45 protein-coding genes and 2 pseudogenes (2 of these 47 cut by a window edge) are annotated in these 57,671 nt (G+C 70.1%); 22 read left to right on the top strand and 25 right to left on the bottom strand.

Going from position 1 to position 57,671, the window contains the following annotated elements; genetic code table 11:
* The 3 genes from AB5J55_RS32270 to argG all read right to left on the bottom strand — a co-directional run.
* Positions 1-621: the 5' end (the start) of a helix-turn-helix domain-containing protein gene (locus AB5J55_RS32270; RefSeq protein ID WP_369273978.1), read on the bottom strand. 909 nt of this gene lie to the left of the window's left edge; 621 of the gene's 1,530 nt are visible here — the first part of the coding sequence; it begins with the start codon at positions 619-621; its stop codon lies off the left edge, out of view.
* 65 nt (positions 622-686) lie between these two features.
* Positions 687-884, bottom strand: coding sequence for a DUF4236 domain-containing protein (locus tag AB5J55_RS32275; RefSeq protein ID WP_369273979.1), 198 nt, complete (start codon positions 882-884; stop codon positions 687-689).
* Between the two features lie 175 nt (positions 885-1,059).
* On the bottom strand, positions 1,060-2,505 hold the full coding sequence (gene argG / locus AB5J55_RS32280; RefSeq protein WP_369273980.1) for an argininosuccinate synthase: 1,446 nt from the start codon (positions 2,503-2,505) through the stop codon (positions 1,060-1,062).
* A gap of 282 nt (positions 2,506-2,787) precedes the next feature.
* Between argG and acnA the strand changes: the two genes are divergently transcribed.
* From acnA to AB5J55_RS32295, 3 genes are all read left to right on the top strand, one after another.
* The gene (acnA, locus tag AB5J55_RS32285) at positions 2,788-5,505 is read left to right on the top strand and encodes an aconitate hydratase AcnA (RefSeq protein WP_369273981.1); all 2,718 of its coding nucleotides are present in this window, start codon (positions 2,788-2,790) and stop codon (positions 5,503-5,505) included.
* A 168-nt stretch (positions 5,506-5,673) separates the two neighbouring features.
* Entirely contained in the window at positions 5,674-5,853 is a 180-nt protein-coding gene (locus AB5J55_RS32290) for a hypothetical protein (RefSeq protein WP_369273982.1), read from the top strand.
* Positions 5,850-7,655: an ATP-binding protein gene (locus tag AB5J55_RS32295; RefSeq protein ID WP_369273983.1), complete on the top strand. Its 1,806-nt coding sequence runs from the start codon at positions 5,850-5,852 to the stop codon at positions 7,653-7,655. The genes AB5J55_RS32290 and AB5J55_RS32295 overlap by 4 nt, the downstream gene beginning before the upstream one ends.
* Here AB5J55_RS32295 and AB5J55_RS32300 read toward each other — a convergent pair.
* Both AB5J55_RS32300 and AB5J55_RS32305 read right to left on the bottom strand, forming a co-directional pair.
* Entirely contained in the window at positions 7,652-10,351 is a 2,700-nt protein-coding gene (locus AB5J55_RS32300) for a SpoIIE family protein phosphatase (protein WP_369273984.1), read from the bottom strand. The two genes, AB5J55_RS32295 and AB5J55_RS32300, sit on opposite strands and share 4 nt — an antisense overlap.
* 83 nt (positions 10,352-10,434) lie before the next feature.
* Entirely contained in the window at positions 10,435-10,599 is a 165-nt protein-coding gene (locus tag AB5J55_RS32305) for a hypothetical protein (protein ID WP_369273985.1), read from the bottom strand.
* A gap of 744 nt (positions 10,600-11,343) precedes the next feature.
* Between AB5J55_RS32305 and AB5J55_RS32310 the strand changes: the two genes are divergently transcribed.
* Both AB5J55_RS32310 and AB5J55_RS32315 read left to right on the top strand, forming a co-directional pair.
* Positions 11,344-12,444, top strand: coding sequence for a lytic polysaccharide monooxygenase (locus tag AB5J55_RS32310; protein ID WP_369273986.1), 1,101 nt, complete (start codon positions 11,344-11,346; stop codon positions 12,442-12,444).
* Between the two features lie 373 nt (positions 12,445-12,817).
* Positions 12,818-14,250, top strand: a pseudogene (locus tag AB5J55_RS32315) (glycoside hydrolase domain-containing protein); the annotation flags it as partial.
* 16 nt (positions 14,251-14,266) lie between these two features.
* On the opposite strand, the pseudogene AB5J55_RS32320 reads toward AB5J55_RS32315, so the two are convergent.
* A pseudogene (locus tag AB5J55_RS32320) lies at positions 14,267-14,925 on the bottom strand (alpha-glucuronidase); the annotation flags it as partial.
* Between the two features lie 20 nt (positions 14,926-14,945).
* Positions 14,946-18,746: a GH92 family glycosyl hydrolase gene (locus AB5J55_RS32325; protein ID WP_369273987.1), complete on the bottom strand. Its 3,801-nt coding sequence runs from the start codon at positions 18,744-18,746 to the stop codon at positions 14,946-14,948.
* Between the two features lie 354 nt (positions 18,747-19,100).
* Between AB5J55_RS32325 and ngcE the strand changes: the two genes are divergently transcribed.
* The 9 genes from ngcE to AB5J55_RS32370 all read left to right on the top strand — a co-directional run bounded on the left by ngcE (position 19,101) and on the right by AB5J55_RS32370 (position 31,198).
* Complete coding sequence (gene ngcE, locus AB5J55_RS32330) at positions 19,101-20,564, top strand: N-acetylglucosamine/diacetylchitobiose ABC transporter substrate-binding protein (protein ID WP_369273988.1); 1,464 nt, start codon at positions 19,101-19,103, stop codon at positions 20,562-20,564.
* Between the two features lie 51 nt (positions 20,565-20,615).
* The gene (locus AB5J55_RS32335; protein WP_369273989.1) at positions 20,616-21,539 is read left to right on the top strand and encodes a carbohydrate ABC transporter permease; all 924 of its coding nucleotides are present in this window, start codon (positions 20,616-20,618) and stop codon (positions 21,537-21,539) included.
* 14 nt (positions 21,540-21,553) lie between these two features.
* The gene (locus AB5J55_RS32340; RefSeq protein ID WP_369273990.1) at positions 21,554-22,486 is read left to right on the top strand and encodes a carbohydrate ABC transporter permease; all 933 of its coding nucleotides are present in this window, start codon (positions 21,554-21,556) and stop codon (positions 22,484-22,486) included.
* 209 nt (positions 22,487-22,695) lie between these two features.
* A complete protein-coding gene (locus AB5J55_RS32345) occupies positions 22,696-23,895 on the top strand; it encodes an ROK family transcriptional regulator (protein WP_328878579.1) in 1,200 nt (399 codons plus the stop codon).
* A gap of 133 nt (positions 23,896-24,028) precedes the next feature.
* Positions 24,029-25,132 carry a substrate-binding domain-containing protein gene (locus tag AB5J55_RS32350; protein WP_369276352.1) on the top strand — a complete coding sequence of 368 codons (1,104 nt, stop codon included), beginning with the start codon at positions 24,029-24,031 and terminating at the stop codon, positions 25,130-25,132.
* A gap of 202 nt (positions 25,133-25,334) precedes the next feature.
* Complete coding sequence (locus AB5J55_RS32355; RefSeq protein WP_362386766.1) at positions 25,335-26,126, top strand: ATP-binding cassette domain-containing protein; 792 nt, start codon at positions 25,335-25,337, stop codon at positions 26,124-26,126.
* Positions 26,123-27,415: a sugar ABC transporter permease gene (locus tag AB5J55_RS32360; RefSeq protein WP_369273991.1), complete on the top strand. Its 1,293-nt coding sequence runs from the start codon at positions 26,123-26,125 to the stop codon at positions 27,413-27,415. The genes AB5J55_RS32355 and AB5J55_RS32360 overlap by 4 nt, the downstream gene beginning before the upstream one ends.
* Before the next feature lie 186 nt (positions 27,416-27,601).
* Positions 27,602-29,530, top strand: a complete 1,929-nt coding sequence (gene dxs, locus AB5J55_RS32365) for a 1-deoxy-D-xylulose-5-phosphate synthase (protein ID WP_369273992.1) — start codon at positions 27,602-27,604, stop codon at positions 29,528-29,530.
* A gap of 144 nt (positions 29,531-29,674) precedes the next feature.
* Complete coding sequence (locus AB5J55_RS32370) at positions 29,675-31,198, top strand: amino acid permease (protein ID WP_369273993.1); 1,524 nt, start codon at positions 29,675-29,677, stop codon at positions 31,196-31,198.
* Positions 31,199-31,237: 39 nt separating this feature from the next.
* Here AB5J55_RS32370 and AB5J55_RS32375 read toward each other — a convergent pair whose 3' ends face one another.
* Positions 31,238-31,645: an NTP pyrophosphohydrolase gene (locus AB5J55_RS32375; protein ID WP_369273994.1), complete on the bottom strand. Its 408-nt coding sequence runs from the start codon at positions 31,643-31,645 to the stop codon at positions 31,238-31,240.
* Between the two features lie 19 nt (positions 31,646-31,664).
* Entirely contained in the window at positions 31,665-32,558 is an 894-nt protein-coding gene (locus AB5J55_RS32380) for an NAD(P)-dependent oxidoreductase (RefSeq protein WP_369273995.1), read from the bottom strand.
* Positions 32,559-32,653: 95 nt separating this feature from the next.
* Here AB5J55_RS32380 and AB5J55_RS32385 point away from each other — a divergent pair, with 95 nt between their 5' ends.
* Positions 32,654-33,670 carry a hypothetical protein gene (locus AB5J55_RS32385; RefSeq protein WP_369273996.1) on the top strand — a complete coding sequence of 339 codons (1,017 nt, stop codon included), beginning with the start codon at positions 32,654-32,656 and terminating at the stop codon, positions 33,668-33,670.
* 96 nt (positions 33,671-33,766) lie between these two features.
* On the opposite strand, the gene AB5J55_RS32390 is transcribed toward AB5J55_RS32385, so the two are convergent.
* From AB5J55_RS32390 to AB5J55_RS32410, 5 genes are all read right to left on the bottom strand, one after another.
* Positions 33,767-35,893 (bottom strand): 3-hydroxyacyl-CoA dehydrogenase NAD-binding domain-containing protein, encoded by a 2,127-nt coding sequence (locus AB5J55_RS32390; RefSeq protein ID WP_369273997.1) that lies wholly within the window; start codon positions 35,891-35,893, stop codon positions 33,767-33,769.
* Entirely contained in the window at positions 35,890-37,110 is a 1,221-nt protein-coding gene (locus AB5J55_RS32395) for an acetyl-CoA C-acyltransferase (protein ID WP_369273998.1), read from the bottom strand. The genes AB5J55_RS32390 and AB5J55_RS32395 overlap by 4 nt, the downstream gene beginning before the upstream one ends.
* Positions 37,111-37,396: 286 nt before the next feature.
* Entirely contained in the window at positions 37,397-38,677 is a 1,281-nt protein-coding gene (locus AB5J55_RS32400) for an HRDC domain-containing protein (RefSeq protein ID WP_369273999.1), read from the bottom strand.
* 178 nt (positions 38,678-38,855) lie between these two features.
* Positions 38,856-39,518 (bottom strand): response regulator transcription factor, encoded by a 663-nt coding sequence (locus AB5J55_RS32405; protein ID WP_003997051.1) that lies wholly within the window; start codon positions 39,516-39,518, stop codon positions 38,856-38,858.
* A 306-nt stretch (positions 39,519-39,824) separates the two neighbouring features.
* A complete protein-coding gene (locus AB5J55_RS32410; protein WP_369274000.1) occupies positions 39,825-40,502 on the bottom strand; it encodes a DUF3000 domain-containing protein in 678 nt (225 codons plus the stop codon).
* 104 nt (positions 40,503-40,606) lie between these two features.
* Between AB5J55_RS32410 and hemE the strand changes: the two genes are divergently transcribed.
* Positions 40,607-41,662: a uroporphyrinogen decarboxylase gene (hemE, locus tag AB5J55_RS32415; protein WP_369274001.1), complete on the top strand. Its 1,056-nt coding sequence runs from the start codon at positions 40,607-40,609 to the stop codon at positions 41,660-41,662.
* Between the two features lie 7 nt (positions 41,663-41,669).
* Here the strand turns inward: hemE and AB5J55_RS32420 are convergent, their stop codons facing one another.
* Complete coding sequence (locus tag AB5J55_RS32420) at positions 41,670-42,491, bottom strand: rhomboid family intramembrane serine protease (RefSeq protein ID WP_369274002.1); 822 nt, start codon at positions 42,489-42,491, stop codon at positions 41,670-41,672.
* 125 nt (positions 42,492-42,616) lie between these two features.
* On the opposite strand from AB5J55_RS32420, the gene AB5J55_RS32425 reads away from it, so the two are divergent.
* Entirely contained in the window at positions 42,617-42,955 is a 339-nt protein-coding gene (locus tag AB5J55_RS32425; RefSeq protein WP_369274003.1) for a hypothetical protein, read from the top strand.
* Positions 42,956-43,064: 109 nt separating this feature from the next.
* Here the strand turns inward: AB5J55_RS32425 and AB5J55_RS32430 are convergent, their stop codons facing one another.
* Both AB5J55_RS32430 and AB5J55_RS32435 read right to left on the bottom strand, forming a co-directional pair.
* On the bottom strand, positions 43,065-44,474 hold the full coding sequence (locus AB5J55_RS32430) for an FAD-dependent oxidoreductase (protein ID WP_369274004.1): 1,410 nt from the start codon (positions 44,472-44,474) through the stop codon (positions 43,065-43,067).
* Between the two features lie 27 nt (positions 44,475-44,501).
* Positions 44,502-45,524, bottom strand: a complete 1,023-nt coding sequence (locus AB5J55_RS32435) for a DUF4349 domain-containing protein (RefSeq protein WP_369274005.1) — start codon at positions 45,522-45,524, stop codon at positions 44,502-44,504.
* A 161-nt stretch (positions 45,525-45,685) separates the two neighbouring features.
* Between AB5J55_RS32435 and hemG the strand changes: the two genes are divergently transcribed.
* On the top strand, positions 45,686-47,146 hold the full coding sequence (hemG, locus tag AB5J55_RS32440; protein ID WP_369274006.1) for a protoporphyrinogen oxidase: 1,461 nt from the start codon (positions 45,686-45,688) through the stop codon (positions 47,144-47,146).
* A 5-nt stretch (positions 47,147-47,151) separates the two neighbouring features.
* Entirely contained in the window at positions 47,152-47,883 is a 732-nt protein-coding gene (gene hemQ, locus AB5J55_RS32445; protein WP_328878560.1) for a hydrogen peroxide-dependent heme synthase, read from the top strand.
* Here hemQ and AB5J55_RS32450 read toward each other — a convergent pair whose 3' ends face one another.
* The 4 genes from AB5J55_RS32450 to AB5J55_RS32465 all read right to left on the bottom strand — a co-directional run bounded on the left by AB5J55_RS32450 (position 47,884) and on the right by AB5J55_RS32465 (position 52,915).
* Positions 47,884-49,551 carry an alpha/beta hydrolase gene (locus AB5J55_RS32450; RefSeq protein WP_369274007.1) on the bottom strand — a complete coding sequence of 556 codons (1,668 nt, stop codon included), beginning with the start codon at positions 49,549-49,551 and terminating at the stop codon, positions 47,884-47,886.
* Between the two features lie 137 nt (positions 49,552-49,688).
* Positions 49,689-50,486 (bottom strand): TIGR04222 domain-containing membrane protein, encoded by a 798-nt coding sequence (locus AB5J55_RS32455; protein WP_369274008.1) that lies wholly within the window; start codon positions 50,484-50,486, stop codon positions 49,689-49,691.
* A 102-nt stretch (positions 50,487-50,588) separates the two neighbouring features.
* Complete coding sequence (locus tag AB5J55_RS32460) at positions 50,589-51,374, bottom strand: DUF4142 domain-containing protein (protein WP_369274009.1); 786 nt, start codon at positions 51,372-51,374, stop codon at positions 50,589-50,591.
* A 206-nt stretch (positions 51,375-51,580) separates the two neighbouring features.
* Complete coding sequence (locus tag AB5J55_RS32465) at positions 51,581-52,915, bottom strand: DUF692 domain-containing protein (protein ID WP_369274010.1); 1,335 nt, start codon at positions 52,913-52,915, stop codon at positions 51,581-51,583.
* A gap of 271 nt (positions 52,916-53,186) precedes the next feature.
* Between AB5J55_RS32465 and AB5J55_RS32470 the strand changes: the two genes are divergently transcribed.
* Positions 53,187-53,684: a pyridoxamine 5'-phosphate oxidase family protein gene (locus tag AB5J55_RS32470; RefSeq protein ID WP_369276353.1), complete on the top strand. Its 498-nt coding sequence runs from the start codon at positions 53,187-53,189 to the stop codon at positions 53,682-53,684.
* 130 nt (positions 53,685-53,814) lie between these two features.
* On the opposite strand, the gene AB5J55_RS32475 is transcribed toward AB5J55_RS32470, so the two are convergent.
* A complete protein-coding gene (locus tag AB5J55_RS32475; protein WP_369274011.1) occupies positions 53,815-54,060 on the bottom strand; it encodes a hypothetical protein in 246 nt (81 codons plus the stop codon).
* A gap of 269 nt (positions 54,061-54,329) precedes the next feature.
* Positions 54,330-55,046, bottom strand: a complete 717-nt coding sequence (locus tag AB5J55_RS32480; protein ID WP_369274012.1) for an aminoacyl-tRNA hydrolase — start codon at positions 55,044-55,046, stop codon at positions 54,330-54,332.
* 105 nt (positions 55,047-55,151) lie between these two features.
* Between AB5J55_RS32480 and AB5J55_RS32485 the strand changes: the two genes are divergently transcribed.
* Together AB5J55_RS32485 and AB5J55_RS32490 are read left to right on the top strand one after the other, a co-directional pair.
* Complete coding sequence (locus AB5J55_RS32485; RefSeq protein WP_369274013.1) at positions 55,152-56,024, top strand: ATP-binding cassette domain-containing protein; 873 nt, start codon at positions 55,152-55,154, stop codon at positions 56,022-56,024.
* On the top strand, positions 56,021-56,692 hold the full coding sequence (locus tag AB5J55_RS32490; protein WP_369274014.1) for an ABC transporter: 672 nt from the start codon (positions 56,021-56,023) through the stop codon (positions 56,690-56,692). The genes AB5J55_RS32485 and AB5J55_RS32490 overlap by 4 nt, the downstream gene beginning before the upstream one ends.
* Positions 56,693-56,718: 26 nt before the next feature.
* Here AB5J55_RS32490 and AB5J55_RS32495 read toward each other — a convergent pair whose 3' ends face one another.
* Complete coding sequence (locus AB5J55_RS32495) at positions 56,719-56,910, bottom strand: hypothetical protein (protein ID WP_328422081.1); 192 nt, start codon at positions 56,908-56,910, stop codon at positions 56,719-56,721.
* Between the two features lie 18 nt (positions 56,911-56,928).
* On the bottom strand, positions 56,929-57,671 hold the 3' portion of the coding sequence (locus AB5J55_RS32500; RefSeq protein ID WP_369274015.1) for a polysaccharide deacetylase family protein. The gene runs 115 nt beyond the window's last position; 743 of the gene's 858 nt are visible here — the last part of the coding sequence; its start codon lies beyond the right edge, outside the window; its stop codon occupies positions 56,929-56,931.

Here is a 57,671-nt window from a genome sequence, read left to right on the forward strand (position 1 = left end):
GAACCGGCGCAGGGCGATCATGTGCGGCTCGATGGTCCGCGTGCCGAGGTCGCAGCCGCCGGCGTACGGCAGCTTGAAGTGGTTCATGCGGTGCAGCAGCGGGCCGAGGAACATGATGATGGAGCGGGTGCGCACGGCCGCCTCGGCGTCGATGGCGCCCATGTCCAGCTCGGCCGGCGGCACGATCTCCAGGTCGACGCCGCCGTTGATCCAACGGGTGCGCACACCGATGGAGTTGAGCACCTCCAGGAGGCGGTACACCTCCTCGATGCGGGCGACCCGGCGCAGCACTGTGCGCCCCTTGTTGAGCAGCGAGGCGCACAGCAGGGCCACGCAGGCGTTCTTGCTGGTCTTGACATCGATGGAACCGGACAGCCGACGTCCGCCGACGACCCTCAGATGCATCGGACCGGCGTAGCCCAGCGACACGATCTCGCTGTCGAGGGCCTCGCCGATTCGGGCGATCATCTCAAGGCTGATGTTCTGGTTGCCGCGCTCGATGCGATTGACGGCGCTCTGGGAGGTGCCGAGCGCCTCGGCCAGCTGCGTCTGTGTCCAGCCCCGATGTTGCCGGGCGTCACGGATGAGCCTGCCGATGCGTACGAGGTAGTCGTCTGCCATGAGGTTGAGGCTATCTCAGATATGAGATGGCACATCACAGGGGGGTCCATTCGGGTGACATGCCGTCAACGCCGCCTGGTGTTACGGGTGCGACGCCACCCGAAAGGTCCGGGCAAATCCATCGATGTCGTACGACGTCCGGTGCTGCTGTGTGTGCGGCGCGGTCCGTGCTTGCCGCCGGTGGTGATGGACCAGGAGCGCCGGTTGATGTTCAGCCGTACGCCGGGCAGGATCCGAAAACTCTTGCGGAAAGTGAGGGGCATGGAGGCCTCCCGTCGGGGTTGCGATGCGTACCTCTCGGTTACCCCGACTTGGCGAACTGATGGCATGTCGGGACCAGCGGAAAGGCCGGCTCGGCGCACACAGCGCCCAGCCGGCCTTCCCGGTGGTCCGTTCCCTCGTGCCGGAGCAGTCCGTGCCCGATCAGTCCGTGCTCGATCAGTCCGTGCCCGACTCCATCGCCGCGCGGTCCAGCAGCGCGTCCTCCTCGGAGACCTCGCCGCGCGAGGCGATGGCCTCGGCGCCGCCCTCCGGCATGCTGCCGATCAGACCGGTCGCGGCCGCCTGGGCGGCGCCGACGGCGGGGCTGCCGGTGCCGATCAGGCCGATCCCGGCGTACTGCTCCAGCTTGGCGCGCGAGTCGGCGATGTCGAGGTTGCGCATGGTGAGCTGGCCGATCCGGTCCACCGGGCCGAACGCGGAGTCCTCGGTGCGCTCCATGGACAGCTTGTCCGGGTGGTAGCTGAACGCCGGGCCGGTGGTGTCGAGGAGCGAGTAGTCCTCGCCGCGCCGCAGGCGGAGGGCGACCTCGCCGGTGACGGCCGCGCCGACCCACCGCTGCAGCGACTCGCGGATCATCAGCGCCTGCGGGTCCAGCCAGCGGCCCTCGTACATGAGGCGGCCGAGACGCCGGCCCTCGTTGTGGTACTGGGCGAGGGTGTCCTCGTTGTGGATCGCGTTGACCAGGCGCTCGTACGCGGCGTGCAGCAGGGCCATGCCGGGCGCCTCGTAGATGCCGCGGCTCTTGGCCTCGATGATCCGGTTCTCGATCTGGTCCGACATGCCGAGGCCGTGGCGGCCGCCGATGGCATTGGCCTCCATCACCAGGTCGACGGGGGAGGCGAACTCCTTGCCGTTGATGGTGACCGGGCGGCCCTGCTCGAAGCCGATCGTCACGTCCTCTGCGGCGATCTCGACAGACGGGTCCCAGAACCGCACACCCATGATGGGCTGGACGGTCTCGATGCCGGTGTCCAGGTGCTCCAGCGTCTTGGCCTCGTGGGTGGCGCCCCAGATGTTGGCGTCGGTGGAGTAGGCCTTCTCCGTGCTGTCGCGGTAGGGCAGCTGGTGCGCGACCAGCCACTCCGACATCTCCTTGCGGCCGCCGAGCTCGGTCACGAAGTCCGCGTCCAGCCAGGGCTTGTAGATCCGCAGGTTCGGGTTGGCGAGCAGGCCGTAGCGGTAGAACCGCTCGATGTCGTTGCCCTTGAAGGTCGAGCCGTCGCCCCAGATCTGGACGTCGTCCTCGAGCATCGCGCGTACGAGCAGGGTGCCGGTGACCGCGCGGCCGAGCGGCGTGGTGTTGAAGTAGGCACGCCCGCCCGAGCGGATGTGGAACGCGCCGCAGGTCAGCGCCGCCAGCCCCTCCTCGACCAGCGCCGCGCGGCAGTCGACCAGGCGCGCGACCTCGGCGCCGTAGGTCTTCGCGCGGCCGGGCACCGAGGCGATGTCGGGCTCGTCGTACTGGCCGATGTCGGCGGTGTAGGTGCACGGAACGGCGCCCTTGTCGCGCATCCAGGCAACCGCGACCGAAGTGTCGAGGCCGCCGGAGAAGGCGATGCCGACGCGCTCGCCGGTGGGGAGGGAGGTGAGGACCTTGCTCATAGGAAGAGTATGCATCATCTCGCATGGTCATGCAATGGGGACCTGCGGGACCCAGGGAAGCCAAGGAAAAGGAGGCATGCCGAAGCCCCGGGCATGACCATCCCGGCCCCATGTACTAGAGTTATCTCGACATCGAGATATCTGCCGAGGTGCACCGCAGCCGCGCGGCGCCACCGGTCTCGCGGTAAGGGTTACCTAACTTAGCCTTACCTTAGCGGATCGGCCAAGTAGCCGTGGCGGCAGGATCGTGGTGGTACGCGCACATCAATGAAGGAGACTGTCGTGTCGGCGAACAGCTTCGACGCCCGCAGCACGCTGCAGGTGGGCGACGAGTCGTACGAGATCTTCCGGCTGGACAAGGTCGAGGGCTCCGCGCGCCTCCCCTACAGCCTGAAGGTGCTGCTGGAGAACCTCCTCCGCACCGAGGACGGCGCGAACATCACCGCCGACCACATCCGCGCCCTCGGCAGCTGGGACTCCCAGGCCCAGCCGTCGCAGGAGATCCAGTTCACGCCGGCCCGCGTGATCATGCAGGACTTCACCGGCGTGCCCTGTGTCGTGGACCTCGCGACCATGCGTGAGGCCGTGAAGGAGCTCGGCGGCGACCCCGCGAAGGTCAACCCGCTCTCCCCGGCCGAGCTGGTCATCGACCACTCCGTCATCGCCGACAAGTTCGGCACCAACGAGGCCTTCGCGCAGAACGTCGAGCTGGAGTACGGCCGCAACCGCGAGCGCTACCAGTTCCTGCGCTGGGGCCAGACCGCCTTCGACGACTTCAAGGTGGTCCCGCCCGGCACCGGCATCGTCCACCAGGTGAACATCGAGCACCTGGCGCGCACGGTCATGGTCCGTAACGGCCAGGCCTACCCCGACACCCTCGTCGGCACCGACTCGCACACCACCATGGTCAACGGCCTCGGCGTCCTCGGCTGGGGCGTCGGCGGCATCGAGGCCGAGGCCGCGATGCTCGGCCAGCCGGTCTCCATGCTCATCCCGCGCGTCGTCGGGTTCAAGCTGACCGGTGAGCTCAAGCCCGGCACCACCGCCACCGACCTCGTGCTGACCATCACCGAGATGCTCCGCAAGCACGGTGTGGTCGGCAAGTTCGTCGAGTTCTACGGCGAGGGCGTCGCCGCCACCTCGCTGGCCAACCGCGCCACCATCGGCAACATGTCGCCGGAGTTCGGCTCCACCGCCGCGATCTTCCCGATCGACGGCGAGACCATCAAGTACCTGAAGCTGACCGGCCGTGACGCCCAGCAGCTCGCGTTGGTCGAGGCGTACGCCAAGGAGCAGGGCCTCTGGCTGGACCCGGCCGCCGAGCCGGACTTCTCCGAGAAGCTGGAGCTGGACCTGTCGACGGTCGTCCCGTCGATCGCCGGCCCGAAGCGCCCGCAGGACCGTATCGTCCTGGCCAACGCCGCCCAGCAGTTCTCCCAGGACGTCCTCAACTACGTCGACTCCGTGGACGAGTCCGGCAAGGAGTCCTTCCCGGCCTCCGACTCGCCGGCCGTCGCCCCGAACGGCGCCCCGTCCAACCCGGTCACCGTCACCGCCCCCGACGGCTCGACGTACGAGATCGACCACGGTGCGGTCACGGTCGCGGCCATCACCTCCTGCACCAACACCTCGAACCCGTACGTCATGGTCGCCGCCGCCCTGGTGGCCAAGAAGGCGGTCGAGAAGGGCCTGACCCGCAAGCCGTGGGTCAAGACCACCCTCGCCCCGGGTTCGAAGGTCGTCACCGACTACTTCGACAAGGCGGGCCTGACCCCGTACCTCGACAAGGTCGGCTTCAACCTCGTCGGCTACGGCTGCACCACCTGCATCGGCAACTCCGGCCCGCTGCCGGAGGAGGTCTCCAAGGCCGTCAACGACCACGACCTCGCGGTCACCTCGGTCCTCTCCGGCAACCGGAACTTCGAGGGCCGTATCAACCCCGACGTCAAGATGAACTACCTGGCCTCCCCGCCGCTGGTCGTCGCGTACGCCATCGCGGGCTCCATGAAGGTGGACATCACCAAGGACGCGCTCGGTGTCGACCAGGACGGCAAGCCGGTCCACCTGACCGACATCTGGCCCACCGAGGCCGAGGTCAACGACGTCGTGGCCAACGCCATCGGCGAGGACATGTTCAACAAGTCCTACCAGGACGTCTTCGCGGGCGACGCCCAGTGGCAGGCCCTGCCGATCCCGACCGGCAACACCTTCGAGTGGGACGCGGAGTCGACGTACGTCCGCAAGCCCCCGTACTTCGAGGGCATGACGATGGAGACCACCCCGGTCTCCGACATCACGGGCGCCCGCGTCCTGGCCAAGCTGGGCGACTCGGTCACCACCGACCACATCTCCCCGGCCGGTGCCATCAAGGCCGACACCCCGGCCGGCAAGTACCTCACCGAGCACGGTGTGGAGCGTCGTGACTTCAACTCCTACGGCTCGCGCCGAGGCAACCACGAGGTCATGATCCGCGGCACGTTCGCCAACATCCGCCTGCGCAACCAGATCGCGCCGGGCACCGAGGGCGGCTACACCCGCGACTTCACCCAGGACGGCGGTCCGGTGTCGTTCATCTACGACGCCTCCCGCAACTACATCGAGCAGGGCATCCCGCTCGTCGTCCTCGCGGGCAAGGAGTACGGCTCCGGCTCGTCCCGCGACTGGGCCGCCAAGGGCACCGCGCTCCTCGGCGTCAAGGCCGTCATCGCCGAGTCGTACGAGCGCATCCACCGCTCGAACCTCATCGGCATGGGCGTGCTCCCGCTCCAGTTCCCGGAGGGTGCCAACGCCGAGTCCCTCGGTCTGACCGGCGAGGAGACCTTCTCCTTCACCGGCGTCGAGGAGCTCAACAACGGCACCACGCCGCGCACGGTCAAGGTCACCACCGACACGGGCGTCGAGTTCGACGCGGTCGTCCGCATCGACACCCCCGGTGAGGCCGACTACTACCGCAACGGCGGCATCATGCAGTACGTGCTGCGCTCCCTGATCCGCAAGTAAGCGGTCAAGCAAGCGGTACGGCAGGGCAGTCGAGAGCCCTGCGGAGGGCCGCATCCCCGGCGACGGGGGTGCGGCCCTCCGCCATGTCCGCGCCGGGAAACCGCAGGTCATCACCCACCCTCAGGTGGAACACAGGGTTCCCTCAGCGGACCGGGACACGATCCGGACATGACTGGCACCGCAGGGTTCCGAAACGGCCGCGTCCGCGGGCTCATCGTCGACGACGAGCCCGCGCTCACCGACGTGCTCTCCTGCCGCCGCCGCAAGTTCGACAGGGGCCGGGCGGCACTGATCCACACCGTGCGCGGGCCCGGCCACGCCATCCGGCCGGTGGAGGACGGGAGATGAGCCTGCGCCCGCGTCGCATCCGACCGCAGGAGCGGACCTCCGTGCACCGCCCACGGCTGCGTACCCGCTCGCTGCGCACCCGCCTGCTCGTCCTCGTCAGCGCCACCCTCGTTCCCGTCTGCGCCACGATGGGGCTGACCACCGCCTTCGTCCAACGCGCCTACCTCATGGGCGACCTGGACGGCCGGGTCGCGGCGGCCGCCTCGCGCAGCCTGGGCGGGGCCTCGCTGCACCCGGGGATCGAGGACGACCTGGGCTTCCTCAACGAGAACGGCCACTCCACCGGCATGCTCGCCGCCCGCCTCGCGGAGGACGGCAGGATCGTGGTCGCCGAGGTCGTCAGCCAGGGCGCCGCTCCGAAGAGCCTCACGGCCGCACAGACCGCCGCTCTGGCGAACATCGCGACGGACGGCTCCAAGCACACGCGGACCGTGCCGGGGCTCGGCACCTACCGGCTCACCGCCGTCGAAAGCGGCGACGTCCGGGTACTCGCCGGGCTGCCCATGGAAGACGTCCAGCGCATGATCGGCGGACTGGTCGTCGCCGAGGCCGCCGTCGCGGTGGCCGGGCTCCTCGTGGCGGGCTGCGTCTGCACGGTGGTCATACGACGCCAGCTGCGCCCCCTGGGCCGGGTCGCCGCCACCGCCGCCGAGGTCTCCCGCGCCCTGCTCGACCGCGGCGAGGTCACCGGCCTCACCCGCGTCCCGGCCCGGGACACCGACCCCGACAGCGAGGCGGGCCAGGTCGGCGCCGCCCTCAACCGCATGATCGACCACGTCGAGTCCTCCCTCACCGCACGCCGGCGCACCGAGGAACGCATGCGCCGCTTCCTCGCCGACGCCAGCCACGAACTGCGTACCCCGCTCGCCTCGATCGCCGGGTACGCCGAACTCATGAACCGCGGCACCGGCCGGATCGAGCCGATGCTCGCCTGGCGCCGCGTCTCGGCCGAGTCGGCCCGGATGACGGGCCTGGTGGAGGACCTGTTGCTGCTGGCCCGGCTGGACGAGGGCCGTCCCCTGCAGTCCGCCGAGGTGGATGTGGCGGCGCTGGTCGCCGAGGCCGTGTGGGAGGCGCGGATCGCCGGGGGAGACCATGACTGGCAGCTCGAACTCCGCCTCGACGAGGCCCCGTTGATCCTGGGCGACGAGGCCCGGCTGCATCAGGTGGTGGCGGGCCTCCTAGCCAACGCAAGGATCCACACCCCGCCGGGCACGACGGTGGTCGCCTCCGTGGAGACCGGCGCCGGCCGCTGCGCGATCCGGGTCCGCGACGACGGCCCGGGCATCCCGCCCGACCTCCTCCCACAGGTCTTCGACCGGTTCACCCGCGCCGACACCTCCCGGGCCCGCGGTGGCCCGCGCAACGGCGGCTCCGGTCTCGGCCTCGCCATCGCGGCGGCGATCGCGTCCGCGCACGGCGGCCGTATCGACGTCGAGAGCGAGCCGGGCCGTACGCAGTTCACGATCGAACTGCCGCCCGCGGGCGCCGAGCCACCGCCGCCGGACACGGTGTCGGGGCCGTCCGTCCCGACAGCGCTTCCCGCCCTCTGCGCCGCCCGCCCGCCGGCGCGGAGCGAGGCTCTGCCGTTTGGATCAGCTCGGCGTCGCGGGCCCCGGCACGCACATCTGCCGCGTTGTCGTCGGTCGCCGACTCCCCCACTCCCGACATCGCTCGAGCGGGGGTACCCCCATCGCGTCGACTCCCTCCTCCGCCTTGCACCTGCACGCACCAGACCCCGCTCGGGTCCGCCAAGAGGAACCGATCCGCACAGCCGAGCTGATCCGCACGACGGGGCCTAGGCGTCGCCGTCCGGGTCGATCTCCGGCAGTGCCTGTTCGGCCCAGATCACCTTGCCCTGCGGGGTGTACCGGGTGCCCCAGCGTTCGGTCATCTGCGAGACCAGGAACAGGCCCCGGCCTCCCTCATCGGTCGTCGCGGCGTACCGCAGATGCGGGGAGGTGCTGCTGCCGTCGGCGACCTCGCAGATCAGCGTGCGGTCGCGGATCAGTCGCACATGGATCGGCCCGCAGCCGTAACGGATGGCGTTGGTCACGAGCTCGCTCAGCACGAGTTCCGTCGCGAAGTCCAGCTCGGACAGGCCCCACTCCGCGAGCTTCCCGGAGACGGCTTCACGCATCCCCGACACGGCGGCCGGATCGCGAGGCACGTCCCAGTCGGCGACCCGGTCCGGCGGCAGCGCCCGAGTGCGCGCGATGAGGAGAGCGACGTCGTCCTTGGGCCGGCCGGGCAGCAGTTCGTCCAGCACGGCCTGGCAGCTCTCCTCCGGCGGCCGGTCGGGGTGGCCCGTCAGCGTCTTACGGAGCAGCTCCATGCCCACGTCCAGGTCGCGCGCGCGGTCCTCCACGAGGCCGTCGGTGTACAGGACGAGCTGGGAGCCCTCGTCGAGGTCCAGCTCGGCCGTCTGGAACGGCATCCCGCCGAGGCCGAGGGGCGGCCCGGCCGGCAGTTCGGGGAAGGTCACGCTGCCGTCGCGGTGGACCAGCGCCGGTGCCAGATGCCCCGCTCGCGCCATGACGCAGCGGCGCCTCGTGGGGTCGTAGATCGCGTACAGGCAGGTGGCGCCCACGATCTCCGCGGCTGTGTCCGCGCTCGAGGACTCGTCCTGGTCGATACGGCCCACCAGGTCGTCCAGATGACTCAGCAGCTCGTCGGGTGGCAGGTCGAGCGTGGAGAAGTTGTGCACCGCGGTACGCAGCCGTCCCATCGTGGCGGCGGCGTGCAGGCCGTGGCCGACCACGTCGCCGACGACCAGCGCCACCCGGCTCCCCGGCAGCGGAATCACGTCGAACCAGTCACCGCTCACGCCCGACTGCGCCGGGATGTAGCGGTAGCCGACGTCGAGGGCGCTCTGCTCGGGCAGGGCCCGCGGCAGCAGGCTGCGCTGGAGGGTGACCGCCAAGGCGTGCTCGCGGGTGTACCGGCGGGCGTTGTCGATGCTGACGGCGGCCCGGGCCACCAGCTCCTCCGCCAGCGACAGGTCCTCCTCGTCGAAGGGGTCGTGCCCCTTGGCGCGCCAGAAGTTGGCCATGCCCAGGACGACGCCGCGAGCCCGGATCGGGGCGGTGATCAGCGAGTGGATTCCGTACTCGAGGATGTCCCGGGTGGTTTCCCGGTCCTGTTCGTGCCAGTCCGTCGCCGTCGACAGGTCGGTCACCAGCTCGGAGCGGCCGGTGCCGTAGCCGCGTCCCTGGGGTGTCGAAGGCAGGAAGTCGATCAGCCGGCCTCTTTCGTACAGCGGATGGTCGTCGCGGATGCCGCGCACGGTGACGCGTCGTATGTCCGTCGCCGTGGGGGTCGGCTCGTCACCGTGCACGACGCCGTCGGCCAGGTCCACGGTGACGAACTCGGCGAAGCGGGGGACGGCGACCTGCGCGAGTTCGTCGGCCGTGCGGATCACGTCGAGGGTGGTGCCGATGCCCAGTCCCGCGTCGTACAGCAGATCCAGCCGCTCACGGGCGAGCTGTGCCCTGCCGGACACCGCCTGGAGCTCGGTGGTGTCGCGGAGCGTCACCACTGTTCCCCTGGGGCCTCCGTCGCGGTCCGTGGTCCGTTGGTTGACCGCCAGCAGGCGTCCCCCGGCGACGTGCACCTCGTCGGTGGCCTCGCGCCCGGAGACGAGCAGTGCCACGGTTTCGGTGTCGAGGCCGGAGAGCTCCCGGACGTGCCGCCCCTCGGCGTCCGCGGACAGTTCCAGCAGCCGTCTTGCCTCGTCGTTGGCGAGGAGCAGCAGCCCGTCGTCACCGACGATGAGCACCCCTTCCCGCACGGAGTGCAGCACCGCGTCGTGGTGCTCGTACATGCGGCTCATCTCGTCCGGGGCCAGGCTGTGGGTCTGCCGTCGCAGTCGCCTGCCCACCAGCGCCATCCCGCCGGTCGACAGCACGAGCGCGCCGGCCCCGGCGCCCAGGATGATCGGCAGCTGCCGGTGCACCTGGCTGGTCACGTTCTCGACCTTCATGCCGGAGGAGACGAGGGCGGTCACCCTGCCATCGGCGTCGTGGATGGGAACCGTCGCCTGTACCTCGTGGCCCAGCGGGCCCTGGACGCTCTCGGTGTAGACCTCTCCGGCCAGCGACGGCTCGATCCGGCCCACGAACCGCTCGCCGATCCGGTCCGGGATGGGGTGGGTGTAGCGGATTCCGTTGGTGTCCATGACCACGATGAAGTCGACGCCCGCGGCCCGGCGCCCCGCCTCGGTGAGCGGCTGAAGGGCGCTCGACGGGTCTGCGGCCTGCAGCGACGCCTCGACGCCCGGAGCGTGCGCGAAGGTCTGCGCGACGGCGACGGAGCGGCGCTTGGCCTCGGCTTTGGTGTCCCGGTCCGACTGCAGGACCAGCGCCAAGACGGCGCCGGCCACGAGCAGCACCACGAGCGCCACCTGCAGCACGAAGACCTGTCCGGCGACGCTCCGGGGGCTCTTGCCGATCAGTGACCGTAGGGAGGGGCGCCCAAAACGGGCGAAACGCTCCACCATGCGGGCATTTGTAGCACTGCTCATGCCTGGTGGCTATGGCCGTCCAGTCGGTGGACGGCGTCGCGGGAGGGCATACGCCGAGGTCAGAACCCTGCGAGCGCGTCGAGGTCGATCTCGATCGGGAAGGGCGGCTCGGTGACCAGCTTGTCGTAGTGCACCGGGTGCGACGGCGCGGGGAAGTAGGAAAGCGTGTCCGCGTTGAGCCAGTACTCGTGCCCCGCGAGCTTCTGGTCCCGGTCCAGTTCCACGCGCCAGTACTACGGGGCCCTTGTGTGCCCCGAAGAGTGCGGGCTTGCGTACGCGGTCGTCCTGGCGGGAGCCGGGGGAGACGACTTCCACTGCCAGGGCGGCCTTCGCCACCGGGATGCACTCGGCCTCGAAGAAGTTCAGCTTCCGAGGGTCGTGGACGATCGCGTCGGGTTTGGGTGTGTTCCGGTCGTCCACCATCACGCATTGCTCGGCCGGGACCCGATACGGCGACACCCGTGCGGCCTTGAGTGCGTCGGCGATGCCGTCCCGCACCTCGTTGTGCCAGTCATTGGTCTGCCCGCGAGCCACGACCACTGCGTCCGCGAGTTCCCAGTCGAAGGGCAGCTCCAAGTCCTTGACCTGGTCGAAGGTCCAGCCGTCGGCCGGCGGGAACATCCAGGTGTCCTCGGTCGCCGGTCCCCGCTGGGGCGTGGTCATCACGGCTCCCATGGACGCCGGTGTGGGCGCCGATACGCGGCGTGATCGTACGTAGGAAGGTATCGCCACCCGAACCGGCGATGCCACGCACGCCATTGACAGTTGCGAAAGGCGTTTACAGCCACGCCTCACGGCGCTACCTTCCGCAAGACGGGGTGGGAGCGCTCCCATAGAGTGGCGGACCGGAACCCGCCGCCCGGAACGCTCCCACCCCGCGCGACCGCGTGCAGCAGCCGCACACCCGCCACTGCACACCCATACGCGCGTCCACGCAGCCCGTATCTGAAGAAACGGATGTGAATGTCATGATCCTGACAAGCGGCGACTCGGGGGCGCCCACCCCGCCGCCCCGCCGATTAACACTCCCCACCCGCGCCAGAGCCCTCTTCCTCGTCCTGGTCTCCCTGCTCGCGACCATCCCGGCCGTGGCCCTGGTCATGAGCGCCGGCGGCGAGGCCGAGGCTCACGGCACGCCCATGAAGCCGGGCAGCCGGACCTTCCTGTGCCGGCAGGACGGCCTGACCGACACCGGTGAGATCAAGCCCGTGAACCCGGCCTGCCGGGCGGCTCAGCAGGTCGGCGGGACCACGCCGTTCTACAACTGGTTCTCGGTGCTGCGCTCCGACGGCGCCGGCCGCACCCGTGGCTTCGTGCCCGACGGCGAGCTGTGCAGCGGCGGCAACACCAACTTCAGCGGCTTCAACACACCGAGCAAGGACTGGCCGCTCACCCACCTCACCTCGGGTGCGACGGTCGACTTCTCCTACAACGCCTGGGCGGCGCACCCGGGTTGGTTCCACGTCTACATCACCAAGGACGGCTTCGACCCGACCCAGCCCCTCACCTGGGACGACATGGAGGAGCGGCCCTTCCTGAGCGTCGACCACCCGCCGCTCAACGGCTCCCCGGGCACGGTCGAGGCCAACTACTCCTGGAGCGGGCAGCTTCCGGCGAACAAGTCCGGCCGTCACCTCGTCTACATGGTCTGGCAGCGCTCGGACAGCGCGGAGACCTTCTACTCCTGCTCCGACATCGTCTTCGACGGCGGAAACGGCGAGGTGACCGGCATCAAGGAGCCCGGCAACCCGGCCGATCCGGTGCCCGGCGAGTGCTCCGCCACCCGTCGCACGTCCGGCAGTTGGTCCGGCGGCTACCAGTCCGAGGTGACGGTCACCAACAGCGGCGACGTGCCGATGCTCGGCTGGATGGTCGACTGGACGCTTGCGACGGGCCAGAAGGTCGAGAGCCTCTGGAGCGGCAACGCGACCTACGCCGGCCAGGACGTGATGGTCCACAACGCCGACTGGAACGGCTCCCTCGATCCGGGGGAGAGCACGACGTTCGGCTACGTCGTCTCCGGCTCCGGCGGCGACAGTACGACGACCCTGCCCTGCCGGGTGGGCTGATCCCCAGGGCCCGATCTCCCGGAGGCCGTAGCTCTGGGCGGACCCGGTGGGCGCTGAGCCGCCATCCACCGGGTCCGCGAGCCGGACGGGCCCGAGGGGGGAAGTAGGACCGTCCGGATGGTGCGTGGCTTGTGCGATGCCGCGATGCCGCGATGCCGCGATGCGACAACGTTGTCGGTTGGTCTGCACATGACTCTACCGCCTCAACGGACAACGATGTCAACTCAGTTGGGCTGCTCAGCCGTTCGGGTGCCCAGCCTGCGTGCCCTCGCGCCCACAGGCACTCTTCCGTGGCACGCGTGGCGCACGCTGCTGTCCCCGCGGCTGTGCGACCTGTGGTGCGCGACCCGTCCGAAGGAGGAGGGGCCGCGTCATGCGCTTCCGTCCCACGTCCCTGCTGCTGGCCGCGCTTCTCGCGGTCACCGGCGCCCCCCGCCCTCGCGGCGACCACCGCACCCCGGCCCTGGTCCAGGACCCCACCCCGTACGTCGATCCACTCATCGGCACCAGGAACGGCGGCGATGTGTTCCCGGGCGCCGTCACGCCGTTCGGCATGTTCTCGTTCAGCCCGGAGAACACCCGAGGCGACGCCACCCGCACTGCCGCGCCCGGCGGCTACCACTACGACGCCACCCGCATCCGGGGCTTCAGCCTCACCCACATGTCCGGCACCGGCTGCGCGGGCGGCGGCGGTGACATTCCATTCCTCCCGTACGCCGGTGAGGTCACCTCGTTCCGCGAGCGACACCAAGGACGCCGTCTACGCCTCCGACTTCAGTCACGCCGACGAGATCGCCTGGCCCGGCCGCTACAAGGTCCGCCTCGCGTCCGGCGTCACGGCCGACCCCACCGCCATCGCCCGCACCGGCTCGGCGCGCTTCACCTTCCCCCGACAAGGCCTCCTCACTGCTCGTCAGAAGCGCCAACTCCGAGGTCGGGTCGACCGATTCGACGGTCCGGATCGATCCCGCGAAGCGCACGATCTCCGGGTCGGTCACGTCCGGAAACTTCTGCGGGTACCTCGACCCCGAGGGTCAACGCGCCTACTACACCGTCCACTTCGTCGCTCGCTTCGACCGTGCCTTCAGGGCCACGGGCACCTGGCAGGACGATCACCTCAACCCCGGGTCAACTTCCGCGAGCGGCGGCACCGGCGGGTTCGCGAACGGAGGGCGGCCGGTGGCGGGCAAGGGCGCCGGCGGCTACGTCCAGTTCGCGCCCGGCACCGGACCGGTGAACGTCAAGGTCGGCATCTCGTACGTCAGCCCGGCCGGTGCCGAGGCCAACCTCGCCGCGGAGAACCCGCCGCAGCGCTCCTTCGAAGCCGTACGCGACGCCGCACGGCACGCCTGGCGCGAGCGCCTGTCCGCGATCCGCGTCGGTGGCGGCACGGACGGCGAGCGCACCACCTTCTGCACCGCGCTCTACCACTCCCTCCTCCACCCGAACGTCATCAGCGACACCGACCGCCGATACCGCGGCCCCGACGGCAAGGTTCACACCGTCAGCCGCGGCCACCGGGCCCAGTACGGCACCTTCTCCGGCTGGGACGGCACGGACTTCGATCTGCGCGGGGCGCTGAGCTCACTCGTGAAGGCGGCGACCGTTCCCACCGACGAAGATCCGTCGCCGGCCGGGAAGCCGGTGCTGTCCGTCGGTCAGCGGCCGTCCCTGGACAAGTAGCTCAAGCACCACTCCATGCCGTCCGTGTCGAACGCGTGGGGCGGTGCCGCCGAGACGCTGGCGATGTCCGGCGCCGACTTCACCCTCTCCCGACTCGCCGCCGAGGCAGGGCAGAAGGACACAGAGACGACCTCCGCCCGAGGTGGGTGCCGGTGCCGTACGACCGCAACGCGCCCGCGATGTCGGCGACTTCACCGATCCGGTCCGTGAGGAGATGCGCCTCGGTCTCGTGCACGTTGACGTTGCTCACCGCCACGGCGTTGATCCCGCACGCCGCCAGGAGCCTGCCGTACGCCCGCACCCGCCCCGCAGTTCACCGCGCGCCCGGCCGTCCGCCCAGAACAGCGAACCGCCGGCGTACCAGCGCTCCACCTGGCCCATCACCGGGTGGACCGCGACGTTGTCCCAGTGGTCGAGCATCCGTAGCGCCAACGCCGGTGCGTGCCCCTCGCGTTGACGATCGCGGCGGCGCGGGCTCCCCGAGCCGCACGGCAAGGAAGAGGCCGTACAGCAGCCCGGACGCGCCGGACGCGGTGACGGTCGTACGGCCGTCACCGCGTCCGAAGGTGTAGGTCTCGCCGCCCTCGGTGCCGGTCAGTTCCAGCACCAGGTCGTAGGGACCGGGTTCGGGGCCGCCGCGCTGTCGCGCGAGACGCCTCCCCCGAACCGTCCGCAGGCCTCTGCCACTTCTGCGTGGACCGTGTCCACCATGGGACCCGAACCGCGGATCAGCGTCCGCCGGGTGCCGATCGGCCGGAACGCCTCGTCCGGCAGCCAGGCCGGATCGACACCCTGCATGAGGCCCCCAATGCACCTGCTCAGGCGAGCAGTTCGACTTCCGACACCACCGCCTCACCGTCGAGCACCAGGCGGTACTTCCCGTACGTACCCGGTGACCCCACGGAGAACGCCCGTGTCTGCCGGTCCCAGGCGAAGGACTGCCCGGAGCGCTCGTCGAGGGTCCGCCATGTTGTGCCGTCGTTCGACCCCTGGAGCTTCCAGCCGGTCGGAGCCTTCGCCCGCTCGGCCGGCGACGTCAGCGTGTACTGCACGGCCTTGGTGCGCTCCGGCACCGGCAGCTCCAGCGAGGCGACACTCGCCTGCGTCGCCGAGGTGTTGTCGAACAGCGCGCCGTCGCCCTTCAGCACGTCCGTCCGCGGCGTCGGCACCTCGTCGTCCTCGGTGATCGACACCGGAGCGGCGTTCTTGCCGGTGCCCCAAGTGGAGGGCCGCGGGCCCATGTCGAACTCCAGGACGCCGCCCTTCGCGATGAGCGAGTGGGGGAGCGAAGTCGACTTCCACGGTGCGCCGTTGACCTCCAGGCCCTGCACATAGACATTGCGGGCGCTGTTCTTCGGCGCCTTGACGACCAGCTTGCGGCCGTTCTCCAGCTGAACCGTCGCCTTGGTGAACAGGGGCGACCCGATCGCGTACTCGCCACTGCCCATCACCAGCGGATAGAAGCCCAGCGCGGAGAAGAGGAACCAGGCCGACTGCTCGCCGTTGTCCTCGTCGCCGTGGTAGCCCTGTCCGATCTCGCTGCCGACGTACAGCCGGGACAGCACCTCGCGGACGTTCTTCTGCGCCTTCCAGGGCTGCCCTGCGGCGTTGTACATGTAGTTCGCGTGGTGGGCGACCTGGTTGGAGTGGCCGTACATGCCCATCCGGACGTCCCGTGCCTCCGTCATCTCGTGGATGACGCCGCCGTAGGAGCCGACGAAGTCGGGCGAGGCCGTCTCCGGGGTGGCGAAGTACTCGTCGAGCTTGTCCCCGAGGCCGCTACGGCCGCCGTAGAGGTTGGCCAGGCCCCGGCTGTCCTGCGGGGCGGTGAAGGCATAGCCCCACCCGTTCGTCTCCGTGTAGTCGTAGCCCCACACACGCGGGTCGTACTTCGAGGACTCGACGCGCCAGTCGCCCTTCTCGTCGCGGCCCTGGAAGAAGCCGGCCTTGGGGTCGAAGAGGTTCACATAGTCCCGGGCACGGTTGAGGAAGTACTCGGACTCCTCCTTGTAGCGCTTGTCGCCGGTCTTCTTGTACAGCGCCTGGCCCATGCGGGCGATGCCGTAGTCGTTGAGGTAGCCCTCCAGCGCCCACGACAGGCCCTCGTGGGTCTCGGTGCTCGTGTAGCCGAGGAAGGGCGAGGTCGCCATGCCCTTGCGGCCCACACCGGACGACGGGGGCACCACGGTCGCGTTCTTCACGGCGGCGTCGTATGCCGACTTCGCGTCGAAGTCCACGCCCTTGACGTACGCGTCCGCGAAGGCGACATCCGACGACGTGCCCGTCATGAGGTCCGCGTAGCCGGGGGAGGACCAGCGGGAGGTCCAGCCGCCGTCCTTGTACTGCTGGACGAAGCCGTCGACCATCTCACCCGCCTGGCTCGGCGTGAGGAGCGAGTACGCCGGCCAGGTCGTGCGGTAGGTGTCCCAGAAACCGTTGTTGACGTACACCTTGCCGTCCACGATCTTCGCGCCGGTGTGCGTCGGGGTGTCAGGGTTCGGCATCGGCGAGAACGGCGACGCGTACTGGTACTTCGAACCGACCTTCTCGAAGCCCGAGTTGGGGTACAGGTACAGCCGGTACAGGCTGGAGTACAGCGTGGTCAGCTGGTCCTGCGTCGCGCCCTCCACCTCGACCTTGCCGAGCAGCTTGTCCCACTGGCGCTGGGCGCGCGACTTCACCGTCTCGAAGGAGGCGCCGTCGACCTCCTGGCGCAGGTTGTCCTTCGCCTGGTCGACGCTGATGAGCGAGGTGGCCAGGCGGAGCGTCACGGTGCGGTCGTCACCGGCGTCGAAGCGCAGGTGGCCCTTCACCCCACTGGAGGAGCCCTCGGTCACCGGCTTGTCGAAAGTGCCGTACACGAACAGCCGGGTCGCACCCGTCGACAGCCCGGACTTCACGTCCGAGTAGCCGGCGAAGGTCCCGCTCTCCTTGTCGAGCGTGAGCCCCGCCTGATCCGTCACGTTGTCGAAGAGGACGCTCGCGTCGTCACCCGGGTAGGTGAAGCGCAGCACCGCCGCATGGTCGGTCGGCGCCATCTCCGCCTTGAGCCCGTTCTCGAACCGCACCCCGTAGTAGTACGGCCGCGCGGTCTCGTTCTCGTGCCGGAAGGCCAGCTCGCGCGCCTCGCGTCCGGTGTCCGGGGTGCCGGATGCGGCCGACGGCATCACCTGGAACGTCTGCCGGTCACCCATCCAGGGGCTGGGCTCGTGGCTGGCGCTGAACGCCTGGATCGTCGGCAGGTTGTCGTCATTGTTCGCGCGGGCGTAGTCGTACAGCCAGCTCAAGGAGCCCGCGTTCGTCACCGGCGTCCAGAAGTTGAAGCCGTGCGGAACGGCGGTCGCCGGGAAGTTGTTGCCGCGCGAGAAGCCGCCGCTGGAGAGGGTGCCGCGGGTGGTGAGCGCGTAGTCCGACTTGTGGGCCTTCGGCTTCTCCGGCGCGACGGTCTTCAGCGTGATGTCGTCCAGCCAGCCCCGGAACCTCGCCGGGCCCTTGGGGGAGTCGTACGCCACGAGTATCCGGTCGACCGTCTTGCCCGCCGCGACCGACCCGATCCGCGAGGCGACGGCGTTCCACTGGTTGACGTACAGCACCTTGGCCGCGCCCTGGCCGCGCGGGGAGAGCGGGAAGCCGTGCTGGTCGGTGGCGCCCAGGTCGCTGAGGGAGGTGCCGTCGGTGAAGACCAGGTCGACGGAGACGTTCGTGGCGTCGTAGTCGCGGTCGCCGTCCGCCATCGACGGGAAGACGCGGTACGACAGCCGGGTGTCGCGGCCGACGGCCACGTTCACGTCGTAGACCTTGTTGTACGAGTACGCCTGCCCGTCCGCCGTGTGCCGGCCGGCGTAGCGCAGCGCTCGCTTTCCGGTGAAGCCGGCGCCCGCCTTCGCGGTCGGGGAGCCGCTCGGGCCGCGGTCGACGAGGGAGAGCATGTCCTGCGGGACCGGGCCGTCGCTGCCGCCCGTGGAGAACTGGACGTCGGCGAGCTGGAGGATGTCGGAGGCGCCGTTGTTCTGGGTGACTTCCAGCCGGAAGTGCTGGTATTCGGCCGGTTCCGAGAGGTCGTACGTCTTTGTCTGGAACCGTTCGGTGAACGTCTCGCCGGAGCGGGTGTCGAGGGTCTTCCAGTCCTTGCCGTCCGTGGAGCCCTTCAGGGTCCAGTCCCGCGGGTCACGTTCGGCGTAGTCGTTGGCCGAGGTGAGCGCGTATTTCGCGATTTTCATCGGTTTGTCAAGGTCGAATTCCACCCATCCGGTGGATGCGAAGACCAGCCACTTGCTGCTCGACTCCCCGTCGGAGAGGTTCTCCTTGACCTCGCCGCCGCCGGTGTTCTCGCCGCTGGCCCGGACGTCGGTGACGTGGTCGGTCACATTGCCCGGAATGCCACTGCTGTAGCCGCCGTCGACGCCCGAGGCGCGCTTGCCGCCGTCCGGGGCGGTGTCGACGGTATTGAGCCAGTCGGGTGCCGGATCATCCGCCTCGAACGAGGAGGCGAAACTCCGGTCGGCCGCCGCGGGGGCCTCGGGCAGGGCGACCGCCGCGCCCTGCGAGCCCACGGTCAAAGCAAAGGCGGTCGCCGACACGACCGCCGTACCCCATCTGTGCCGAGCTCTCTGCTGCATAAGCCGGTACCCTCCCTGCGCACGGGACAACGTTGTCAACTTCGCTGCGCAAGGATCAGTTGTGGCTCAAGTGCCGGGTATTGTCAAGGGTGTTGGGTGCGGCATACGGGGCCTATGTCGCGGATTATTCCGGGCAAGCTGCGCACAGGCCGCTCATATTTCTGCGAGGTCTCAACTCGGAAAAGACCATCGGCCAACCTTGCATTCGATCTTGCTCCGCTGGCGGGAAGTGGACTATACCTGTCGGCACTTCACATGATTCCGCACTTCCTGCACAACCCAGCGTGACCCGACCGCGGTGCCGGGGAGGATCCGGTTCACCGCCTGAGTCCTGGAGAAGGCGAGGACTTGAGCATGGGATCCACTTCCGGCGAGAACCCTGAGAACAACGGCTCCGCAAGCGTGGGGCGTCGCGATCTGATCAGGCGGTCCGCCGCCCTCGGTCTGATCTCCGTACCGACCATGAGTTTCCTCTCCGCGTGTGCCACCGGCGGGGGCGGCAGCGACGAGGAGAGCAAGGCCCCGGGCGGCGCGAAGTCCGCCACCAACCCCCTCGGGGTCAAGGAGGGCACCGCGCTGGAGGCGTTCATCTTCAAGGGCGGCCTGGGCGACCAGTACGCCAAGGACGCCGAGGCCGACTACAAGGCCAAGTACAAGGCCGAGGTCAAGCACACCGGCACCCAGCAGGTCGGCCCGAAGCTGACCCCGCGGTTCGCCGGCGGCAACCCGCCGGACGTCATCGACAACTCCGGCGCCGACCACCTGGACATGAACAAGCTGTCCACGCAGGGCCAGCTCCAGGACCTCAAGGCGCTGCTCGACGCGCCCTCGCTGGACGACGCGAGCAAGAAGATCTCGGACGTCATCCACCCGAGCACCATCGAGAAGGGCAAGCACGGCGACACCTTCGACGTGCTCTACTACGCCTTCACCATCTACGGCACCTGGTACTCGCAGAAGGCCCTCGACGACAACGGCTGGGAGTACCCCAAGACCCTCGACGAGATGGTCAAGCTCTGCGGCGAGATCAAGAAGAAGGGCATCGCGCCCTGGACGTACGCCGGAAAGTATCCGTACTACGTCCACTTCAACCTGTTCGCGCAGATCGCGAAGATCGGTGGCATGGAGGGCTGGATCGCCATCGACAACCTGGAGCCGAACGCCTGGACCAGCAACGACGCGGTCAAGCAGGTCGTCGAGCACTACGAGGAGCTGGCCGCCAAGAAGTACTTCCTCCAGGGCAGCCAGGGCCTGACGCACATTCAGTCGCAGACCGCCTGGAACAAGGGCAAGGCCGTGTTCATCCCCAACGGCTCCTGGGTGGAGAACGAGGCCGCTCCGACCACGCCCAAGGACTTCGGGATGTCCGTCGGCGCCCTGTTCGACGGCTCCGCCGGCGACAAGCTGCCGAACGGCACCCTGCGCGCCGAACCCAGCGAGCCGTACATCGTGTCCGCCAAGGGCAAGAACCCGGCCGGCGGTATGGAACTGCTGCGCATCATGCTCTCCAAGAAGCACGCGCAGAACTTCGCCACCAAGGTCAAGTCGCTCACCTGTGTGGTCGACGCGACCGAGGGCATGACTCTCTCGCCGGGCCTCGCCTCGGCGAGCAAGGCGTTCAAGGACGCCGGCGACAACATCATCAGCCTCCAGCTCCAGGAGTGGTACCCCTCGCTCACCGACGAGAAGATCGGCGGTCTCACCGGGCAGCTGCTCACCGGTGAACTCAAGGCGGCCGACTGGATCAAGAAGACGCAGGAATACGCCGACGCCGTCCGGAAGGACGACTCGGTGAAGAAGTTCACGCGCGAGAAGTAAGAGTCCGGTCCGGCACAACGGCACTCGAAGGGGAAGGGGCCGGGAAGCACCATGCAACACGGCAAATACCGATTCATCGTGGGCTTCCTGGCCCTGCCCGTCATCGTCTACGCGGTCTTTGTGATCTCGCCGTTCGTCCAGGCGTTCCAGATCTCGCTGACCGACTGGTCGGGCCTGGTCGGCACGGCGAAGTTCGTCGGCTTGGAGAACTTCGAAAAGCTCTGGCACAACGAGGACTTCTGGAACGCGCTGTGGCACAACGTCTACATGCTGATCGCGGTGCCGATCGTGACGCTGGGACTCGGCCTGTTCTTCGCGTTCATGCTGAATGTCGGCGGAAAGCGACGTAAGAACGAAGTCATCACCGGTGTCGCCGGATCGAAGTTCTACCGTTTCGTCTTCTTCTTCCCGCAGGTCATTTCCATCACCATCATCGCCGTCATCTGGTTCAACATCTACAACCCGGACCCGACGGACGGCATGCTCAACTCCCTGCTGGGCGCGGTCGGACTGGACGGCTGGCAGAACGCGTGGCTGGGCGAGAAGAGCCTCGCCCTGCTGTGCATCATGGCGGTGATGATCTGGTCCCACGTCGGCTTCTACGTCGTGCTGTTCTCGGCGGCGATGGCCTCCATCCCGCGGGACATCTACGAGGCGGCGCTGCTCGACGGCGCGGGCCGCTTCCCCACCTTCTTCAGGATCACCCTGCCACTGCTGTGGGACACCGTGCAGACCGGCTGGGTGTACATGGGCATCATCGCCCTGGACGGCTTCGCCCTGGTACAGATCATGTCGGTCAACATGGGCGGCCCCGACGGCGCCACGGACGTCATGCCGCTGCGCCTGTATCTGACGGCGTTCCGCGACAGCCAGTTCGGCTACGCGTCCGCGATGGGCGTCGCGATGCTCATCGTCACCATGACGTTCGCAGTGCTCACCCTGCGCTTCGCGCGGCGTGAGCGGATCGAGTTCTAGGGGTACGGGGCGACATGACGACCGACACGAACACCGGCACGGTCACCAAGACGGACGAGGCGGACCGTCCGAGCCTCACCAAGAAGCTCGGCGCGACCGACGGCCGCAGCTCCGAGGGCGGCATCCTGCACGTCTTCTCGCACGGCATGCTCGTCCTGTGGGCGCTGATGGTCGGCGTGCCGCTGCTGTGGGTGCTGTGGAGCTCCTTCAAGACGAGCAACGGCATCCTCTCGGACCCGTGGGGGCTGCCGACCTCGTTGCACTTCGAGAACTGGGCCAACGCCTGGAACAAGGCGAACATGGGCCAGTACTTCCTCAACACCGCCATCGTGGTGGGCGGTTCGGTGGTCGGCACCATGGTGCTGGGCTCGATGGCCGCCTACGTGCTGGCCCGCTTCACCTTCCCGGGCAACCGGTTCATCTACTTCATGTTCGTGGCCGGCATGTCCTTCCCGGTCTTCATGCTGGTCATCCCGCTGTTCTTCGTGCTGCGGGACTTCCCCGGCAGCTCGCTTCTGGCGACCTACCACGGGCTGATCCTCGTCTACATCGCCTATTCGCTGCCGTTCACGGTCTTCTTCATGACCGCGTTCTTCCGCACCCTGCCGACCTCGGTCGCGGAGGCTGCGTTGATCGACGGGGCGTCGCACACGCGAACGTTCTTCCAGGTGATGGTGCCGATGGCCAAGCCGGGTCTGATCAGCATCGGCATCTTCAACTTCCTGGGGCAGTGGAACCAGTACCTGCTGCCGATGGTCCTCAACCAGAACGAGGACAAGTACGTGCTCACCCAGGGCCTGGCCATGATCGCGCTGCAGCAGGGCTACGAGAACGACTGGGGCGCACTGATGGCCGGCATGATGATCGCGATGCTGCCGGTGCTGATCGTCTACTTCATCTTCCAACGACAGGTACAGGCGGGACTGACGGCCGGTGCGCTGAAGTAAACGCTCTCTGTCGGCCCCACCGTAAGCACCGCGTCACCCCACGTCACACGTGAGCCGTCCCACACCGGGGCGGCTCACGCGCGCGTGGGCACATTCCCGGATCCGGTTCAACCTCTTGACGGGAGGCAACCCGAACGGCTCAGCTTAGAGTTCACTAGTTGGACACGGACGGGGCCTCATCGAAGCGGTCCCGCGCGCAGGAGGTCGTCGTGGAGACTCCGGGGTCGCAGTCGTCGCTGCACCGAGCCAACCTGGAGCGGGTCGTCCGGGCCGTCCGGCTGGCCGGATCGCTCACCCAGGCGGAGATCGCCAGGACCACGGGTCTGTCGGCGGCGACGGTCTCCAACATCGTCCGCGAGCTCAAGGACGGCGGCACGGTCGAGGTCACGCCCACCTCGGCGGGTGGCCGCCGGGCCCGCAGCGTCTCCCTGAGCGGTGACGCCGGGATCGTCATAGGGGTCGACTTCGGGCATACCCATTTGCGGGTCGCGGTCGGGAACCTCGCCCACCAGGTGCTGGCCGAGGAGGCCGAGCCGCTGGACGTGGACGCCTCCTCGACGCAGGGCTTCGACCGGGCCGAGGAGCTGGTCAACCGGCTGATCGCGGCGACCGGCGTCGACCGGTCCAAGATCGCCGGGGTGGGCCTCGGCGTGCCCGGCCCGATCGACGTGGAATCCGGCACCCTCGGCTCGACCGCCATCCTGCCCGGCTGGACCGGCACCAAGCCCGCCGAGGAACTGCGCGGCCGGCTGGGCGTACCCGTGCACGTGGACAACGACGCCAACCTGGGCGCCCTGGGCGAGCTGGTCTGGGGCAGCGGACGGGGCGTGCGGGACCTGGCGTACATCAAGGTCGCCAGCGGTGTCGGCGCCGGCCTCGTGATCAGCGGCAAGATCTACCGAGGCCCGGGCGGCACAGCGGGAGAAATCGGGCATATTACTCTGGATGAATCCGGCCCGGTCTGCCGCTGCGGAAACCGGGGCTGCCTGGAGACCTTCGCGGCCGCGCGCTATGTGCTCCCGCTGCTCCAGTCCAGCCACGGCACCGACCTCACCATGGAGGGCGTCGTACGTCTGGCCAGGGACGGAGACCCGGGCTGCCGTCGCGTGATCGCCGACGTCGGCCGCCACATCGGCAGTGGAGTCGCGAATCTCTGCAACCTCCTGAACCCGAGCCGCGTGGTCCTCGGCGGTGATCTCGCCGAGGCCGGTGAGCTGGTCCTCGGGCCCATCCGGGAGTCCGTCGGCCGCTACGCCATCCCCAGCGCGGCGCGCCAACTGTCCGTTCTCCCCGGGGCACTTGGCGGTCGTGCGGAAGTGCTCGGAGCCCTCGCGCTCGCGCTCAGCGAGATGGGGGATTCAACCCTTTTGGACAGCACGCTGCACGCGGCCACGCCTGCCTTCACTTAGAGAACGTATGGCACCGTTGCCAACCCGTTAAGGATTTACTTCTTGACGTCGCACGTGTGGCCGAGTTGACTTCCAGCCACCTCGGCCGCAACGTCGCGGCCTCGTCAGGGAGGTTTCTGAAGTGAACACGCGTATGCGTCGTGCCGCCGTTGCCATTGCCGCTGGTGCGATGGCCGTCTCGCTGGCTGCCTGTGGCAGCGCCGAGGAAGCCGGCGGCGACAACGACTCCACCGCCTCCGCCGCCAAGGGCGACAACATCAAGGTCGGTCTCCTGCTCCCGGAGAACCAGACCGCGCGCTACGAGAAGTTCGACCGGCCTCTGATCGAGGAAAAGATCAAGGAGCTGACGAACAACAAGGCGACGATCGACTACAACAACGCCAAGCAGGACGCCAACCTGCAGGCCCAGCAGGTCGACACCATGATCACCAACAAGGTGGACGTCCTCATCCTGGACGCCGTCGACGCCAAGGCGATCAAGAACTCCGTGCAGAAGGCCGTCGACGCCGGCATCAAGGTCGTCGCCTACGACCGTCTGGCCGAGGGCCCGATCAGCGCCTACACCTCGTTCGACAACGTGGCTGTCGGCAAGACCCAGGGCGAGGCCCTGCTGAAGGCGCTGGGTGACAAGGCGACCAAGGACTCCAAGGTCGTCATGATCAACGGCTCGGTCACCGACCCGAACGCCGCGCAGTTCAAGGAAGGCGCCCACTCCGCGCTCGACGGCAAGGTCACCATCGCCAAGGAGTACGACACCAAGGAGTGGAAGCCGGAGAACGCCAACTCCGAGATGGAGGCGGCGATCTCGGCGGTCGGCAAGAACAACATCGCCGGCGTCTACTCCGCCAACGACGGCATGGCCGGCGGTATCATCACCGCGCTCAAGGCCGCGGGCATCAGCGTCCCGGTCACGGGTCAGGACGCCGAGCTGGCCGCCGTGCAGCGCATCGTCACCGGCGAGCAGTACATGAGCGTCTACAAGCCGTACGCCCCCGAGGCCACCGCCGCCGCCGAGATGGCCGTCGCGCTCGCCCAGGGCAAGTCGCTCGACTCCATCGCCAAGGACAAGGTCGACAGCGGCAGCGAGAAGGGCATTCCGTCGGTGCTCGTGCCCGTCACCTCGCTGACGAAGGACAACATCAACGACACCGTCATCAAGGACGGCGTCTACACGGTCGACGAGATCTGCGCCGGCAAGTACAAGGCCGCCTGCGACAAGGCCGGCGTCACCGGCTGAGCCGTATCGGCGAAAGCAGCTCCAGGTCCCTTTCCAGATGCGGGAATTCGTCCTTGAATTCCCGCACGGGACAGGACTGCTCCAGACTCCTCCGGCGCCCCGCGCATACGTCAGCCCCGCAAGCTCGGCGCGGGGCGCCGGACGGAACCCCCCCCAAACTTTTCTCTGCACAACCCTTCCGCCGGGTCAGGCGGCGAAGGAGATGGTTCACGTGTCCGCTACGCCCGTGTTGGCGTTGCGCGGGGTCTCCAAGCGGTTCGGTGCCGTTCAGGCGCTCACCGACGTAGAGCTTGAGGTCCACGCCGGTGAAGTGGTCGCCCTGGTGGGCGACAACGGCGCCGGAAAGTCCACGCTGGTCAAGACGATCGCCGGCGTGCACCCCATCGATGAGGGCGTCATCGAGTGGGACGGCAAGTCCGTCCAGATCAACCGGCCGCACGACGCCCAGAGCCTGGGCATCGCGACGGTCTACCAGGACCTCGCGCTGTGCGACAACATCGACGTCGTCGGCAACCTCTTCCTGGGCCGCGAACTGAAGAAGCGCGGTGTCCTCGACGAGGTCGAGATGGAGCGCCGCTCGCTGGAGCTGCTCCAGACGCTGTCGATCCGCATCCCCAGCGTGCGTATCCCGATCGCCTCGCTCTCCGGCGGTCAGCGCCAGACCGTGGCCATCGCGCGTTCCATGCTCGGCGAGCCCAAGCTGGTCATCCTCGACGAGCCCACCGCCGCCCTCGGCGTCGAGCAGACCGCCCAGGTCCTCGACCTGGTCGAGCGGCTGCGCGAGCGCGGGCACGCCGTGATCCTCATCAGCCACAACATGGCCGACGTGAAGGCCGTCGCGGACAAGGTCGCCGTGCTGCGGCTCGGCCGCAACAACGGCGTCTTCGAGGTCAAGACGACCTCGCAGGAGGAGATCATCTCCGCCATCACCGGCGCCACCGAGAACGCCGTGACCCGCCGTGCGGCGCGCACGAACGGGGAGGGTTCCAAGTGAGCATCGACAAGACCTCCACGACGTCGCAGGACCACGAGGTCCTCAACACCGAGGCCGCCGCGGCCGCGGTGACCGCCGTCGACCCCCGCCTGCTCGTGCAGGAACAGGGTCTGGCCGGCTACCTCACCGAGTTCCGGCGCAAGCTGAAGGCCGGTGAGCTGGGCTCCCTGCCGGTCATCCTCGGCCTGGTCGCCATCTGCGTGATCTTCCAGAGCCTGAACTCGGCCTTCCTGTCCGCGCAGAACATCAGCGACATCACCGTCACGATGGTCGGCACCGGCATGATCTCCGTCGGCATCGTCTTCGTGCTGCTGCTCGGCGAGATCGACCTGTCCGTCGGCTCGGTCAGCGGCGCGTCCAGCGCCATCGCGGCCGTTCTCGCGGTGAACCAGGGCTGGCCCGAATGGGCGGCCGTGCTCATCGCCGTCGCGGCGGGTGCCGTCATCGGCGCGGCACACGGCTTCTTCTTCGCGGTGCTCGGCGCTCCCGCGTTCGCCGTCACGCTGGCCGGTCTGCTGTTCTGGCTCGGCTTCATGCTCCAGACACTGGGCGAGAACGGCACGATCAACCTCGACAGCGACGGTCTGATCGGCAAGCTGACGACGTACTTCTTCACGGACGTGGCGGCCGCGTACGGCCTGGCGGCCGTGGTGACCGCGGTGTTCTTCATCACCTCGTTCCTGGGCAACCGCCGCCGTCAGGCCGCGGGCATCCCGTTCCGGCCGATGAGCGACACGATCATGCGGACGGCACTGCTGGGCATCGTCTCCTTCGCCGCGGCGGTCATGTACAACCAGTACAAGGGCCTGCCGCTGGCCACGGTGATCTTCCTGGTGTTCCTGGTGGGCACGGACTTCCTGCTGCGGCGTACCTCGTACGGCCGAAAGGTCTTCGCCCTCGGTGGCAGCGTCGAGGCCTCGCGCCGTGCGGGTATCAACGTCACCATGGTGCGGATCACCGTGTTCGCGATCTCGGGCGGGTTCGCCGCGATCGGTGGCCTGTTCCTGGCCTCGAAGATCGCTTCCGCCAACCAGAGCGCCGGTACCGGTGACCTGCTGATGAACGCCATCGCGGCGGCCGTCATCGGTGGTACGTCGCTGTTCGGTGGACGTGGCCGCACCTGGAACGCGCTGCTCGGTGTGCTGGTGATCGTCTCGATCCAGTACGGCCTGCAGCTGGAGTCCATCGCCGAGCCGGTGAAGTACATGATCACCGCCGGTGTTCTGCTCACGACGGTCGTGATCGACTCGATCACCCGTAAGACGCAGAGGACCGCGGGTCGCGCGTAGCACCCCTCGCGCACAGGCCCTGTGCCCGGCACCAATGGCGGTGCCGGGCACAGCCATGTCGTAGGCAAGGCACAAATTGGGTACAGCGGATCGCGTGGCCCACGACGGGTGGGCCGGGAACCTTCCGCCTGAGCGGAACATTAGACTCGACAAGCCCGGCAACAGCTCTACTGCAAGGAGGCACGGGTGCCGCTGCTGACCCGCATCACGGGACCGCGCGATCTGGACCGGCTCAGTCCTGAGCAGCTGGACCAGCTGGCCGAGGAGATCCGGACCTTCCTCGTCGAGGCGGTTTCCAAGACCGGCGGCCACCTCGGCCCCAACCTCGGTGTGGTGGAGCTGACCATCGCCCTGCACCGGGTCTTCGACTCGCCCAAGGACAAGGTGCTCTGGGACACCGGCCACCAGTCCTACGTCCACAAGCTGCTCACCGGCCGTCAGGACTTCAGCCGGCTGAAGATGAAGGGCGGCCTGTCCGGCTACCCCTCGCAGGCCGAGTCCGAGCACGACGTCATCGAGAACAGCCACGCGTCCACGGTCCTCGGCTGGGCCGACGGCCTCGCCAAAGCCAACCAGCTGCGCAAACGCGACGACCATGTCGTCGCCGTCATCGGTGACGGCGCGCTGACCGGCGGTATGGCCTGGGAGGCGCTGAACAACATCGCCGAGGCCAAGGACCGCCCGCTCGTCATCGTCGTCAACGACAACGAGCGGTCGTACGCGCCCACCATCGGCGGTCTCGCCAACCACCTCGCGACGCTGCGCACGACGGACGGGTACGAGCGCTTCCTCACCCGGACCAAGGAGATCCTCGACCGCACCCCGGTCGTCGGAAAACCCCTCTACGAGACGCTGCACGGCGCCAAGAAGGGCCTCAAGGACTTCATCGCTCCGCAGGGCATGTTCGAGGACCTCGGGCTGAAGTACGTCGGGCCGATCGACGGACACGACATCGAGGCGCTGGAGTCGGCCCTCGCGCGCGCCAAGCGCTTCGGCGGCCCGGTCATCGTGCACTGCCTCACCGAGAAGGGACGCGGCTACCAGCCCGCCCTCCAGGACGAGGCCGACCGCTTCCACGGCATCGGTCCCATCCACCCCGACACCGGCCTGCCCGTCAAGGCCTCGGGCGCCGACTGGACGTCGGTCTTCGGCGACGAGATGGTCGAGCTCGGCAAGGAGCGCGAGGACATCGTCGCCATCACGGCGGCGATGCTGCAGCCCGTCGGCCTGAAGAAGTTCGCGGACACCTTCCCGGACCGCATCTACGACGTCGGCATCGCCGAGCAGCACGGCGCCGTCTCCGCGGCGGGCCTGGCGACCGGCGGCGTCCACCCGGTCTTCGCCGTCTACGCCACCTTCCTCAACCGCGCCTTCGACCAGGTCCTCATGGACGTCGCACTGCACAAGTGCGGGGTCACCTTCGTGCTCGACCGGGCCGGCGTCACCGGCACGGACGGCGCTTCCCACAACGGCATGTGGGACATGTCGATCCTTCAGGTCGTGCCCGGCCTCAGGCTCGCCGCCCCGCGCGACGCCGACCAGGTGCGCGCGCAGCTGCGCGAGGCCGTCCAGGTCAAGGACGCGCCGACCGTGGTCCGCTTCTCCAAGGGCGCCGTCGGCCCCGCCGTCCCCGCCGTCGGCCGCGTCGGCGGCATGGACGTGCTGCGCGAGCCCGGCACCGACACCCCGGACGTGCTGCTCGTCTCCGTCGGCGCCCTCGCGCCGATGTGCCTGGAGATCGCCGCTCTGCTCGACAAGCAGGGCATCACCACCACCGTCGTCGACCCGCGCTGGGTCAAGCCCGTCGACGAGGCCATGGCCCCGCTCGCCGAGCGGCACCGCGTGGTCGTCACCGTCGAGGACAACTCCCGCGTCGGCGGCGTCGGCTCGGCCGTCGCGCAGGCCCTGCGCGACGCGGGCGTCGACGTCCCGCTGCGTGACTTCGGCATCCCGCCGCGCTTCCTCGACCACGCCTCCCGCGCCGAGGTCATGACCGAGATCGGCCTCACCGCGCCTGACATCGCCCGCCAGGTCACCGGGCTGGTCTCCAAGTTGGACGGCCGCTTCGACCGGACCGCGGCCGACGTCGACGCGGTGGAGCCCGCCCGGGACTGACATCACCGGTTCGGCCGGATGGGCCGGTTCCGCCACTCGTGCCGGTGGCGGAACCGGCCCATCTGTGTGAATCCCCCCGCGCCGGGGCAGGCGTACCACGCCCCCTCTCGATCATGTCGAGGACGACAAGTGGGAGGTACGACCGTGAGCAGCACACTCTTCCGGACGAAGAGAGTAGAGCAGTCCATCCTCGATACCGAGGAGCCAGAGCACGCGCTCAAGAAGTCCTTGTCCGCGCTGGATCTGACCGTCTTCGGTGTCGGTGTCATCATCGGCACCGGCATCTTCGTCCTCACCGGCACCGTCGCCAAGGACAACGCCGGGCCCGCGGTGGCCCTGGCGTTCGTCGTGTCCGGCGTCGCCTGCGCGCTGGCGGCGCTCTGCTATGCCGAGTTCGCGTCCACGCTTCCGGTCGCCGGGTCGGCGTACACGTTCTCGTACGCCTCCCTCGGTGAACTGCCCGCCTGGATCATCGGCTGGGACCTGGTCCTGGAGTTCGCGCTCGGGACGGCGGTGGTGGCCGTCGGCTGGTCCGGCTACATCCAGTCGCTCATGGACAACGCGGGCTGGACGATGCCCGACGTCCTCGGCAGCCGGGAGGGCGCCGACGCCTTCGGCTTCGACATCCTCGCCGCCGCGCTCGTCCTCGTCCTCACCTTCATCCTCGTCCTCGGCATGAAGCTGTCCGCGCGGATCACGTCCCTGGTCGTCGCCATCAAGCTGGCCGTCGTCCTGACCGTGATCATCGCCGGTGCGTTCCTGATCGACGCCGACAACTACGACCCGTTCATTCCGAAGACCCAGACGGTGGACGCCGCCAGCAATCTCGACGCCCCGCTGATTCAGCTCATGTTCGGCTGGGCTCCGTCCAACTTCGGCGTGATGGGCATCTTCACCGCCGCGTCCGTCGTGTTCTTCGCCTTCATCGGCTTCGACGTCGTGGCCACGGCGGCCGAGGAGACCAAGAACCCGCAGCGCGACATGCCACGCGGCATCATCGGCTCACTCGTGATCTGCACCACGCTGTACGTCCTCGTGTCGATCGTCGTCACGGGCATGCAGCACTACAGCCGGTTGTCCGTGGACGCCCCGCTCGCCGACGCCTTCAAGGACACCGGGCATCCGTGGTTCGCGGGCTTCATCAGTTTCGGCGCCGCGGTCGGCCTGACGACGGTCTGCATGATCCTGCTCCTCGGCCAGACCCGTGTCTTCTTCGCGATGAGCCGGGACGGACTGCTGCCCCGCTTCTTCTCGCACGTCCATCCCCGGTTCAAGACCCCGCACCGGCCGACGATCCTGCTCGGCGTGATCATCGCGGTCCTGGCCGGCTTCACCCCGCTGACCGAACTCGCCGCGCTGGTGAACATCGGCACGCTGTTCGCCTTCGTGGTCGTGGCCATCGGCGTGATCATCCTCCGAAGGACCCGCCCCGACCTGCACCGGGCCTTCCGCACCCCGTGGGTGCCGTTCCTCCCGATCCTGTCGGTGTTGGCCTCGCTGTGGCTGATGATCAACCTGCCTGCCGAGACATGGGTCCGGTTCGCCATCTGGATGGCCATCGGCGCCGTCGTGTACTTCCTCTACGGCCGCTCCCACAGCCGCCTCGGACGGCACGAGGAGACGACCGCGAGCGAAGCGGGCAAGGAGCAGCCCGGGGACACCGCATAGGCCGAACGGACGGCTGCAAGGGCCGCGTACGGCAGCCGGCTACGGCCGGACCGTGCGCGGCCCTGCCACGTCCGCCCCCAACTCGGACACCCGCCGCCGCAGTTCCCGATCCGCGGTCACCACCAGGCAGGGCCGTCCGTCCGCCCGCGCGACCAGCTCGACCATGTGGTCGTCGCCGCTCCCGGCAGCGGACTCCACCCGCACCCCCGGCACGCTTTCGACGCCCCGAGCGGCCCCCTCGACCACGAGCACGATCTCCACGGGCCCCGCACGCCCCGGCACCCCGTCCGCCGCCAGCCGGTCGCGCAGCCGCTCCGCGGCCCCCCGCCGGTCCCGCCACCACCCGTCGGGCACCGACCCGACGACGTTCGCGGCGTCGACGATCACGAGCAAGGGCACGTCGTCGGTCAGGGGGACTTCTTCGGTCGGGGGGACGCCGTCAGTCATGGGGCCAGGGTCGCACGGCTCACTCCGAGGCCTTGTCCTCCGCGAAGCTGGCGAAGTAGGCCGCCGCCATGTCCTCGTCCCCATGCCCCTGCTCATCGGCCCGCTCGAACCGCTCCGCGCTCGCCGCGGCCACATCCAGGCGTACGCCGTGCCGCTCGCCCGCCGCCACGATGAGCCGCGCGTCCTTCGCCGCCGTGGTCACCGCGAACTGGGCCGGGGTCAGCCCCCCGTTCAGCACCAGGCCGGTCTTTGCCCGCAGATACCCCATGTCGAGCGGGCCGCCGTCGATCACCTCGAAGAACCGCTGCGGATCCACATCCAGGGCCTTGGACAGCGCCAGCACCTCACCGGCCGCGTTCGTCACCGCGAGCACCCAGCTGTTGGCAACCAGCTTCAGCCGCGTCGCACTGCCGGCCTCGCCGTCCTCGCCGGTCCATACCGTACGGGCGCCGACGGCATCGAACACCGGCGTCACCGTCTCCCGGCCCTTGACGGGCCCCGCCGCCAGCACGGTGAGCTGACCGGCCTCGGCGGGCTGGCGGGTGCCGAGCACGGGGGCGTCGTAGAAGACCAGGCCGTGGTCGCGGGCGAACGCGGCGAGGTCGGCGACCCCTTCGAGGCCGGCGGTCGTCGACTGCACCCAGACGGCACCGGAGCGCAGCGCGGGCGCCGCGTCCCGCATGACGTCCAGCGTCGCGGGACCGTCGTACAGCATGGTCAGGACGACGTCGGCGCCCCGGACCGCCTCGGCGGGGGTGTCGGTGACGAGGGCGCCGTCGGCGGTGAGGGGCTCGGCCTTGGTGCGGGTGCGGTTCCAGGCGCGGACGGTGTGCCCCGCCTTGACGAGGTTGCGGGCCATCGCGGCGCCCATGATGCCGGTGCCCAGGACGCTCACGGTGAGCTTGTCGGTCATGACGTCGACTTCCTGTTCGCGTGCGGACGTTGCTGTGATCCAGCTTGCCCGGGGCCGGGGCACGACGTCCGCACGCCCCCGAATAGAGTGAACCGGTGAACGGCGACTGGCTCATCCGCGGCCGCGACGGCCGCCTCAGTGTCTATCTGCCGACCGACGACGCCGTCCTGTGCCGGGCGGAACTCGGACCCGGCGGCCCCTGGGAACCCCCGCGTCGGGTCGGCGGCGAGCAGAAGCTGCGTCCCGGCCCCGCGGTCGGCCAGGGCGCCGACTGCTACGCCCATCTGGCCGCCTGGCGACCCACCAAGCCGGGCGAGGCGGGCCTCGTGCACTCCACGCACTTCCGCCCGCGCCTCGCAGCGCTGGACTGGATCCCCATCGGCCACCCGAACCGGACCGGCGACCGCACGGGCATGCCCGCCGTCACGGTCGACGCGCAGGGGCGCTGCCATGTCTTCGTCCGCAACAAGGCGGGCGGGGTGAGCATGCTCGGCCAGAAGGCGGTGGGCGGCTGGGGCCCGTGGCGTGACCTCAAGGGGCGCGAGGTCGATGAGCGGCTGGCCGCCGTGACGGGGGAGTCCGGGCTCGTCGAGCTGTACGCGGCCGTCCCCGGAGCCGTCCTGCACTGGCGGCAGGAGAGTCCGGGCGCCGTCCCGGTCCTGGAGGAGGCGATGGAGACGCCGGTACGCCCGGGCACGCTCCGCGCCCTCGCCACCTCCGCCGAGCACACCACGCTCTTCTACGCGGACGACTCCGGCGACCTGTGCGCCTGGCGCCCCGGCACCAAGCCGGTCACCTTGCTGGCGTCCGCCGGTCCCGGCCCGGTCTCCGTGATCCGCTGCGAACTCGACGGCCACGACTGCACGTTGCTCGCCCAGCGCTCGGCGAGCGGGCGCGTCGCCTTCGCCGCGTATCCGACGGAGCAGGAGTCGGCGGGGGCGTGGTGGACGGAGTCGGGACCGCCGCTCGCGGCGGACGCGGTGGTGGCGCTGGCGCTGGACGAGGACGAGCGGGTGGTGGCGGCCACGATGTCGCCCTCGACCGGGCAGCTGCTGATCACCCGACGCAAGGAGGAGCCCGGGCTGGCGCTGGAGGCCTGGCGAGAAGTCTGACTCCCCGGGAGGCGTGCCTGCGCGGACGCGAAGGCGCATCACGCACGCGAAAGGGCCCCTGCCTGAGCAGGGGCCCTTACTGGCGTACGAGTCGGGTTACGCCGGAACCGACGCCACGCCCGGCGCCAGGAACTTCTTGCCGTTCACGCGCTCGGAGACACCCTCGCGGTCCAGGTACGGCGTGATGCCGCCCAGGTGGAAGGGCCAGCCGGCGCCCGTGATCAGGCACAGGTCGATGTCCTGGGCCTCGGCGACGACGCCCTCGTCGAGCATGAGCCCGATCTCCTGGGCGACGGCGTCGAGGACGCGCTCGCGGACCTGCTCCTCGGTGAGGACGGAGTCGCCCTGCTTCAGCAGCGCGGCGACCTCCGGGTCCAGCTCCGGCTTCCCGCTGTCGTACACGTAGAAGCCGCGCTTGCCCGCCTTGACGACGGCCGCGAGGTTCGGGGAGACCGTGAAGCGGTCCGGGAAGGCCCGGTTGAGGGTCTCCGAGACGTGCAGACCGATCGCGGGACCGACCAGCTCCAGCAGCACCAGCGGCGACATCGGCAGGCCGAGCGGCTCGATGGCCTTCTCCGCGACCTCGACCGGGGTGCCCTCGTCGATGACGTTCTGGATCTCGCCCATGAAGCGGGTGAGGATTCGGTTCACGACGAACGCCGGGGCGTCCTTCGTCAGGACCGCGGTCTTCTTCAGCTTCTTGGCGACGGCGAAGGCCGTGGCCAGGGAGGCGTCGTCCGTCTTCTCGCCGCGGACGATCTCCAGGAGCGGCAGGACCGCGACCGGGTTGAAGAAGTGGAAGCCGACGACCCGCTCGGGGTTCTTCAGCTTCGACGCCATCTCGGAGACCGAGAGGGAGGAGGTGTTGGTGGCGAAGATCGCGTGCGCCGGGGCGACCGCCTCGACCTCCGCGAACACCTGCTGCTTGACGCCGATCTCCTCGAAGACGGCCTCAATGATGAAGTCCGCGTCCGCGAAGCCCTCGGCCTTGTCCAGCACACCGGTGACCAGGGCCTTGAGGCGGTTGGCCTTGTCCTGGTTGATACGGCCCTTGCCGAGCAGCTTCTCGATCTCCGCGTGGACGTAGCCCACACCCTTGTCGACGCGCTCCTGGTCGATGTCGGTCAGCACGACCGGCACCTCCAGGCGGCGCAGGAAGAGCAGGGCGAGCTGCGAGGCCATCAGACCGGCGCCGACGACACCGACCTTGGTGACCGGGCGGGCCAGGTTCTTGTCCGGGGCGCCGGCCGGGCGCTTGCCGCGCTTCTGCACCAGGTTGAAGGCGTAGATGCCGGCGCGCAGTTCGCCACCCATGATCAGGTCGGCGAGCGCCTTGTCCTCGGCGTCGTAGCCCTGCTGGAGGTCGCCGTTCTTGGCGTCGGCGATGATGTCGAGGGCGCGGTAGGCGGCCGGAGCGGCCCCGTGCACCTTGGAGTCCGCGATGAAACGGCCCTTGGCGACGGCCTGGTCCCAGGCCTCACCGCGGTCGATCACCGGGCGCTCGACCTCGACGTCGCCCTTCAGCACCTGGGCGGTCCAGATCAGCGACTGCTCCAGGAAGTCGGCGCCCTCGAAGATGGCGTCGGCGATGCCCAGGTCGAAGACCTGCTGGCCCTTGAGCTGCTTGTTCTGGTTGAGGCTGTTCTCGATGATCACCGAGACGGCCTTGTCGGCGCCGATCAGGTTCGGCAGGATCGTGCAGCCGCCCCAGCCGGGAACCAGGCCGAGGAAGACCTCGGGGAGCGAGAAGGCCGGGAGCGCCTTGGAGACGGTCCGGTACTTGCAGTGCAGACCGACCTCGACGCCACCGCCCATCGCGGCGCCGTTGTAGTACGCGAAGGTCGGGACCGCGATACCGGCGAGGCGCTTGAAGACCTCGTGGCCGCCCTTGCCGATGGCCAGCGCGTCCTTGTGCTCCTTGAGGAGCTCGACGCCCTTGAGGTCGGCGCCGACGGCGAAGATGAACGGCTTGCCGGTGATGCCGACGCCGACGATGTCGCCGGCCGCGGCCTCCGCCTCGACCTGGTCGATGGCGGTGTCGAGGTTGGCCAGCGACTGCGGGCCGAAGGTGGTCGGCTTGGAGTGGTCGAAGCCGTTGTCCAGCGTGATCAGGGCGAAGCGTCCGGCGCCGAACGGCAGGTCGAGGTGGCGTACGTGCGCCTGGGTCACGACCTCGTCCGGGAACAGCTCGGCCGCGCCCTTCAAAAGCTCAGCGGTGCTCACTTGCTGCCTCCGTCGAAGTTCGGGTTCTCCCAGATGACCGTCGCGCCCATGCCGAAGCCGACGCACATGGTGGTCAGGCCGTAGCGGACCTCAGGCTGCTCCTCGAACTGACGGGCGAGCTGCGTCATCAGACGCACACCCGAGGAGGCCAGCGGGTGACCGAACGCGATGGCGCCGCCGTACTGGTTGACGCGCGCGTCGTCGTCGGCGATGCCGTAGTGCTCCAGGAAGGCCAGGACCTGGACGGCGAAGGCCTCGTTGATCTCGAACAGACCGATGTCGGAGATGCTGAGCCCTGCCTGGGCGAGGGCCTTCTCCGTGGCCGGGATCGGGCCGTAGCCCATGACCTCCGGCTCCACACCCGCGAAGGAGTAGGAGACCAGGCGCATCTTCACCGGGAGGTTGTTCTCGCGGGCGAAGTCCTCGGACGCGATGAGCGAGGCGGTGGCACCGTCGTTGAGACCGGCGGCGTTGCCCGCGGTCACGCGGCCGTGGACGCGGAACGGCGTCTTGAGACCGGTCAGGTTCTCCATCGTCGTGCCCGGGCGCATCGGCTCGTCGGCGGTGACCAGACCCCAGCCGGTCTCACCGGCCTCCGGGTTGGTGCGGCGCACCGAGATCGGCACCAGGTCCTGCTGGATCTTGCCGTTGGCGTACGCCTTGGCGGCCTTCTCCTGCGAGCGCACGGCGTACTCGTCGGCGCGCTGCTTGGTGATCGTCGGGTACCGGTCGTGCAGGTTCTCGGCGGTCATGCCCATGAAGAGGGCGGACTCGTCGACCAGCTTCTCGCTGACGAACCGCGGGTTCGGGTCCACGCCCTCGCCCATGGGGTGACGGCCCATGTGCTCGACACCACCCGCGATGGCGATGTCGTACGCACCGAAGGCGACCGAACCGGCGACCGAGGTGACGGCGGTCAGGGCGCCGGCGCACATACGGTCGATGGAGTAGCCGGGCACCGACTGCGGGAGGCCCGCGAGGATGCCGGCCGTGCGGCCGATGGTGAGGCCCTGGTCACCGATCTGCGTGGTCGCGGCGATGGCGACCTCGTCGATGGCCTTCGGGTCGAGACCGGGGTTGCGACGCAGCAGCTCCCGGATCGCCTTCACGACGAGGTCGTCGGCGCGGGTCTCGTGGTAGATGCCCTTCGGGCCCGCCTTGCCGAACGGGGTGCGGACGCCGTCGACGAAGACGACGTCCCTGACGGTACGAGGCACGATGGCTCTCCTCCAGAGGTGCGGGATCTGCACTGCTGCGCTGCGCAAGCGCTGAGCGCGCGCTCAGGCTCATGCTACTTATGAGTAACGTAGCTGCACAGTCCTGGAGGGGGGAGCGGCGAAGGTCACATCCCCGGGGGCCTCCCCATGCCGTCGGAGGATCTTGGCGTGATCTCGACGTCGCTGTTCCGCTTCAAGGGTCCGTTCGGCGCCCGCTGGGAAACGATCTCGGCAGGAGCGGGCTGGTGATCCTGCCGAGGCTGATCGTCTTCCGGGTGAGGCGTTGCTAGGCCGACAAAGCAGCAACCAGCACCGGCGTGACCTGCTCGACCTGCCAGGCCCGAGCCCCATGGCCCGCCAGCGCCTCCGCGACCGACTCGGCGTCGACGGCCTTCGGCGGCTCCCAGCAGACCCGTCGCACGGTGTCCGGGGTGATCAGGTTCTCCTGCGGCATGTTGAGCTGCTCTGCCAGCGCGGACACGGCGGCCCGAGCCGCGGTGAGCCGAGCCGCGGCAGCAGGGTCCTTGTCCGCCCAGGCACGGGGCGGTGGCGGCCCCGTCACCGGCTGCCCCGGCGCCGGCAACTGCGACTCGGTCAAAGCCTTCGCACGATCGACGGCGGCCTGCCACTGCTCCAGCTGCCGCCGCCCCATGCGATGCCCGAACCCGTTCAGCGCGGTGAGAGCGTGCACATTGCCCGGCAGCGCGAGCGCGGCCTCCACGATGGCCGCGTCCGACAGCACCTTGCCCGGCGACACGTCCCGCTTCTGGGCGATCCGGTCCCGCGTCTGCCACAGTTCCCGCACGACGCCCAGCTGCCGACGCCGCCGCACCTTGTGCATCCCGGACGTCCGCCGCCACGGATCCTTGCGCGGCTCAGCGGGCGGCGCGGTCGCGATCGCCTCGAACTCCTGCCGCGCCCACTCCAGCTTCCCCTGCCGGTCCAGCTCCTTCTCCAGCGCGTCCCGCAGATCCACGAGGAGCTCGACATCCAGCGCCGCATACCGCAGCCACGGCTCGGGCAGCGGCCGCGTCGACCAGTCGACGGCCGAGTGCCCCTTCTCCAGGACGAACCCGAGCACGCTCTCGACCATCGCGCCGAGGCCGACTCTGGGGAACCCGGCGAGACGCCCGGCCAGCTCGGTGTCGAACAGCAGGGTCGGCACCATGCCTATCTCGCGCAGACAGGGCAGATCCTGGGTGGCCGCGTGCAGCACCCACTCGACGCCGGACAGGGCCTCGCCGAGTCCCGACAGATCAGGACAGGCCACGGGGTCGATCAGCGCGGACCCCGCGCCCGCGCGGCGCAGCTGCACGAGATAGGCGCGCTGGCCGTATCGGTACCCGGACGCGCGTTCGGCGTCGACGGCCACGGGGCCGGAGCCGGCGGCGAAGGCGGCGATCACTTCGGCGAGCGCGACCTCGTCGGCGATCACGGGCGGAATGCCCTCGCGGGGCTCCAACAAGGGGATCGGCGCCTCCGTAACAGAAGACCCGTCGTCTTCCGGAGGGGCGCCTCCGGTGGTTCGCAGTGAACTGTCTGCTGCGGTCTCTTGGGCGTCGGTCACATGTCAAGGGTATCTGTGTATGGACAGCGCCCGCCGACGGAACGTTCCGTCGGCGGGCGCCTGAGGGTCGTAAACCAGTCAGCCACGTGAAGGTTCCGGTCCACGACAGGTGAGGGACGCGGGCGGGATCAGCGGCCGATCCCGTTCACGTCAGTGAATGATCAAGTGTTCATGGAATTCAGTGGATGATGCCCGTCCGCAGGGCCACGGCGACCATTCCGGCGCGGTCACCGGTGCCGAGCTTGCGGGCGATGCGGGCGAGGTGGCTCTTGACGGTCAGGGCGGACAGGCCCATCGAGACGCCGATCGCCTTGTTCGACTGGCCCTCCGCCACCAGCCGCAGCACCTCGACCTCGCGACCGGACAGCTCGCGGTAGCCGCCCGGGTGGCTCGGGGCACCCGGGTGGCGACGGTGCATACGGGCTGCGGCAGCGCCGATGGGGGCGGCACCGGGCCGGGTGGGGAGCCCGACGTTGGTGCGGGTACCGGTGACGACGTAACCCTTCACGCCGCCGGCGAGGGCGTTGCGAACGGCGCCGATGTCGTCGGCGGCGGAGAGGGCGAGGCCGTTGGGCCAACCCGCGGCGCGGGTCTCGGACAGGAGGGTGAGGCCGGATCCGTCGGGCAGGTGGACGTCGGCGACGCAGATGTCGCGGGGGTTGCCGATGCGGGGACGAGCCTCCGCGATGGACGAGGCCTCGATGACGTCGCGCACACCGAGCGCCCAGAGATGACGGGTGACGGTGGAGCGGACGCGGGGATCGGCCACGACCACCATGGCGGTCGGCTTGTTCGGGCGGTAGGCGACCAGGCTTGCGGGCTGCTCGAGGAGAACGGACACCAGGCCTCCTGGGGTGCGGGGACGGCTTTCAAGGTCACAGTCGTCTTCGGCACCAAACCCGTGGCCCTTTAGGGAAAGATCACGATTTAGTGAGTAACAATCGGGGCAATTCAGACACACGGTCGATCGACTGGCGAGGAAATCGGCTCGATCAAGGGCGATTCCTGACCGAAAGTGGCCGTATCGACAAAGTGACGGTCAAGTCGGTGGCAGTCGCCGCGCGTGGTGATCACAACGAGGAGCCGTCACAGCAAGTGACGGCCACAGGGGTATTGGCGTTATTCGGCGTTGTGGGGCCGGCGGCGGTCAGCGGGACTGCGGGTCCCGTCGCTGGGGCAGCGTCACCACCGACGCGTCGCCCGGGCCCGCCGGGGGCAGCCCCGCGACCTGGGCGAGCAGATCGCACCAGGACGCCAGGTGGGCCGAAGTGTCCGGAACGCCGCCCAGGCCCTCGCGCGGCGTCCAGGAGGCGCGGATCTCGATCTGCGAGGACGCCGGGCGCTCGGACAGCCCGCCGAAGTAGTGGGAGCCCGCCCGCGTGACGGTGCCGCTCGGCTCGCCGTACGACAGCCCGCGCGCCTGGAGCGCGCCGGTCAGCCAGGACCAGCACACGTCGGGCAACAGCGGGTCGACGGCCATCTCCGCCTCCAGCTCCGCCCGCACCAGGGTCACCAGCCGGAAGGTACCCCGCCAGGCGTCATGGCCCGCCGGGTCGTGCAGCAGCACCAGCCGGCCGTCGGCCAGGTCGTGGTCGCCGTCGACGACGGTGGCCTCCAGCGCGTACGCGTACGGAGCCAGGCGCTGGGGCGCCTTGGTCTGCTCGACCTCGATCTGCGGCCGCAACCGGCTGCTGCGCAGGGCCTCGACCGCGGCCCGGAACGCCGGTGGAGCCGTACTGCTCGAATGCCGGTCCGCCTCCCCGTTGTCCCTCGCCTCATCCATTCCGCCACTGCCGTCCGACAGTCTTCCCTGAGCCGCAGCCATGCCGGGAAGATTAAGGGGAACCGGGGCTTCGTGCAGGGAGGGACACCCGGACAACACGGCAACCCCAACGCCGGGCCTGTTGCGGCCGTGCGAGACTTGCCCCCGTGAGTGCCAACCAGACGCCGCCGACCGCCACGTACGATTCCGCCTTCCTCAAGGCGTGCAGGCGCGAGCCCGTGCCGCACACTCCCGTGTGGTTCATGCGGCAGGCCGGGCGCTCCCTGCCGGAGTACCGCAAGGTCCGCGAGGGCATCCCGATGCTCGAGTCCTGCATGCGGCCCGAGCTGGTCACCGAGATCACCCTGCAGCCCGTACGCAGGCACAACGTGGACGCGGCGATCTACTTCAGCGACATCGTCGTCCCGCTCAAGGCCATCGGCATCGACCTCGACATCAAGCCCGGCGTCGGGCCGGTCGTCGAGCGTCCCATCCGCACCCGCGCCGACCTGGCCCAACTGCGTGACCTCACCCCCGAGGACGTCTCCTACGTCACCGAGGCCATCGGCCTGCTCACCCGCGAGCTCGGGGCCACTCCGCTCATCGGTTTCGCCGGCGCTCCTTTCACTCTTGCGAGTTACCTCGTCGAGGGCGGTCCGTCCCGCACGTACGAGAACGCCAAGGCGATGATGTACGGCGACCCGGAACTCTGGGCCGATCTGCTCGACCGCCTCGCGGACATCACGGCCGCGTTCCTCAAGGTGCAGATCGAGGCCGGCGCCTCCGCGGTCCAGCTGTTCGACTCGTGGGCAGGCGCGCTCGCCCCCGCCGACTACCTGCGCTCGGTGATGCCCGCCTCCTCGAAGGTCTTCAAGGCCGTCGAGTCCTACGGCGTCCCGCGCATCCACTTCGGTGTCGGCACCGGTGAGCTGCTGAAGCTCATGGGCGAGGCCGGCGCGGACGTCGTCGGCGTCGACTGGCGCGTCCCGCTCGACGAGGCCGCCCGCCGCGTCGGACCCGGCAAGGCTCTCCAGGGCAACCTCGACCCGACCGTCCTGTTCGCCGGGACCGAGGCCGTCGAGGCCAAGACCCGCGAGGTCCTCGACACGGCCGCCGGCCTGGAGGGCCACGTCTTCAACCTCGGCCACGGCGTCATGCCGTCCACGGACCCGGACGCACTGACCCGGCTCGTCGAGTACGTCCACACGCAGACGGCTCGCTAGCCGGCGCTCACCACGTGTGGGGCCGCGCTCTCCTGCCGAACAGCAGGCCGCGCGGCTCCGGCGGCGGTGGCGTCCCCGGCTTGAGCGGCCAGGCGAGCGCCATGCCGGCCAGGAATCCGACGATGTGCGCCGCATAGGCGACGGTTCCCGCGTCGGAGACGCCCTCGCCGTTGGAGTACACCGCCTGCAGCACGAACCAGAACCCGAGGACCAGCCAGGCGGGCAGCCGCAGCGGCAGGAAGATCAGGAAGGGCACGAGGACCCACACTCTGGCCTTCGGATACAGCACCAGATAGGCGCCCAGCACGCCCGCGATGGCCCCGGAGGCGCCGATCAGCGGTTCGGCGGAGTCGTCGTTGAGGAGCGCGAAGCCGTACGACGCCGCATATCCGCAGACGACGTAGAAGAGGAAGTACCGCACGTGGCCCATGCGGTCCTCGATGTTGTTGCCGAAGATCAGCAGGAACAGCATGTTGCCCAGCAGGTGCAGCCAGCCGCCGTGCAGGAACATCGCCGTGAAGACCGACAGGGCGGGGGACTTGTCGTAGCCGGGCGGGCCGATCACACAGCCCGGGCCCCGCGGGCCGACGGCGACCTCGCCGGTCGGCACCACTCCCGGCAGCTGACCGTGGATCAACTCTCTTGGCACCGCCGCGTACTGGTCCAGGAACGCGTGCAGATGGCACAGCTGGGACAGGCTGCTCTCGCCGGCCACGGCGCCGGCTGTGCCGGGCGTGGACAGGAAGACGAGGACGTTCGCGGCGATCAGTGCGTATGTCACCCAGGGGGTGCGGCGCACCGGGTTCACGTCATGGACGGGGATGACCACGAGGTGTATCTGCCCCGGATGTGTGCCGTGAATCGGTGAACGGGGCCGTCGCCGCGCGCGTATGACTCGGCAACCGCCCGCGGCACGGGGAAGGCGGGTCGCGGGGTCTACGTGAGGAACAGGCGATGAACGACCGAGTTACTCCTCCGATTCACGCGTTGCCCGACGGTGAGGCCGAGCTCGCGGTGGTGGTGCGGCTGCCGTGGGAAGACGTGGCTCGGCTTGGGCAGGAGGCGGGACGGCTTGCTTCGCAGATGCAGCGGCCGGTGACGCTGGACGAGGCCGTCAGCCATCGGTTGCGGTCGGTTCGGCCGGGGGCCGCGCATGCGAAGCCGGCCGGGGAGCAGCCCGCTGCCGCCGCGGCCATGCCGCCCAGTGTGAGTGCGTCTGTTTCTTCGCTGCCGTCGAGGCCGCCGGCTGAGCAGGCTCGGCAGGCCATTGAGCGGATCAACGGGAGCGCGTAACGGCTTTGTTCGGGTGGCGCCGTAGGGGTGTTGGTGCGTTGGGGGCTGCGCGCAGTCCGTGGCTGGTCGCGCAGTTCCCCGCGCCCCTGGGGGTTGCCCGCGCCGTCCCTTATGAGGGTCCGGCGTTTACCGCCTTCGCTGCCTTGCGGGCCGCCACCAGAACCGGGTCCCAGACCGGCGAGAACGGGGGTGCGTATCCCAAGTCCAGGGACACCATCTGTTCCACCGTCATGCCGGCCGTCAGGGCCACCGCCGCGATGTCGACCCGTTTGCCCGCGCCCTCCCGGCCGACGATCTGGACGCCCAGCAGACGGCCTGTGCGGCGTTCGGCGAGCATCTTGACCGTCATGAGGGAGGAGTTGGGGTAGTAGCCCGCACGGCTCGTCGATTCGATCGTGGCCGTGACGTACTGCAGGCCCGCCCTGCGGGCGTCCTTCTCGCGCAGGCCCGTGCGGGCGATCTCCAGGTCGCAGACCTTGCTGACGGCCGTGCCGACGACGCCGGGGAAGGTGGCGTAGCCGCCGGCGGCGTTCGTGCCGATGACCTGGCCGTGCTTGTTGGCGTGGGTGCCGAGGGCGATGTGGCGCTCCCGGCCGGAGACCAGGTCGAGGACCTCCACGCAGTCGCCGCCCGCCCAGATGTTCTCGTGGCCGCGTACGCGCATGGCGAGGTCGGTCAGCAGGCCGCCGTGGTCGCCGAGGGGGAGGCCGGCGGCCCGCGCGAGCGACGTCTCGGGGCGGACGCCGATGCCGAGGACGACCACGTCCGCCGGGTACTCGGCGTCCTGCGTGGCCACCGCCCGGACCCGGCCGTCCTCGCCGGTGAGGATCTTGGTGACCTCGGTGTCGTTGACCATGGTGATGCCCAGGCCCTCCATGGCCTCGTGCACCAGACGGCCCATGTCCGCGTCGAGCGTGGACATGGGTTCGCTGCCCCGGTTGACGACCGTGACCTCGTAGCCGCGGTTGATGAGCGCCTCGGCCATCTCGACGCCGATGTAACCGGCGCCGACGACCACGGCACGCCGGCCATGCGTGCGTTCCAGCGTGTCGATCAGAGCCTGGCCGTCGTCGAGGGTCTGCACGCCGTGGACACCGGGAGCGTCGGCGCCCGGCATGTCGGGGCGGATCGGGCGGGCGCCGGTCGCGATCACGAGTTTGTCGTACGACGTCCACTGCTCCGCGCCGGAGTCGACGTCACGCGCGCGTACCCGGCCGCCGGATACGTCGATCTCCGTGACCTCCGTCCGCATGCGCAGGTCGATGTCCCGCGCGCGGTGCTCCTCGGCCGTACGGGCGACCAACTGGTCGCGCTCGGGGACGGCGCCGCCCACCCAGTACGGGATGCCACAGGCGGAGAAGGAGGTGAAGTGGCCGCGTTCGAACGCCACGATCTCCAGCTCCTCGGCGCTCTTCAGGCGCCGCGCCTGCGACGCCGCGGACATCCCCGCGGCGTCGCCCCCGATGACGACCAGTCGTTCTCGCGTTCCCGACCCACCACTCGCAGCGCTCATGTTCATGCGAACACGCTACGAGCGCCGGGCATTTCAGTCCCGCTCGCCGCCCTGTTCGGCGCCACGCTCGTCCCCCGCGCGTGTGCTTCCCGGTGCCGGGCGGGCCGTCGGCAGCGGACCCAGGGCGGTCGTCGCGGGCGCGGTCGCCGGGCGGCGGGGCATCCGGGGTCGCAGGACCTTCAGCCACAGCAACACGATCAGTGCCGCCACCGCGGCGAACGGCAGCACGGCGCCGAACGCCACCGCGAGCCAGCGCAGCATCGTCACGAACGCGCCCCAGCCGCCCGCGAGCGCGTCCAGGAAGCCGGGGTCGTCGTCCTTCGGGGCTTCCTTCTTCACCGGTGTCTCCGACAGGGAGAGGGTGATCGTGGCCAGGCTGGTGCGGTCCTTCAGGGACGCCTGCTGGGCCAGCAGCGCCTCAAGGTCGGCCTGGCGGGAACTCAGCTCGCCCTCCAGCGTGACCACGTCGCTGAGCTTGGTCGCCCGGTCCATCAGCTCGCGGATGCGGGCCACGCTGGCCCGCTGCGACGTGATGCGGCTCTCCACGTCCACGACCTGGTCGGTGACGTCCTGCGCCTTGGCGCTGCGCTCGATCAGCTTGCCGGCGCCCTCCAGATCGGCGAGGACCTCGGCGTACTTGTCGACCGGCACGCGCAGGACGACGCGGGTGCGCTCGTGGCCCTTCCCGTCGCTGGTGGTCGTCTCGTTGCCGACGTAGCCTCCCGCGTTCTCGGTGGTGGTGCGGGCCTCGTCGAGGGCCTTCGGTACGTCCTTGACCTGCACGGTCAGCGAGGCCGTACGGATGATGTGGCTCGCCGTGGCCTTGGGCGGCGCGGTCGCCCGGTCCGCCCCGGAGCCGCTCCCCTGGGCGCCCGCGTCCGTGCTCGCCTGGAGGTCCTCCTTGGCGGCCTCGCCCCCGGCGGCGCGGCTGTCGGACCCCGAGTCGCCCGTGCCGCTGCAGCCGGTGAGCGCGAGAGCGGCGGCCAGCAGGAGGCCGGTCAGGACCTGTACCGGTCGTACGGGTGGTGCGGATCGTGCGGATCGTCGTGCTCGCATGTGGGCGTACCCCCGAGGGTTGTCGTGGCGACTGATGCTCCTTCGACGCCGGGGTCCGGCCGAACGTTGGCGGGAAACGGTCCCGATGCGGTCACGGTCGGGACTCGTACCGGACACCGGGGCGCGGACGGGCTGTCAGTGGGGTCTGAGAGGCTGGGGACATGCGCGAAACGGAGACTCGTAGGGGTGCGGGCCAGGTCGTCGTCATCGGCGGCGGGATCGCCGGTCTGGCGGCCGCCCACCGGCTGCTGGCCGGCGGCGGACGCGTGACCGTCCTGGAGGCGTCCGACCGGGTCGGCGGCAAGCTGCTGCCCGGCGAGATCGCGGGCGCGCGCGTGGACTTCGGCGCCGAGTCGATGCTGGCCCGCCGCCCGGAGGCCGTCGCCCTCGCCCGCGAGGTGGGCCTCGACGACCGCCTCCAGCCGCCCGCCACCGCCACGGCCTCGATCTGGACCCGCGGCACCCTGCGCCCGATGCCCAAGGGACATGTGATGGGCGTTCCCGGCACCGCCGCCGCCCTGACCGGCGTCCTGTCCGACGAGGGGCTGGCCCGCATCGAGCGCGACGCCGACCTGCCCCGCACCGAGGTCGGGGACGACGTGGCGGTCGGCGAGTACGTGGCGGCACGCCTCGGCCGAGAGGTCGTCGACCGCCTGGTCGAGCCTCTCCTGGGCGGCGTGTACGCGGGCGACGCGTACCGCATCTCGATGCGCTCGGCCGTGCCGCAGCTCTACGGGGCGGCGAAGACGCATGACTCCCTCACCGAGGCCGTCCGCGAGATCCAGGCCAAGGCCGCCGCCGGTCGGCAGACCGGGCCGGTGTTCATGGGCATCGAGGGCGGCGTGGGCCAACTCCCGCTCGCCGTCGCGGAGTCGGTGCGCGCGCGGGGCGGCGAGATCGTGACCGGGGCACCGGTGACGGAGCTGCGCCGCGAGGCGACCGGAGGGTGGCGTGTCGTCGCCGGTGACCGTGTGCTGCACGCCGACGCGGTCGTCGTCGCCGTACCCGCGCCGGCCGCGGCCGGCCTCCTGCGCGCCGAGGCCCCCGAGGCCGCCGCCGAGCTGGACGGCATCGAGTACGCCTCCATGGCGCTGATCACCCTCGCCTACCGCCGCGGCGACACCGACCTCCCGGCGGGCAGCGGCTTCCTCGTGCCGCCGGTCGACGGGCGCACCATCAAGGCGTCGACGTTCGCCTCCCAGAAGTGGGGCTGGATCGCCGACGAGAACCCGGACACGGTCGTGCTGCGCACCTCCGTCGGGCGGTACGGCGAGGCGGAGATCCTGCAGCGCGACGACGACCACCTCGTCGACGTCTCCCGCCGGGACCTCCTGGCGGCGACGGGCCTGGACGCCACCCCCCTGGAAACCCGCGTCACCCGCTGGACCGACGGCCTGCCCCAGTACCCGGTCGGCCACCACGCACGCGTGGCCCGCGTCCGCGAGCACGTCGCCAAAGTGCCGGGCCTGGCGGTGTGCGGCGCCCAGTACGACGGCGTGGGCATCCCCGCGTGCATCGCGAGCGCGTACGCGGCGGTGGACCAGCTCGAGGGCGATCTGAGCGGTGTGGAGGAGCTCACCGCCAACCCGGTGCAGAGTCTGCACGGCGGAGCGGGAGAATAAGGGACATGAGTGACGACGCCTCCACCACCGAGTCCGGCAGGATCCCGAACAAGGGCAAGCTGGCCAAGGACCTCAACGAGGTCATCCGCTACACCCTCTGGTCCGTCTTCAAGCTGAAGGACGTGCTCCCCGAGGACCGCGCGGGTTACGCCGACGAGGTCCAGGAGCTGTTCGACCAGCTCGCCGCCAAGGACGTGACGATCCGCGGCACGTACGACGTGTCCGGGCTGCGTGCCGACGCCGACGTCATGATCTGGTGGCACGCCGAGACCAGCGACCAGCTGCAGGAGGCGTACAACCTCTTCCGCCGCACCAGGCTGGGCCGCGCCCTGGAGCCGGTCTGGTCGAACATGGCGCTGCACCGCCCCGCCGAGTTCAACCGCTCGCACATCCCGGCGTTCCTCGCCGACGAGACGCCCCGCGACTACGTCAGCGTCTACCCCTTCGTGCGCTCCTACGACTGGTACCTGCTGCCCGACGAGGACCGCCGCCGCATGCTCGCCGACCACGGCAAGATGGCCCGCGGCTACCCGGACGTGCGCGCCAACACCGTCGCCTCGTTCTCGCTGGGCGACTACGAGTGGATCCTGGCCTTCGAGGCCGACGAGCTGTACCGCATCGTCGACCTCATGCGCCACCTGCGCGCCTCGGAGGCCCGCATGCACGTCCGCGAAGAGGTGCCGTTCTACACGGGCCGCCGCAAGAGCGTCGCCGAGCTGGTGGCCGGGCTCGCCTGATCAGTGCGGGAGTCGGGCGGTGGCCTGCTGAGGCCGGCCGCCCGGCTTCGTCGCGGTGTGCCGGCTCAGCTTCTTCGCCTTGCTCTCGCCCGGGCGCTCCGGCTTGGGCTCGGGGTGCCCCTCGCACGCCGCGCGCCGGGCCGGAAGGCGGCCCTCCAGCAGATAGGCGTCGACGTGACCGTTGACGCAGGCGTTCGGGCCGTACGCGATGCCGTGCGTGCCGGAGTCCCGCTCGGTCACCAGCACCGAGCCCGACAGCCGCCGGTGCATCTCCAGCGCCCCGTCGTACGGCGTGGCGGCGTCCCGCTCGGCGGCCAGGATCAGGATCGGCGGCAGCTCACCCCGCCCGGTCCGCACGTCGAGCGGCTTTTGCCGGGGCGCCTGCCAGTAGGCGCACGGCAGGTTCATCCACGCGTTGTCCCAGGTCTCGAACGGCGCCACGCGCGCGAGCCGGGTGTTGTCCCGGTCCCAGACCGCCCAGTCCGTCGGCCAGGGCGCGTCGTTGCACTCCACGGCCGTGTAGACCGCGCTCGAGTTCTCGTCCTCGGCCGCCGCCTCGTTCACCGGCGCGGCCAGCTCGACCAGCGGCTTCGGGTCGCCCTTCACATACGCCGACAGCGCCTTCGCGCGCGACGGCCAGTAGTCGTCGTAGTACCCGGCCTGCAGGAACGCCTCCTGCAGCTGCCCCGTGCCGACCTTCCCGCCCGCCGGCTCCTCGGCCAGCCGCGCCCGTACCTTCTCGTAGCTGCGCAGCACCTCGTCGGACGTGGCACCGAGGCCGTACACGTCGTCGTGCTCGGCGACCCACTCCCGGAAGTCCGCCCACCGCTCCTCGAACGCGGCCGACTGGGCGAGGTTGCTGCGGTACCAGATCTGCGCGGGGTCCGGGTTCACCGCCGAGTCGAACACCATCCGCCGTACGTGCGAGGGGAAGAGCGTCGCGTACACCGACCCGAAGTAGGTGCCGTACGAGGCTCCCATGAACGTCAGCTTCGGTTCGCCCAGCGCGGCCCGCAGGACGTCCAGGTCACGGGCGTTGTTGAGGGAGTTGTAGTGCTGCAGCGCGCTGCCCGTGCGCTGCGCGCAGCCACGTGCGTACGCCTTCGCCCGGGCGATGCGCTCCTGCTTGTACGACTCCGAGGGGTGCGTCGGCGCCTGCACCGGGCCCTTGACGGACTGCTTGGGGTCCTCGCAGGACAGCGGCGCTGACGGCGACACCCCGCGTGGGGCGTAGCCGACCAGGTCGTACGCCGCCGCCAGCCGCTTCCACTTGGGCAGCAGGCCGATCAGCGGGAAGTGCAGCCCGGAGGCGCCCGGCCCGCCCGGGTTGTAGACCAGGGCGCCCTGCCGCGGCACCCGGCGCTTGCTGTTGTGCGGGTCGTTTTGCGTGGCCCGCACCCGGCTGACGGCGAGCTTGATCTGCTTGCCGTCGGGACGGGAGTAGTCGAGCGGGACGGACACCGTGCCGCACTGCATCTTGCCCGGCAGGTCCTGCTCCTTGGCGCAGGTGCCGAAGGTGATGCCGGCCTCCCCGGCGCGCGCGGCGGCCACCGTCGTGCCGTGCTGCTCGGCCGTGCCCGGGGCGGCCCCGGTGCTGCCGGCCGGAGCGGCGGAGAGGGTCGTCAGGAGCAGAGCCCCGGCGACCGAGTAGAGGGCGGCAGCTCTCATGGCGTATCCCTTCGGTGCACGGCAGCAACAAAAGGGATATTTCGTTCGTCTGTTGATGAAGGCAAGCACCACCAGGCCGGTGTCGGCCTCAATGCCCCCTATGCGTCACCGAGCCTCTGGACCGTCGCCCGCCGGTGTCAGTCGTGCCGGTGGAACGCGTGGTGGTGCGGCTCGCGGTGCGCGAAGGCCGCGCGCAGGTCCGGCTCGCCTATGGCGCGTACGCCCCGCAGGGCGACGGAAGTGAGGTACGTACGGTCGTCCCCGCCCCGGGAGTGCCGGACCAGGGCGCTCAGCAGCCGCTGCCCGGCCGGAGAGGCCCACTGCGCGTACGGGTGGATCTCGATCCGGGCGATGGTGAGGCAGCTCAGCGTCAGCACGAAGGGGAGTGCGAACCAGAGGGCGATCAGGTGGGTCGGCATGTCCGACTGGGCCGGCGTCAGCAGGGCCACCGCGCCCAGCGCCAGTACGGCCACCGCGGCGAGCTGCACCTGCCGGACCGCGGCCGCTGTCCCGTTGCGCGCCCCGTCGGGTACGGCGAGGCCCGCGCTGACCAGCCGGTCGGCGAGGCTGCCGACCGCGTCGGCGGCGGCCGCGGCGTTCCGCACCGGCTCGATCCGGGACTGGCCCTCCGGCCCGATGGCCCCTATCACCGAGCGCTCCATCTCGTCCCGGCCGCGCGGATCGACGACCGTCGCCCAGCCGGTGTGTGCGAGCAGCAGGCGCCGCTGTCGCGCCATGGACACGAGGGTCAGATCGGCGACCCGCCGCGGGCCGCCGGACAGGAACGCGGCCTCGTACAGCGTCAGATCGTGTCCCTGGCCCGAGGTTGCCTCTTTCGCGTCCGAGGCCGCGGCGTGGACGGCGGCCAGGCACAGGCGCGTGCAGGCGGTGCCGGCGACGGCCCAGGCGAGCAGCAGGAGAAGGACCCAGAACATGCCGCGTTTCTATGCCAAAGGCCCAGTGAAACGCCATGCCTTGTTCACAATGCGGACCGAGAGTTGCCGGGATGTGACGTTCCGGATAGGGCGTCGAGGGCGTCAGGACCCTTGCGGGCGGGGGCTGGTCGCGGCCGGCGGCAGGGTGTAGGTGGGTGACGGTGACGGGGGCGGGCTCATCGGGACGGCCGGAACGGGGTCGTCGGTCGGCCCGGGCGGGGCGGGGGAGGGCGTCAGCGGCGGGATGCTGTCGGCGACCATGTCCCGGGCCACGGCGTCGTAGTCGACATAGCCGGTCGCCTCCAGGACCGTGATGTGGTCCAGCACCGTGGTGTTGGCGTCGTCGGCGAGCTTGCGGACGAGGGAGTTGCGCGTACTGGCCCGCACCTGGGCGACGACGGAGAACACCTTGCCGTGCGCCAGGCGCAGGATGTTCGCGAACTGCCGGTCGTACTCGACGCTCTGGGCCGCGCTCAGGGTGTCCAGCCACTCCTGCTGCTGCTCGGTGGGCTCGTTCGGCAGCGCGAGGCTGAGCTTGGCGGCGACGTCGCGCACGCGCTCGTCGAGGAACGTGTGCCCCTCGATGAGGTGCTGGCCGGCGGTCCGCACGGCCGGAGTCGTGCCCTTCTGCTGCGCCTGCTCACCGGCGGGCAGCTCCCACAGCCCGGCCAGCCGGACCTTCGTGATGAAGTCGCGGTCCAGCGCGGACAGCGGCCCGTACCCGGTCGAGACGGTCTGGGCGTTGAGCACGTCCAGCCCGGTTCCGGACCGGTCGGCGTACGACCAGACCGGAAAGACCATCGCCAGCAGCGTCGCCGCCAGGCCCGTGATGATGAGCCCGGTGCCGCTGAAGATGCCTCGGCCGTTGATGCGGGGTTGCGATCGCATGGTGCCTCCAAGTGCGGCACCGCACGTTAGTGCGCTTCGGGGGTGGGGTGGCATATTACTTCGGCGCCCGAGTGTGCCGTGCCCGGCACCCCCGCCGGACCCCGCCCAGGGCGACGCGCTCGGCACGGCACGTGCCGCCGGGTCACCTCGCTCGCGTGCCGGGCCGCAGGCGGCTCAGCGCCGCAGTTGCCCGTCCGCTTCCCCGCTCAGCGCCGCAGCAGCACGCGTCGCGTGGCGCGGGCCAGTCGTACCCCCGGCCGTCGCGACCGCGGCCTCGGGCCCGAGCGCTCCAGCCACCACTCCTGCAACTCCGCCCGGACCCGGGCGTCTTCGAGCCGGCCCTCCGCCAGCAGGTACCCCGCGAAGTCCAGGGCGTCGCGCCGGTAGCCGTCGGTCATCGGGTGCCCGTGGCTGTAGCCGAGGAAGGCCCGTCGATAGCCGTTCCCGAGGATCACCGGCAACTCGGGCGCGACCTTCGCCACGACGTCGGCCCGCTTACCGGCGAGCGCCCGCGCCTGTACGCCGAGCCGCACCCGGTCGAACCCCTCCGGCACCGGCGTCCCGGCGACGAGCGCGGACAGCAGCGCGGCCTGCGCGAGGGCCAGCCGCTGACGGGCGGGTTCGGTGACAGCCTCGGCCCGCACCGTCCCCTCCTCCGGCACTTCCGGCGCCGCCCCCTCCGCGGACGCCCGCCTCTCAGCGGCTTCCCTCTCGAACGCCCCCTTCTCCAACGCCCCCCGAATCGCCCCCAGCTCCCCGTCCAGCTCCCCCGGTTCCGGAAAGTTCTCGTCGCGTTCCAGCAGAACCCCCGGTGGGCTCACACGGGAGGCGAGGTCCGTCAGGATGTCGAGGACCGGCTGGGGGACGGGGTGGGCGTGGCTGTCGTGCCAGACGCCGTCGCGTTCGAAGCCGCCCGCCACATGGACGTACGCGATGGCCTCCAGCGGAAGTTCGGCGAGGGCCTTGCCGGGTTCCTCGCCCCGGTTGACGTGGTTGGTGTGGAGGTTGGCCACGTCGATGAGCAGCCGTACCCCCGTGCGGTCGGCCAGCTCGTACAGGAACTGCCCCTCCGTCATCTCCTCGCCCGGCCAGGAGATGAGGGCCGCGATGTTCTCCACGGCGAGCGGCACGGGCAGCGCGTCCTGCGCGATACGGACGTTCTCGCACAGCACGTCGAGGGCGTCCCGGGTGCGGGGGACCGGCAGGAGGTGCCCCGCCTCCAGGCGCGGCGACGCCGTCAGCGGCCCTCCCGCCCGTACGAACGCGATGTGCTCGGTGACCAGCGGCGCCCCCAGCGCCTCCACCCGCTCGGCGAGCGCGGCCAGCCGTCCGGCGTCGGGCCGCTCCGCACCGCCGAGCCCGAGCGAGACGCCGTGCGGGATCACGGTCACGCCGCGCTCCCGCAGCCGTACCAAAGACTCCGGAAGATGCCCGGGGCAGACGTTCTCGGCGACGGCCTCGACCCAGTCGATGCCCGGCATGCGCTCCACGGCGTCCGCGATCTCCGGACGCCACCCGATCCCCGTACCCAGTCGCTCCATCGTCCCCTCCTCGGCCTCTTCCGTACCCGCTGTCCCGTCTCCTCGGACGTGCCGGATGTGACGGGGGTATGGCCCCTCAGGGCCCGCCCGAACCCCTGGGCCGACACCTTCAGAGCAACATTTGAGGTTGGGCGGCCGGGACCCGCGTCCCGCTCCCCGCACCGGGCAAGCGGCCTCCGCAAGGTCGTACGCGCCGCGCGCCGACGTCGTTCAAACGCCCGCCGACCTAATCTGGGAGCCGGTGAACGACCGTCGGAAGGTGGGACTGACCGTGCAGCCGAGTGAGGTCTCCGAGGTTCTGAACCGTCCGCTCAGCCAGGAGCTCCTGGCCCGCGACCTGATCCGCCTGGCCTACGTCGCCAAGGACGGCACACCCCGGGTCGTTCCGATCGGCTTCGTCTGGAACGGCTCGGAGATCGTCATGTGCACCACGACGAACGCCCCGAAACTCCCGGCCCTGCGCCACAACCCCGCGGTCGCCCTGACGATCGACACCGAGGTGCACCCGCCCAGGATCCTGCTCGTCCGCGGCCGGGCCGAGCTGGACGTCGTGGAGGGCATCCCGGGCGAGTACCTCCAGGCGAACGGCACCTACAAGATGACGAAGGAGCAACGGGTCGAGTGGGAGGCCGAGGTCCGGTCGCTCTACGACGGCATGGTGCGGATCGTCGTGACTCCCACGTGGGCGAAGCTGATCGACTTCGAGACGACGCTCCCGAGCGCCGTCGAGGAACTGGTCCGGCGTCGGGAGGAGCGCGAGCACGCCTGAACACGGCACGCCCGCCCATCGGGTGGTCGTTCAGGTACCGAGACTCCGGACGGTCTCCGCCACCAGACGGTCGCCCCCGGGGGGCGTACCACGACGTGTGCGACGACAGTTTGGCGACCGCCGTGCCCAGCTACTCGGGATCGCCGAGCCGGTGCAGCGCCTTCGCCTCGGTGAGCTGGTCGAACAGGGCCTTCAGCACGACGACGTGGCCGCCCGTGTAGCGGCGCTCGTGATGGGTGCACCGCACCTTCCACAGGTCGTAGGGATGGCGCACGATCCCGTACAGGCAGCAGCCGTAGCGGCCCAGGTCGGCACCGGGCGCGAACCCTCCGGCGAAGCCTGCCAAGGCCGTGGTCTGCCACCTGCGGAAGGCCACTCGCGCCCGCAGCTCCCCGCAGCTCCAGGAACTGCGACCACGGGACGACGAGCAGCGGCGCCGGCTCGCCGCGCCGGCAGTGTTCCAGGCCCTCGGGCGTCAGTACGACACTCGGGCCTTCCTTGCGCGTCGGGTCCCCGATCACCCACCGGTCCCCGACCGGCTCCAGCGGTCCCAAGTACTGCCCCATGGCCTCGCCCCTTCGCCCTGACGCCGACACGGTCGCCCTGACGCGGATCCGGCAACCGCTCCCAGGAACGCCCCGCGTCCTACCGCAGCGCCGGATGGTCGGCGACCACCGTGCACGACCCGGGCGCGATCTCCGTGAACCCCGCGTCGCGCACCAACGGCAGCCCCCTGGTCGTCAGCTCGGGCCAGCGCCCCGGATCCGCGGTCCGCACGGCGAGCGGGAACCCCGCGTCGCGCCAGGCGGCCCGCTCCTCGTCCGACAGCTCCCACCAGGCGAGTTGGGCCGCGTGCCCGGTCTGCGCCATCGCCTTGCCGGCCGACATGTCGAGGTCGGGGTTCAGCCAGAGCACGGGCGCCGACGGGTCGGCGTCCGCGGGCGGCTCCGGATCGTCGAGGTCGGTGCCGGAGACCTGGAGCTTCGCCAGCTCCTTGGGCCACCCGTCCAAGGGCACCGGCGGGAAGACCCGCACCTCGGCCGACTTGCCGGTGACGGTGATGCCCGGCAGCCCCTCAGCCCGCCGCCACTCGGCGCCGCGGGCCCGCCGCACGACCTTTCGGATCCGGGCGTCCTGCCAGTCCCGCATGGCCTCGGCCCACTCGCCGTCGCCGACGGAGCGTTCGTCGTCGAGGATCACCAGGACGGCGCGGGCGGAGGTTTCGAGGGCGTCGGTGCGAGCGGGTGGAGCGCCCCGCTCGATCCGCACGACGAGAGGCAGTACGAACTGCGGGGCGTCATCGCGGGCACTGGGCTCTGACCGGAAGCAACTGTCGCCGGTGGACGTCGGATCTTGGCTCACGACAACACCCTAAGGGGCCCGGGACCGTGCCGATTCTGCAGGTCCGCCGGGTGGGCGCGATCAGCCCCGACCCGGCCGCGCGGGCCATGGGACAGGATGTCCTCCATGCAACGCGATCTTCGTCTGGACAACGTGGGCCGCCGCTACGGCCTGCGCGGCCCATGGGTCTTACGCGGCGTCCATCTCACCGTGCCGCCCGGCAACCTCATCCGCGTCGAAGGACCCAACGGCACCGGCAAGTCCACCCTCCTGCGCCTCCTGGCCGGCATCGACGCCCCGAGCGAGGGCCGTATCACCGGCCGCCCCCGCACCGCCTACGTCCCCGAACGCTTCCCCACGGCCCTCCCCTTCACCGCCGTCGGCTACCTCACCCATCTCGGCAAGGTGCACGGCCTCTCCCGTGCCGCGGCCACCCGGGCCGCCCTCGAGTGGCTCGACCGCTTCGGCGCCGCCTCCTACGCCCGGATGCCGATGGCGCAGCTGTCGAAGGGCAGCAGCCAGAAGGTCGCCGTCGTACAGGCCCTCCTCGCCGAACCGGAGCTGCTCGTCCTGGACGAGGCGTGGACCGGCCTCGACGCCGACGCCCGCGCGGAACTGGAGCGGGCCGTCGCCGAGCGCACCGCGGGCGGCACTGCCGTGGTCTTCGTGGACCACGACCCGAGCCGCCTGGCGGGGGCGCCCGACGCGACGTACACCGTGCGGGACGCGGGCCTCGACCTGCGTACGGAAGAGGCGCCCTCGGAACCCGCCGGCCCGCACGTGACCGTCGTCGTGCAGGGCCCGCGGGGCGGACAACTCCCCGCCGACGTGCCCCGCACGGTCATATCCGCCGAGGAACCCACGCCCGGCACCCACCGCCTGACCGTCCCCGCGTCCCATTCGGACGTCCTCCTGCGCGCCCTGCTGACATCCCGCCCGCCCTGGCATGTGGTGAGCGTGAGACAGGAGACGACCCCCGAAACCGAGAGCCGCCGATGACCGCCCTTCTCAGCTACCAGACCGCCCTGCTCGTCCGCTCACAGCGCTGGCTGCCGCCGTTCCTCCTGTACGTCGTGTTCCTCGGGATCGGTGTGTCGGGCGGTCAGCCGGTGCTCGACTCGCTCGGCTACACGGCCGCGGCCCTGCTGCCCGTCGCCGCCTGGCTGGTGCGGATCTGTGTCACCAACGAGCCGCCCGCCGCCCGCAGTTGTGTGTCCGCGGCGGTCGGGCCCAGCCGGGCGCACCTCGCCGCGCTGCTGGTCGCGCTGACCACGGCGGCGGTTCTGGGCACGGTCGCGACCGTCGTCGTGACGCTGATCAGCGACCCGGTGAGCGCGGATCACCAGACGCGTGTGCCGCGGCTCCCCGCGGGCGCGGCCGGGCTGCTCGCCACGCTGGCCTGCGCCCTGCTCGGCACGGCCGTCGGCGCCCTCACCACCTGGCCGTTGCTGCGCTCCACGGGACGCGCGGTCCCCACGATGCTGCTCGCGGCGCTGCTGTCGGTGGTCGTGACGGGCTCCCCGGCGCAGGCGGCGGTCAGCGGCCTGGTCACCGGCTCCCGCTCGGGCACGGTCCCCATGCCCCTGCTGCCGTTGGCAGCGGCCGCCCTGCTCACGGCGGCGGCGATCGCAGTGGCCTGCGCGCTCACGTCCCGCAGATCACCGTGACAACGGGGTCGCCCTGAACAGACACGTCAGCCTGAACAGGCGGTGCGCTGCGCCTCCTGCCACTCACAGACCGGGCAGAGCGTGATCCCCTTGTACGACTCCGGGTACTCCGTCGGCTCCCGGCACAGCACGCACTCGGCGTACGGCGGCCCGTCGGCCTTGGGCGGCCTGGTCGCGTCGATCAGGCAGTAGTCGGTCGTGGCCTGTTCCTCGCTCATATGTCCAGCGTACGAGCATCAGGCCCGCCCGCCGGCCGCGCCGATCAGCTCGGACACCTTGACGAACCGAAAGCCCCTGTCGCGCAGCTCGGGTACGACGCTGCGGACCACCCGCTCGGTCGTCGGAGCGGCACTGAGCGTGCAGTGCAGGACCACCACGGATCCCGCCCGCACCCCGTCCAGCACCTCCTGGGCGACGGCCCGGGCGTCCGTCGCGAACGCGTCCCCGCTCACGACGTCCCACTGCACGGCGGTGACCCCGACCGGGCTGAGCGCCTTCAGAGCGCGCCGGTCGTAACAGCCGCCGGGAAACCGGAAGTACGGCATCGCGTCACGGACCCCCACCTTCCGCAACGCCGCGTACGCACGCTCCACATCCACCCGCATCTGCTCCTCGCCGACCGTCGGCAGTCCGTAGCATTCCTCGGTGAACGCGTAGTGGCTGTAGGAGTGGTTGGCGACCTCGAACAGCGGGTTCCGTCCGATGGCCCGGGCCTGACCCGGGTACTCCTCGGCCCATCGCCCCGTCATGAACACGGTCGCCGGCACCTTCAACTCCCGTAGCGCCGCGACCAGCCCCGGATTGTCGAACCGTTCCCCCCGCGCCGCCCGGGGCCCCTGGTCGGCGGTCATGTCGGCGTCGAAGGTGAGCGCGACGGCCTTGTCCCGACCGCGTGGGCCGTGTTCGAAGACGGGCGTCAGGCCTGCGGGACCGGGGGCGAGGGTCGGCGGCCCGGCCATGGGGGAGGCGTCGGCGGTGG

It is taken from the genome of Streptomyces sp. R11, from assembly GCF_041051905.1.
Classification (GTDB): domain Bacteria; phylum Actinomycetota; class Actinomycetes; order Streptomycetales; family Streptomycetaceae; genus Streptomyces.

Excerpts from the sequence above, each read along its gene's own strand:
- hemG (WP_369274006.1), top strand. The coding sequence starts at position 45,686 with ATGCGCGAAACGGAGACTCGTAGGGGTGCGGGCCAGGTCGTCGTCATC.
- argG (WP_369273980.1), bottom strand. The coding sequence starts at position 2,505 with ATGAGCAAGGTCCTCACCTCCCTCCCCACCGGCGAGCGCGTCGGCATC.
- AB5J55_RS32450 (WP_369274007.1), bottom strand. The coding sequence starts at position 49,551 with ATGAGAGCTGCCGCCCTCTACTCGGTCGCCGGGGCTCTGCTCCTGACG.
- AB5J55_RS32380 (WP_369273995.1), bottom strand. The coding sequence starts at position 32,558 with ATGACCGACAAGCTCACCGTGAGCGTCCTGGGCACCGGCATCATGGGC.
- AB5J55_RS32410 (WP_369274000.1), bottom strand. The coding sequence starts at position 40,502 with ATGGCTGCGGCTCAGGGAAGACTGTCGGACGGCAGTGGCGGAATGGAT.
- AB5J55_RS32355 (WP_362386766.1), top strand. The coding sequence starts at position 25,335 with ATGGTTCACGTGTCCGCTACGCCCGTGTTGGCGTTGCGCGGGGTCTCC.
- AB5J55_RS32340 (WP_369273990.1), top strand. The coding sequence starts at position 21,554 with ATGACGACCGACACGAACACCGGCACGGTCACCAAGACGGACGAGGCG.
- AB5J55_RS32460 (WP_369274009.1), bottom strand. The coding sequence starts at position 51,374 with ATGCGATCGCAACCCCGCATCAACGGCCGAGGCATCTTCAGCGGCACC.
- AB5J55_RS32430 (WP_369274004.1), bottom strand. The coding sequence starts at position 44,474 with ATGAACATGAGCGCTGCGAGTGGTGGGTCGGGAACGCGAGAACGACTG.
- AB5J55_RS32300 (WP_369273984.1), bottom strand. The coding sequence starts at position 10,351 with ATGGTGGAGCGTTTCGCCCGTTTTGGGCGCCCCTCCCTACGGTCACTG.
- AB5J55_RS32295 (WP_369273983.1), top strand. The coding sequence starts at position 5,850 with ATGAGCCTGCGCCCGCGTCGCATCCGACCGCAGGAGCGGACCTCCGTG.
- AB5J55_RS32325 (WP_369273987.1), bottom strand. The coding sequence starts at position 18,746 with ATGCAGCAGAGAGCTCGGCACAGATGGGGTACGGCGGTCGTGTCGGCG.
- AB5J55_RS32310 (WP_369273986.1), top strand. The coding sequence starts at position 11,344 with ATGATCCTGACAAGCGGCGACTCGGGGGCGCCCACCCCGCCGCCCCGC.
- AB5J55_RS32435 (WP_369274005.1), bottom strand. The coding sequence starts at position 45,524 with ATGCGAGCACGACGATCCGCACGATCCGCACCACCCGTACGACCGGTA.
- AB5J55_RS32425 (WP_369274003.1), top strand. The coding sequence starts at position 42,617 with ATGAACGACCGAGTTACTCCTCCGATTCACGCGTTGCCCGACGGTGAG.
- AB5J55_RS32290 (WP_369273982.1), top strand. The coding sequence starts at position 5,674 with ATGACTGGCACCGCAGGGTTCCGAAACGGCCGCGTCCGCGGGCTCATC.
- AB5J55_RS32485 (WP_369274013.1), top strand. The coding sequence starts at position 55,152 with ATGCAACGCGATCTTCGTCTGGACAACGTGGGCCGCCGCTACGGCCTG.
- AB5J55_RS32350 (WP_369276352.1), top strand. The coding sequence starts at position 24,029 with ATGCGTCGTGCCGCCGTTGCCATTGCCGCTGGTGCGATGGCCGTCTCG.
- AB5J55_RS32375 (WP_369273994.1), bottom strand. The coding sequence starts at position 31,645 with ATGACTGACGGCGTCCCCCCGACCGAAGAAGTCCCCCTGACCGACGAC.
- AB5J55_RS32490 (WP_369274014.1), top strand. The coding sequence starts at position 56,021 with ATGACCGCCCTTCTCAGCTACCAGACCGCCCTGCTCGTCCGCTCACAG.
- AB5J55_RS32335 (WP_369273989.1), top strand. The coding sequence starts at position 20,616 with ATGCAACACGGCAAATACCGATTCATCGTGGGCTTCCTGGCCCTGCCC.
- AB5J55_RS32465 (WP_369274010.1), bottom strand. The coding sequence starts at position 52,915 with ATGGAGCGACTGGGTACGGGGATCGGGTGGCGTCCGGAGATCGCGGAC.
- AB5J55_RS32495 (WP_328422081.1), bottom strand. The coding sequence starts at position 56,910 with ATGAGCGAGGAACAGGCCACGACCGACTACTGCCTGATCGACGCGACC.
- hemQ (WP_328878560.1), top strand. The coding sequence starts at position 47,152 with ATGAGTGACGACGCCTCCACCACCGAGTCCGGCAGGATCCCGAACAAG.
- AB5J55_RS32275 (WP_369273979.1), bottom strand. The coding sequence starts at position 884 with ATGCCCCTCACTTTCCGCAAGAGTTTTCGGATCCTGCCCGGCGTACGG.
- ngcE (WP_369273988.1), top strand. The coding sequence starts at position 19,101 with ATGGGATCCACTTCCGGCGAGAACCCTGAGAACAACGGCTCCGCAAGC.
- AB5J55_RS32455 (WP_369274008.1), bottom strand. The coding sequence starts at position 50,486 with ATGTTCTGGGTCCTTCTCCTGCTGCTCGCCTGGGCCGTCGCCGGCACC.